Here is a 55,827-nt window from a genome sequence, read left to right as displayed (position 1 = left end):
GTGTGAGCTGGCGCTCCGACAACCCCGGGCCGCGTACGATCTGCACCGCGAGCACTGCCATCCATACGAGACCCACGGTGACGTGCAAGCCGTGCGTGCCCACCAGTGTGAAGAACGCCGACAGGAACGCACTGCGGGCCGGTCCGGCGCCCTCGGCAATCAGATGCGAGAACTCGCGCATTTCCAGAGCGAGAAACGCGAGGCCGAGCACGAACGTCACCGCGAGCCAGGCGAGTACCGCAGTGGATTTGCCGCGACGCGCGGCAAGCATCGCGAAGCCGTATGTGATGCTGCTCAACAGCAGCGCGGCGGTCTCGACCGCGACGCCGCCAATGTCGAACAGATCCTTGCCCGATGGGCCGCCCGCGAACTGATTCGACATCACGGCGAATACCGCGAAGAGCGACGCGAACAGCACGCAATCGGTCATCAGATACAGCCAGAAGCCGAAGACAGTGTCCGATGAACCGTGATTGCCGTGTCCGCCATCGAGCGAAACGGAGAGTGTATTGTTCGACATGAATCAGGCCTCCACAGCTTCCAGTTCGCGGTTATTCACCGCTGCGGCCGCAGGGCCACGCTTGCTTTCTATTTCCCGCACTTTTTCCGCAGGAATGTAATAGCCGTCGTTATCGCCGAAGCTGCGCACGATCAGCGTCGCGACGATTGCGAGCAGCGCGGCGGCCGCCAGCCACGTGATATGCCAGACGCCGGCAAATCCGAGCACGAGACTGAACATACCGATCAACAAACCGGCGCTGGTATTCGACGGCATATGGATGTCGCGATACACCGGCGCTTTCGCGTGGCCGCTCGCGGTTTCCTTCATGTGCGTATAAGCGTCGAGCTCGTGCACCGTCGGAATGATCGCGAAGTTATAGACCGGCGGCGGCGATGACGTCGCCCATTCGAGCGTGCGGCCGTCCCACGGATCGCCCGTCATGTCGCGATACTCGGGCTTGTTGCGGTTCGCCACACTGACCCACACTTGCGCCACCTGAAACACGACGCCGATAGCGATCAACACGACGCCGCATGCGGCGGCAATCAGCCACGGATGCCACGCCGGATTGTCATAGTGATTTAGGCGCCGCGTCATGCCCATGAAACCGAGTACATAGAGCGGCATGAACGAAGCGTAGAACCCCACGAACCAGAACCAGAACGCGCACTTGCCGAGCTTCTCATTGAGCTTGAAACCGAACGCTTTCGGGAACCAGTAGTGGAAACCGGCCAGGTAACCGAACACCACGCCGCCGATGATCGCGTTATGAAAGTGCGCAATCAGAAAGAGGCTGTTATGCAATACGAAGTCCACGCCGGGAATCGCCATCATCACGCCGGTCATGCCGCCGATCGTGAACGTGATCATGAAGCCGATCGTCCACAGAACAGGCGCGGTGAACTCCAGCCGCCCGCGATAAATCGTGAACAGCCAGTTGAATATTTTCACGCCAGTTGGAATGGCAATCACCATTGTCATGATGCCGAAAAACGCATTGACGTCCGCGCCTGAACCCATCGTGAAGAAGTGATGCAGCCACACGAGGAATGCGAGCACCATGATCGCGCAGGTTGCATAGACCATCGTCCGGTAACCGAATAGCGGCTTCTTCGAGAACGTCGCAATCACTTCCGAATAGATGCCGAATGCCGGCAGCACGAGGATATAGACCTCAGGGTGTCCCCATGCCCAGATCAGATTCAGATACAGCATGGCGTTGCCGCCTGCTTCATTCGTGAAGAAGTGCATGCCCATGTAGCGGTCGAGGCCGAGTAGCGCGAGCGCCACCGTCAGGATCGGGAACGTGGCCATGATCAGCACGTTAGAGCACAGTGCGGTCCACGTGAATACGGGCATTTTCATCAGCGTCATGCCGGGCGCGCGCATCCGCACGATCGTCACGAAGAAGTTGATTGCGGTAATCAACGTGCCGACGCCGGACAGTTGCAGACTCCATATGTAATAGTCGACGCCGACGCCAGGACTGAACTGCAACTCCGAGAGCGGCGGATACGCGAGCCAACCGACCTGCGCGAATTCGCCGACCACGAGCGACAGATTCATCAGGATCGCGCTGATCGCGGTCATCCAGAAACTGAGCGAATTGAGGAACGGGAACGCGACGTCGCGCGCGCCGATCTGCAACGGCACGACGAGATTGAACAGGCCGACCATTAACGCCATCGCCATGAAGAAGATCATGATGACGCCGTGCGCGGTGAAGATCTGATCGTAGTGATGCGGCGGCAGGTAGCCTGGCGAATGATAGGCGAGTGCAAGCTGGAGGCGCATCATGACTGCATCGACGAAACCGCGCACCAGCATCAGCACGGCAACGACGATGTACATCACGCCGATCTTCTTATGGTCGACGCTGGTCAGCCACTCGTGCCAGAGCCATTTCCATTTGTGAAGGCGGGTCAGTGTCGCGACTACCGCAAGCACCATGACGAGCATCAGTGCGCCCGCGCCCATGATGATGGGCTGATCGAACGGGATCGCGGAGAGTGTCAGATTTCCGAGCATGTGCTAACCCTTTGTGCGGCAATTGCTGTTTTGCGGATCAAGAACATTACCGTTGTTGTACTTCGCAATGATGTTGTTGAAGAGCCTCGAATCGACCGACGAGAAATAGTCGACCGGTTCCTTCTCGCTGGGTTTCGACACCGAGTTGTACTCGTTCATATCGAGCCGGCGCGGCGACGCTTTCACTTTGTCGACCCATGCGTCGAACTGCGCGGGCGTGACAGCAAGCGTGCGGAACTTCATATCCGAAAAGCCCTTGCCGCTGAAATTGGCGGAAATGCCGGCGTAGTCGCCCGCGTGGTCGGCGATCAGATGCAGTCGCGTTTGCATGCCCGCCATTGCGTAGATCTGGCTTCCGAGTTGCGGAATAAAAAACGAATTCATCACGGAATCGGACGTGATTCTGAAGTCGATCGGCGTACCCACGGGTACTGCAAGCTGATTGACCGACGCAACGCCGAGTTCGGGATAGATGAAGAGCCACTTCCAGTCGAGCGCGACGACTTCGACTTTGATCGGCTTGACCGCCGATTCGATCGGCCGGTAAGGGTCCAGTTCGTGCGTCGTGTTCCAGGTCAGAATGCCGAGGAACAGAATGATGAGCGTGGGTACGGTCCACACCACTGTTTCGATCGCGGTGGAGTGCGCCCACTTCGGTGCGTACGTCGCGTTGTGATTGCTCGCGCGATAACGCCAGGCAAACACGATGATCATGACGATCACCGGCACGACGACTAGCAGCATGGCCATTGTCGCCGTACTGATCAGCGACTTCTCCGCCATGCCGATGCTGCCTTTCGGATCGAGCAGCTCGAGATTGCTGCACCCCGAAAGACACGCGGAGAGCCCAGCCCCCAAGGGTATCAATACCCGTTCAAAGGTCTTTTTATTCACCATATCTGCTGATTTCCGTGGACCGATCTGAAACGCTACACAATGTTCTCGCCATGAAGACCAGACCACTACTTCATGCGCTGTGGAATTCTAAGAGTGCGGCGGGATCGGGAACATGATCCTGGACAAGCTACGTGCAGAGGTGGCCGGTGAAGCGCGTGATATATGCAGTGCTGGAGGGGGGAAAGGGAGTGGCCGCGACGATTTCAATGCGGTCGTGGTATGGAGGAGGTGGAGTCCGCGAGAGGGCCGGATGCCTTCTTTATTGTCGAACTGATGCCGTGGAGTGGCGCAGCCGCGAAATCAAGAAAATGAATATGAATCGATCTTGCCGCCTTCGATCACAAAGTGCTGTGCATCAAACGCGGGCGCGAAGAATCGCCAGTCTTCCTCGTCCGGTATGCCGGCCGGCGTAATAGTGACGCGCAGCCCTTCAGACATTGAAAGAATTACTCCGCCCGATTCGTTGGCCAAAACGTCTTCGACAATCGTCAGCCCATGCTTCACCAGCAACTCGTCAAGTTGCTCCGCCGCGCGGTGCGCTTCCTCGTCAGTCCCTGACAGAGCGTTCTGTGTGGCTATGATTTCGCCGGTCCGCTCAATCTGCCAGTTGCATTGGATGTGAAGCGCCCATTCACCAACCTGTTTAACCGCGCCTTTGAAATTCGTGACCTGTCTCAGCGAACCAAACTGCATTGTCAGCATGTTTGCGGCGTGGCTGATACCGCTCACGTTTAGCCCTCGAAGCGCAGACAGGTGACGTTCAATCTCTTTTCGCGTATCGATCATAAGGGAATCGGTTTATATTCCGGCCTCGCTACCGTAAATCGAACATGTCTTAAGTGCGCTCCATTATCCCAGTCACGATAAAGACCAAGGATCGACCTTCCCACCTGTAATCACAAAGTGCTTGGCATCCGATCCCGAAGCAAAGAACCGCCAGTCCTCCTCGTCCGATATTCCGTCCGTGGTGATCGAAATCCGGACATCTCCGGACAAGCCGATGCGCACCATGCCGTTATCCCCGACCTCAATCGTTTGAACTTCGGTCGGCCCCTTGTCTACAACCAGGTCGCGGATGCGGTGCGTCATCTCGCGCGTACTCGTTTCAGAAGCCGCAAAATCACGATAGGCTGCCAGGACTGTCGCTCCTTGTTCGATTGTCCAGTCGCATTGAATATGTAGTGACCATGCGCCGACACGTTTTATAGTTTGGCGCTTTGTCGTTATTTCCCGGATCGGCCCGAACTGCAACGTAAGCATGTCCGCTGCGTGTCCCACGCCGCTGACGTTCAGCCCGACGAGGACCGAAAGGCGCTGTTTGATCTGTTCACGCGTATCAATCATTTCAGTCATTAACCACCAGAAAAACCCACTTCAACTACTACCACGCCGCACGACCTCAAACCCCACATCGGTCACCTTGCTCTGCCCCGACCCACTAAGCCGATCGAGCAGACACCGCGCGGCCGTGACTCCAATGCGCGTGCCATCGACATGCACCGAAGTAAGTTGCGGCGTCGTCTCCGTCGCGAACTCGAGATCGCCGAATCCGCAGATCGCCAATCGCGACGGCACGCTCAACCCCATTTGCCTCGCCGCGTTCAACGTGCCGATCGCGAGCAGATCCGAGCCGCAAAACACCGCGTCGATATCCGGCGCCTGCTCGATCAAACGAGGCAGCGCCGCCTTGCCGAGCGCCACCGAACTCGGCGGCGCGACGAGTACTTCGGCAATCCCGGATATGCCCGCCTGCGCGAGCCGCTCGCGAAAACCGCGGCGACGGGCGAGCGCGCGTTCGTCGTTAGCGGACACGAGCCCTGGCTTGCGCACATTCCTTTGCAGAAAATGCTCGGCGACCGCGACGCCGATCTGGTAATGCGAAAAGCCGACCAGCATGTCGATCGGTCGATCGGTCATGTCCCACGTCTCGACAATCGGAATGCCGACGTTCGCAAGCCGCTCGCGCAGCGAATCGGTATGCGCGACGCCCGTCAGCAGCACGCCTTCGGGACGGCGGCTCAGCACTGCGTCGAGCAAAACCTCTTCGCTCGAATCGTCGTAGCCGCTCAGCGCGAGCAGCACCTGGTAGCCGGCGCGCGACATGGTCTCGCTGAATACCTGAATGGTTTCGGAAAACAGCGAATGCGCGATGGTCGGCACGATCGCCGCGATGAGCCGCGAGCGCGACGACGACAAGCCGCCCGCGAGTCTGTTCGGCACATAGCCGAGCTTTTGCACGACCTGCCGCACGCGTTCCAGCGTTTCCGGCGCGACCGTCTCGGGGCTGTTGAACACGCGCGACACCGTGATCGGCGCGACGCCCGCTTGCGCGGCGACATCGGTGATGCGCAAGCCCTTGGGACCGCCGCGCATGCGCCGGACGGGCGCCGCCGCGTCGGGCAACTCGGCGCCGGCGGCAGCGGGCGGTTCTTTATTCGGCATGGTGGCTGACAGAAGAAGATGGATCGCGCGCGTATTCTAAACCGCGCCATATCGCGCACGGCTCGGGCACTCGCGCGACATGCATCGAGCGCTGCGCGTCGTGGCTTACTCAGTCACCGCGACCACGCTTTGCGCGGCTCGCGCGCCTCGGTCGCGACGCAAGATGAAAACCGTGACGATAGCGAATACGAGCAGGCAGGTCGCGGGAATCATCATCGGCGCCTTCACGCTGCCCGTCGTTTGACGCACCCACGGCACGAGGTTCTGCGCGATGAAGCCGCCGATGTTGCCGAGCGAATTGATCGCGGCAATGCCGGCCGCGGCACGCGCGCCGAACAGGAATTTCGGCGGCAAGGTCCAGAAGCACGGAATCAGCAGATACATGCACGGCGCGCCGAAACACAGCGCGATGAAGCGCAGCGTGTTGGTCGGCAGAAACACGGCGCTCGCGAAACACATCACGCCGAGCAGTGCCGAAACCAGCATTGCGATGAGCGCGCGATTGCCGGTGCCGCGCAGTTTCGAAGGCAACCATGCGAGCACGATGGTCGCCATCAGCCACGGAATGATGTTGAGCAAACCGTTTGTCGTGTTGCTCACGCCAAAGCCCTTCACGAGCGTCGGCAACCAGTAGCTCACGCCGTAGACTGAAATGGACAGCATCATGTAGTAGAGCGCCATGCCGATCACGCGCGGCTCGGTCAACACGCTCAGCAGCGAACCGTGCGTCGCAACGCTCGCCCTGATCTGCGCGCGCTCGGCATCGAGCGTGTTCGTGAGCCACTGCTTCTCGTCGGCGGAAAGAAACTTGGCTTCTTTCGGCGACGACGGCAACAGGAACAGCACCACCACGGTCAACAGCACCGACGGCAGTCCGGTGACGATGAACACGAGTTGCCAGCCGTCCAGCCCCGCGAGCCCGCCCTTGTCCAGCAGCCAGCCGCAAATCGGCGCCCCGACCATATTGCCGAGACTGCTGCCCACCGTGAAATAGCCGAGCATGCGCACGCGATGCCGCGACGGGAACCACAGCGTCAGATAATAGATCACGCCAGGATATAAACCCGCTTCCGATGCGCCGAGCAGAAAACGCAGCACGTAAAACATCGTCGCGTTCTGCGTGAAGGCGAGCAATATCGTCACCACGCCCCACGTCAACATGATGCGCGCCATCCAGCGCGGCGCGCCGTACTTGTGCAGCATCACATTGCTCGGCACTTCGAAAATCAGATAGCCGATGAAGAACAGCGACGCGCCCAGACCATACGCGACCTCGGAAAGTCCGAGGCTGCCGAGCATTTGCAGCTTCGCAAAGCTGATATTGGAGCGGTCGATATAGGCAACCAGATAAAGCAGCCCCAGCAGCGGCATCAAACGCAGGGCAAGGCGGTTGATCAGGCGCGATTCGGCGATGGCCGGTGTCATGGTGCTCACAACGTCTCCTACGGCCGCGTGTTTTGCGCGAGCCTGTTTCCTGCGATGGATCAATCAAGCGTCGTTCGATTCGGCGATGCAGATGCAGATGCAGATGCCACGCCGCTTATGGCCGTTGCGCACGCCATTGCGCGTACGCGGCCAGCGTTTCCTCGTTCGGCGGATAAGTGCCGCGCAATGGCCGCCCTTCTTCGATCCGCGCGGCGATGAACACTTCGAGCTGCTCCTGCTCGGCGGCATCGCGCGCGACATCGGCGGCCATTTCACGCGGCACGATCACCACGCCGTCCACGTCCGCGACGACGATGTCGCCCGGATACACCGCCACGCCGCCGCACGCGATCGGCACGTTCATATCGACCGCATGATGTTTCGCGAGATTGAGCGGCGCGTCTCGCGCCCGCGCACCAGATCGGCAAGCCGAGCGCCGCGATGGTGCCGCTGTCGCGCACGGGTCCGTCCGACACCATGCCCGCGACGCCGCGCTTCGCAAGACGCAACGCGAGAATCGAACCGACCGATGCCACCGACCGCTCGCCGCGGCAGTCCTGCACGAGCACGCTGCCGGCAGGCGCCGTTTCGACGGCCTTGCGCTGAGGATGATCCGGGTCCTGAAACACGCCGACGTGATCGAGGTCTTCGCGCGCCGGAATATTGCGCAGCGTGAACGCGGGACCGACGACATTCGGCGCGCCGGGCGCGGGCTTCACGAGCGGCGCGACGCCTTGCAAGAACACGTTGCGCAAGCCGCGCTTGAAGAGTTGCGTGGTCAAGGTAGCGGTGCTGACGTGCCTCAACTGTTCGAGCGTCGCTTCGCTCACGACGATTTCGGATGCGGTCATGAAGGACTCCGTTTTAATTAGTGGATCTCGGGTTCGCCGCGTTTCGCGTCCGGCGCGCTTTGTGCCGTGTCGCGCGAAGCCGTGGCCTTCAGCGGCTCTTCGAGAAAGTCGAAGTCGCAGCCTTTATTCGCCTGCAACACATGCAACTGATGCATCACGCCGAAGCCGCGCTCGAATGGCAGTTTCGGCGGCTGCCACGCGGCTTTGCGCGCGGCGAGTTCTTCGTCGGTGACATCGAGATGCAAACGCCGCGCGGCCACGTCGAGCTCGATCATGTCGCCGTCCTTCACGAGCGCAAGCGGACCGCCGACGAACGACTCGGGCGCCACATGCAGCACGCACGCGCCGTAACTCGTTCCGCTCATGCGCGCGTCCGAAATGCGCACCATGTCGCGCACGCCCTGCTTCAGGAGCTTTTGCGGAATCGGCAGTTGGCCCCATTCGGGCATGCCGGGCGCGCCGACCGGCCCCGCGTGCTGAAGGACGATCACCGAATCGGCGCTCACGTCGAGCTCTTCCATGTCGATGCGCGCCGCCATGTCCGCGTAATCCTTGAACACCACGGCGGGACCGCGATGCTTGAGAAGATGCGCTTCCATCGCGGCCGGTTTGATCACCGCGCCGTCGGGGGCGAGATTGCCGGTCAGCACGGCGAGGCCGTCGCTTGCCACGACGGGATTGCTGCGTCGACGGATCACGTCGTCGTTGAATATTTCGGCACCCGAAATATTTTCTCCGAGCGTCGCGCCGTTGACCGTCAGTTGCGAGCCGTCTATCAGATCGCCCAGTTCCACCAGCAGCGCGCGCAAGCCGCCCGCGTAAAAGAAGTCTTCCATCAGGTACTGACCCGACGGCCGCAGATTGCCGATCACAGGCGTGATACGCGACAGTTCGTCGAAGCGCGCGGTCGTGAGGTCGATGCCGGCGCGACGCGCCACGGCCACCAGATGCACAATCGCATTGGTCGACCCCGACATCGCGAGCACGGTGGTGACGGCGTTATCGAATGATTTCGCGGTGAGAATGTCCGACGGCTTCAGGTCGGTCCACACCATCTCGACGATGCGCTGCCCGGTCAGCGACGCGAACTGCGCATGCCGCGAGTCGACGGCGGGAATCGACGAAAAGCCCGGCAGCGTGAGGCCGAGCGCTTCGGCCGCGCTCGTCATCGTCGAAGCAGTGCCCATCGTCATGCAATGGCCAGGCGAGCGCGCGATGCCGCTCTCGATGCCCTTCCACTCGTCCTCGGTGATGTTGCCCGCGCGCAGTTCGGCCCAGTATTTCCAGGTGTCCGAACCGCTGCCGAGCGTGCGGCCGTTCCAGTTGCCGCGCAGCATCGGACCTGCCGGCAGAAAGATCGCCGGCAGGTTCATGCTGATCGCGCCCATCAGCAGGCCAGGCGTGGTCTTGTCGCAGCCGCCCATCAGCACGCAGCCGTCGAACGGATACGACTTCAGGATTTCCTCCGTCTCCATCGCGAGGAAATTGCGGTACAGCATCGTGGTCGGTTTCTGGAACGGCTCGGCCAAAGTCATTACCGGCATCTCGACCGGAAAGCCGCCGGCTTGCCAGATGCCGCGCTTCACTTCCTCGACGCGCTGCTTGAAATGCGTGTGGCACGAGTTGATCTCGCTCCACGTATTGACGACGGCGATCACCGGCTTGCCCATGTAATCGGACGCGTGATAGCCCATTTGCGCCGTGCGCGACCGATGACCGAACGAGCGAAGGTCGTTCACGCCATACCAGCGATAACTGCGCAACTGCTCGGATGTTTTGCGGTTCGCCACTGATGTCTCCATGGTATCGCTACCATCCCGCCACAAGGCTTGGTCGCGGGACGGCGCTGTCCTGATAGACGCGATGGTAGCGATACCATCCGACGCTGTCGCTCAGGGATATTACCGACGAGGCTCCTGCGTCCGCGATTGACGGCACGAGGCGATCGGACTAGCATTGTTCCATCCAACGATCATTGGTTCTATTCAATAGAACAAACACCGGAGCAGATCATGGCCCGCAGTAGCGAGACGGCGCGTACGCCGCAAGGCGTCACCTCGAGCGGCATCGACGTGCTGGACCGCGCCGCGTCGATCCTTTTTGCGTTTCGCCGCAATGACGAACCGCTCACGCTGACGCAGCTTTCCGAACGCACGGGGCTGTACAAGAGCACGCTGTCGCGGCTCACGCAGGCGCTGTGTCATCACCAGCTTCTGATTCGCCGCGACGACGGGCGCTACTGGATCGGCTCGGCCGCGATGCATCTGAGCGCGGTCTATGAGGCCGGTTTCGATCTGCGCGACATCCTGCTGCCCGCGATGAAGGAATTGAGCGAGGAAACCGGCGAGGCCGTTTCGTTTCATGTGCGCGAGCGCGATCACCGCGTGTGCCTGTATCGCATTGCGTCGCGCCACTCGATCCGCGCCGAAGTGCAGCAAGGCGACACGCAACCGCTCGAACGCGGCGCGGGCGGCCGCGTGCTGCTCGCGTTCGCCGGCGAACCCGGCGAGCCGTACGAGACCGTGCGCTCGCGCTACGTGTATCTGTCGATGGGCGAACGCGACCGCGAAACGTCGGGCATTTCGGCGCCGGTGTTCCGCGTCGGCCAGGAACTCGTCGGCGCGCTCGGCATCGTCGGACCCTCCGCGCGCATGGGCATGGAAGAGATGGAGCGCTATCGCCCGCGCCTGCTGGAATTCGCCGCGCGCGTGACGAAGGCGTTGGGCGGCGACGCGGAGCCTTTGCTCGCGGCGGCGTCGGCTACAGAAACCGCGTCGCGCTGACGACACATCACACCGCATTTTAATTCGGACTACTTGCATGATCATCGACATTCACGGTCACTACACGACCGCGCCCAAAGCGCTCGAAACATGGCGCAATCGCCAGATCGCCGCGCTCGGCAATCCCACTGACGCGCCCAGGCCGTCCGAACTGCAAATCAGCGACGACGAACTGCGCGAGTCAATCGAAACCAACCAGTTGCGTCTGATGCGCGAACGCGGCCTCGACCTCACCGTCTTCAGCCCGCGCGCAAGCTTCATGGCGCATCACATCGGCGACTTCAACGTGTCGAGCACGTGGGCCGCGATCTGCAACGAACTGTGCTATCGCGTGAGCCAGTTGTTTCCCGCGAACTTCGTTCCGGCTGCGATGCTGCCGCAAAGCCCCGGTGTGGACGTCGCCACCTGCATTCCCGAACTCGTGAAGTGCGTCGAGCAGTACGGCAATGTCGCGATCAATCTGAACCCCGATCCATCGGGCGGACACTGGACGAGTCCGCCGCTCTCCGACCGCTACTGGTATCCGATCTACGAGAAGATGGTCGAGTACGACATTCCCGCGATGGTCCATGTCAGCACGAGTTGCAACGCCTGCTTTCACACCACGGGCGCGCATTACCTGAACGCGGACACCACCGCGTTCATGCAATGCCTCACGTCCGATCTGTTCCGCGACTTCCCCACGCTCAGGTTCGTGATTCCTCACGGCGGCGGCGCAGTGCCCTATCACTGGGGACGTTTCCGCGGCCTTGCACAGGAAATGAAAAAGCCGCTGCTCGAAGAGCATTTGTTGAAGAACATTTTCTTCGACACCTGCGTCTATCACCAGCCGGGCATCGACCTGCTGACGAAAGTGATTCCCGTCGACAACATTCTCTTTGCCAGCGAAATGATCGGCGCGGTGCGCGGCATCGATCCGCAAACCGGCCACTATTTCGACGATACGAAGCGCTATGTCGAAGCGGCGGAGATGAATCCGCAACAGCGCGACAAGATCTATGAAGGCAATGCGCGGCGCGTCTATCCGCGCCTCGATGCCGCACTCAAAGCACAAGGACGTTGAACATGTTTGAACTCGGCGTGGTTTATCGCAACATCGCGCGCGCGGATAGCCGCGTCGCGGAAGGACTCGGCGCGCTCGGCAGCGCAACCGTTCACGAAGCCATGGGGCGCGTCGGCCTGATGAAGCCGTACATGCGGCCGATCTACACCGGCGCGCACGCATCGGGCACCGCCGTCACGGTGCTGCTGCATCCCGGCGACAACTGGATGCTGCACGTCGCGGCCGAACAGATTCAACCGGGCGATGTGGTCGTGGCCGCGGTCACCGCCGACTGCACCGACGGCTATTTCGGCGACCTGCTCGCAACGAGTTTCCAGGCGCGCGGCGCGCGGGCGCTCATCATCGATGCAGGCGTGCGCGACGTGACCGTGCTCACCGACATGGGCTTCCCTGTCTGGAGCAAGGCGATCTCGGCGAAGGGCACGATCAAGGCGACGCTCGGCTCGGTGAATATTCCGGTGGTCTGCGCGGGCGCACTGGTGACGCCCGGGCGATGTGATCGTCGCCGATCACGACGGCGTGGCCGTGGTGCCGTCGGCGCAAGCGCAAGAGACGCTCGACAAGGCCAGCGCGCGCGAAGCAAACGAAGCGCAAAAGCGCGCGAAGCTCGCCTCCGGCGTGCTGGGCCTCGACATGTATCAGATGCGCGAGCCGTTGCGGCAACTGGGGCTGCGCTACATCGACTGAGTGTTAAGCGTGATGCCGATCGGTCAGGCATCGTTCGGCATCGCGCTCAATTGTCCGGATGACTCGCGACGGCGCTCACGAACGCGCTATACGTCTGATTGACCACCACGCCGTCGATCATCACGCCATACGTGGTGTTGCCGCTATCGAGCTCGTAGTACATCGTCGACTGAATGTTCTTTGTCTTTCTCGCCTGATAGTAGCTCGCGTAGCGTGCGCTGATGTAATCCGCCCGATAGGCCACCGTCATTTCGGGTCCGGTATTCCACTCGGTGAGTAAAAACGGCTTGCCGTAGCGCGCTTTGCAGTAAGTCGGCAGATCGAAGCCGGGACCCGAACCGTCCGAACCGATGTCGAAGATGTCGCCGTAGATCTCGTAGTTGTGCCACGTCGTCATGTCCCAGCGCACGGTCGGGTAGCCGCTCGTGCCGTTCGGTTGCGTGCCGTCCCACAATGCGTCGGCGGCGCCGACGTCCGCGACGCAGAAGTTGATCCCGCATTTCGCCGCGGGCTGCGCGGACTTCACGCCATCCATCATGCCGCGCATCAGGCCGCGCATGACCGGCCAGTTCGCGTTGCTGAAGTCGACCGCCTTCGTGCCGGCATTGGTCGAGTCGAGAATGATCGCGGGATCGCGAGTCAATTCGTTGCCGCACTCGTACATGACCACGCCGTATGGCGCGAGCGCGCCGGCGACTGTCACGCCGCACGAATGCCCCCGCGCATAAGCCGCCGATTCGCTCGCGAGCAGCGCGCCGTTGGCGTCGCGCATGCCGATCTGGATCACCACGAACAGCGTGAGCCCCGCCGCCTGGAAAGCCTGCGCGAGTCTGACGACGGCTGTGAGTTCGGTGGGGTCGTCGGTGACGCCGACGCGATATGTCGAGCAGCCCATGTTCTGCATGATCGACACGACCTGCGCGGGCGTGTAGCGATAGTCGTAGTGTCCGTTGATGCCATGGAACATGCCGCTAGCGGCCGCCACCGGAATACGTGGATCGGCGCACGGCAGCCATTGGTCGATATCGTTGCACACGTAGAACTGCGCGGCCGCTGCGCGGCACCACAGCTTGCCGCCGTACCACAACAGCAGCGACACGTTGGAGCTCACGCCGACCGCGGCGTTGTTGCGCAGAACGACGCCGTTCGCGACGGTCCAGATTGCGCCTACTCTATCGATGATGCGCGACGCGCCAGGAATCGTGGTGCCGTCGAGCGACGTGCCGCCGAGGCGCGGATCGGCGCACGCGTACCACGCCGAGCCGCTCCAGCCGTAGAACTGCCCACCCGTGCCCTGGTGATAGATCACGCCGCCGGACCACAGCAGCAAGGACACGCTGAACGTGTTGCCGGCCTTCGCGCCGTTGCGATAGACCGATCCGCCGACGACAGTCCACACCGCCGCCTGATTGTCGATGACCGATGCCGCGGGCGGAATCGCCGTGCCATCCGCCGACGCGAGTGCGGACCCGGATGCGTCGTTATTCGACGTATTTGACGTATTCGACGCTCCGTTGTTGCCCTTCGATCCGCTCGACGTTGCGTTGCTCTGCGTGGCCCCGGTGCTGCCGGTCGCCGACGTCGTGCCTGTGGTCCCTGTGGTCCCTGTGGTGCCTGTAGTGCTTGTGGTTCCCGACGCCGCGCTCGTTGAACTGGACGTCGCGCTGGTCGTCACGCCCGCGCTCGTCCCGTTGCCGTCGCCGCCGCCACCGCCGCCGCCGCCGCATGCGCTCAGCACATAACTGCCGCTGACAGCCGTCAGCAAGCCGAGAAACTCACGTCGTTTAACCATGGCAAGACAATCCAACGCCGGGTAGGCCCGGACAAAAATCGGTGAAATCAGAGGTGGTTGCGGATGGGGAAAGCAGCGCTGCCTTTATTCGTTCGCCATCCTGATCAATCGGCGTTGGGCACCGACGAGGCGATCGTCACGAATAATGGGGCGCGGTCAATTTTCCCGCCGGCTGCTCACTGCAACCCATGCCTGGATGTCGGCAGGAAACGGCCGCTTGCGTAGGGCTCACGCGAAAAAAATTTGAATCTCGCCTGAGCGCCCGCTGCGTGGGAACGATCTGCTTGCCGCAGATGTGAGGAGGAAGGAGAGAGGGAGGCGCTCCGGCCGGCACGCAGCCGGAGCGTATCGACTACGCGCGAACGATACCGCTGAACGGCTTCACCGCAGCCGCGCGGCCGAACAGCGCGCGCGCCGTGTGATGCGGATCGAGACCGAGTGCTTCGCTCGCGGCACCGGCGATCAGCGCATCGAGCGATGCGGTCGGCTTGAGGTCGCGAGCCTCATAGAGATCGCGAGGCGTGAGGCCCGGCCAGTCCGCGACGACACGGCCGCCCGCCACCGCGCCGCCCAGCACCATCGCCACCGAGCCCGTGCCGTGATCGGTGCCTTCGGTGCCGTTCGCGGCCGCAGTCCTGCCGAACTCGGTCGCCACCAGCACGGTGGTTTTGCTCCACGCAGGACCCATGCCGTCGCGCAATGCCGCGAGCATCGTGTCGAGCGCTTTCAACTGATTGGCAAGACGCGCATTCTGCGCGCTATGCGTGTCCCAGCCGCCGGTCTCGATCATCGCGATGCGCGGACCGTCGTCGCGTGCGAGAAATCCGGCCGCCAGTTTGCCGAGGCTCGCGGGGTCCTGGCGCGCGCCGGCGTCGCCAGCGAGACCGCGTGCCGTCATCGCCGATTCCCACAAGGGGCGCAACTGCGCGTCGTCGTCGTAGAGTTGCGAGACGCGCATCAGCAGATCGTCGGGCGCCGGCGGCAACGCGGACGGCGCGTACGACGTGACGGCCGCCGTGCCGCGCAGCGCCATTGGCACGGTGGGCGCAAAGGCGATTGCCGTCTCGCGCGCGGCGGGCAGCAGCGCGGCGAGCCGGTTCAGCCAGCCGTCCTTCACCTGATACGGCGACGCGCTGCCGGTCTCGAGCACGTTCTGTCCGTCGAAATGCGAGCGGTCGCGATACGGCGACGCCACCGCGTGCACGAACAGCGCCTGACGGTCCGCGTACATCGTGGCCATCTGCGTGAGCGCGGGATGCAGCGCAAAGCTGACGTCGAGCCGGTGAGCGCTCGACGGATCGATTGCGAGCGCGCCGCGCAACTTCGCATAGGCAGGTTCGGCGTAGGGCACGACGATGTTCAGGCCATCGGCCGCGCCGCGCTGAATCACGAACACGAAACGGCGCTCGCTGACCACATTCGCAAACGCGATGCGCGGCGACACGAGAATCGCGCCCGCGCCCGCAGCGGCGACTCGCAGAAATTGACGGCGTGAGGACATGGCGTTCATCTCCGTTGAAAGTCCGGTGAGACCAGCAAAAGCGCAATTGCCGTGGATGCGCTTTCGGCGCGCGCGATCGCCACCGCGCTCGGCGCGCCCAGCGATCCGGCGAGCAGCGCCTGCCCGAGCGAGCGAGCGTCGAGACGGTCGCCGACGCGCGCCGCGAAGCGCTGCGCGACCTCGACGCGGCGCACGAGCGCATCGGGCGCGGCCCAGCTTGCGGCGACGTCGTCGTAACCGGCGGGCGAACCCGGACGCCATACCGGTTGACCAAGCTGCGTCAACAGAGGCGCGGCCTGCAGATTGCCGAGGTCTTGCCAACCGAGCCCGCGCATCGACGAAATCGCCCATTCCCACGGCGTCTTGAACTTCACCGCGACGGGCGACCAGGCTTCGTGCATGTCGATCAATGTGCGGTACAGCGTCGGCAGATCGCCGCCGCTCGTCATGAACGCGCTCGCCAGCTTGTCGCTCGCAGCCGCGGGCGGAGTATCGGCGATGAAATGACGGGCCAGCTTGGCGCCGATGTGTTGCGCGGTCGCAGGCGCAGTCGCGAGATCATGCAGGATCGCGAGCGCCTGGTCCTCGCCGCGCTGATCGTAGCGACGTCCCATGACGGTTCGCGCGCCGGGCTCGTGCAGCGCTTCGCGAAACACGAAGGTGCCGGGCGCGGCGGCAGTCGGCATGGACTGCGCGGGCGGTTTGCCCTGCATGCCGGCGTTCGTGGGGCTGGCAGCCTCGGTTGCCACGCTCCAACCCGTCAACGCGCGAGCAAATTCAGTAACGTCGTCCTGGCTATAGCCGCTGCGCGCGCCGAGCGTATGCAACTCCATGATTTCGCGCGCGAGGTTTTCATTGAGGCCACGCTTGCGCTCGGGATTGCGCGCCGCCGCACGCAGCGCCGCCGTGCTGTCGGGCCCGACCGAACGCGTCTGGTCGAGGAACACCTGCATCGCCGGATGACGCTCGACCGCCACCAGCATGTCCTCGAAACGGCCGAGCACGTGCGGGCGAATCGCCTCCGCTTCGAACGAACCGGCGAGCGCGGCCACGGCGGGTTTTTCCGTCGATACCGCGAAATGGTTCGCCCAGAAATGAACTAGCCGCTCGATGAAAGGCGTCTGCGTGGTCAATGCGCTAAGCACGTGCGCATTCACCGAAGCGCGGTACGTGTCGCGTATTTCGACATGCATCGCTTTCCGTTCGGCTTCCTGATCTTTTTTCACCGAGCTTTCCGATGCCGCTTGCTGGCCGCCTTGCGCGTTGCTTTGTTGCGGCGTGTTCGCATCGCCGGGCTTGCGCTGCCGTTGCTGACGCAACTGCATGCGCTGCTGTTCCAGTTCGCTCGACAAGTCAATCGAATCCGGCTGATCGGCCCAGGCAGCAGGCCTCGGCTCATAGTGCTCGAATTGCGCGAGCAGCCACGCCTTGGGGTCGGCGGGCGCTGGGTCGTCGGGACGCGCGCCGAGGCCGAAACGGTTCAGCGCGATCGCAGCAGTGGTCAGGTTGGATGAGGCAGTCATACCGCCCTCTCAGGCATTGGATACTGCTTGAACGTTGCCGACGCACACAATCCGTCGCCGCTCGCAAACATTTTTATTCGCTCGACGCGGCAGCCGACGATGCAGCGCTCGCCGGACCGGCGCCCTTCGCGCTTGTTTGCGGCTCGCGCCACTGTCCGCGCAAGCGCAGGCTGTCGGCGAACTCCACGCGCTCTTGCGGCGACAACGTCGCGGCGAAATCCGCGACACTGCTTTCCACTTTCGCACGCAGGCCGCTGTCGGCCTCGCGCGTGCGAGCCAACGCGGCGTCGAGCGCCGCACGATCCAGTTGCGGCGCGGCGAGCAGACGCAATACCTCGCGACGCGCTTCGCGCGCCTCGCGCGCAAGCTGCCGGCCGTCGCGGCGTCCATTCTTCAGGCTCTCGGCGAACGCCTTCTGCCGCTCTGGCGACAGCGTCTGCGCGGCAAAACGCAACGCCCGCTGCTGCGTGGCGAGCGGCGCCGCGGCATCGCGCGCCGCATACCATCGATAAGCGCCGCCCGCGATCGCGCCAAGCAAAAACACATTGAGGACGAGCGACACTACGAGCACGACTTTCCATGACCGGCTGTTCATTCGCCGCTCCAGTCGGCGGACGATCCACCGAAACTCGACGTGAGATAAGAGGATTCATGCACAGGCGGCACCGCTTCCGTCAACACGAAAAACGACACCGCCAACGCGCCGGCCACGCCACCGAGCAGGCCGACACCGACCGCAGCGCCCGACCACCACCACGCGCGCCGCTGTGGTGTCGCCCGCCGCGCGGGCCGCGCGGGCGCGCTTGCAACGATGCGCTGCTGCAATGAAGTGTCCGGCGGCGCGAGCCGATCCGTCGCGAGCCACGCATCAAGCCCGGCGGCTTCGGCTAGCCATGCTTGCGCCTGCTGACGATGCATACCCGCCCACGCCTGCGCCGCGGCTCGCTCCTGCGGCGGCCAACGCTGTGGATCGGCGCCATAGGCTTCGACGATCTGATGAAATCTTTCGGGCGTCATGACTTGTCCTTGCTAAGGCCGCTGCCGGCCAGTTGAGCGCGCAAATTGCGGCGTGCGCGAGCGAGCAGGCTTTCCAGCGCATCGACGGTGATGCCCATCAACGCCGCGGCGTCGATGTTCGACATCTCCTGGTAATAGCAGAGCACCAGCGCCTCGCGTTGCCGCACCGGCAGTGCGGCGAGTGCTTCGCGCACGCGCTCGTCGCGAGCCCGCGCTTCGAGCCGCACGTCGGGCAGCGCGGCGGGATCGATTTCGTCGGGCAGTTCGTCGCGTACTTCTTCGCGCCGGCCGCGCAGCCGGTCATAGCAAAGGTTCAGCGCGACACGATGAATCCACGTGTCGAATTTCGCCTCGCCTTCGCGCCAACGCGTCGCGTGTTTCCAGATTCGCACGAACACTTCCTGCGCGACGTCTTCCGCTTCCATGCGGTCGCCCAGCATGCGCATGGCCAACGCGAGCAGACGCGGCAGCTTGCGTGCGACGAGCGTGCGCACAGCGGCCGCATCGTGGCGGCCGACCTGCTCGAGCAACTCCGCGTCGGGGTCGCGTTCACTCAAGACGTGGCGCTCCCGGCATACATGCGATGCAATTCACGTCGGCTTCAACTCTCATGTTCGTTGCGCGTGCAACGGTGGATCGATATGCACGGCAGCCGGGACCGCCACTCTCAATACACGACGACTGCCGGACGATAGTAGACCGGCCGCGCCGGGTACACCACACAGCCGGCCAGCGACGCGGCCAGCAGCATTATCACAAGCGTTTTCATGGCGATTGCCTCACTGGTTACGCGAAGCCGTTCAGGCCCAATGACCTTCGACCCAGCGCCAGTTCGGCCCGCGCTGCACCCAGTGTCCCGGCACCCAGTGATAGCCGACGCGCACCGCCTGCCAGTGACCGGGCACCCACACGTAGCGGCCGTGATGCCAACGCCAGCGGCCCTGATCCCACACGTAGCCCGCACGAGGCGCCGGCACGACCTCGACGCGCGGAGGCGGCGGCGCGACCGGCGCGATGATCACGGCCTGCGCGAACGCGGGCGCGGAGCCGACGAAGGCGCCACCGGCCAAAGCGGCGGCAAGCATGAAAGTCCCAAGGCTTTTTCTCGATGTCATGCTGGTTTCTCCCGTTCGATATCGAAACATGCCGAAGCATGTCGAAGCACAATGCGGCTTCGTTTCTTCTTGAACGCACTAGCAGCGAAAAATCCGTCGCTGCGCTCGCACAAAAAAACGCGTCAGCGAAATGACAGATGACGTCATGAAAACGTAGGGATTTAGCGCGCGGCAAACGCCTGCGCTTCCTTCCACACATGTCCAATGATCTGCAAAAAGCGACACCATCACGGCACAAAGTGCTGTGATTATTACAGCGTGTCATCAAAGCGCACTGCTAAGCTGATTCAGCAGACTTCATCCGACGACGCGGATCGTGCAACGGCATCCGCGTTCCGCTGCGCGCGTATCGGACTGACACCGAGGAGGCACACATGTCATTTCGGTTAATACCCCGACCGGTTCAAGGCACTCTTCGGACAGGCATCGCCGCGCGGCATCGTTCAATTGCGCTCGCACTGTCGCTCGCCGGATTGATTCCGGCTTCCGTGGCGATAGCGGCGGGCGTGTTGCCGCAAGGCGGTCAGTATGTCGGCGGCCAGGGTTCGATCAACACCAGCGGCAACAACCTGATCGTCACGCAACCGGGCTCCACGCGCGGCGTGATCGACTGGAACAGCTTCTCGATCGGCAAGGGCAATGCCGTGATGTTTCAGAACGGCTCGGGCGCGACGCTCAATCGCGTGACGGGCGGTTCGCTCTCCGCGATCCTCGGCAAGCTGAGTGCAACGGGCGATGTTTATCTGATCAACCCGCAAGGTATCGTCGTCGGGCCGTCGGGTGTGATCAGCACCGGCGGACGTTTCCTGGCCTCCACACTCGACGTCTGCAATTGCGCGTTCATGAACGGCGGCGCATTAACGTTCACAGGCGATTCGAATGCGAGCGTCGTGAATCTCGGCAAGATCAGCTCGACGGGCGGTGACGTATTTCTCATTGCGCGCAACGCAGTAGTCAACGCGGGCACCGTCGAAGCGCCCAACGGAACCGCCGAACTCGGCGTCGGCGCGAACGTGTTGTTGCAGGATTCGTCGAGTGGCAAGCAGCTTTTCGTGCAAACCGGCAGCAAGGGTACGGTTGCGAACGCCGGGGCCTTGCGCGCCGCGCAGATTAATTTGCAAGCCGCGGACGGCAACATCTACGCGCTCGCGGGCGGCGGCACGCGCGTACGCGCAACGGGCACGGCGACGCGCGACGGCCACGTGTGGCTCGTCGCCGATACGGGCAGCGTCGCGCAGCGCGGCACGATCGCCGCATCCAACGCAGATGGCAGCGGCGGCACGGTCGACACGCAGGCGCTCAATCTCTCGTTCGGCCGCGAAGCACGCGTGCTCGCATCGCAATGGAATCTAACGTCCCCCGTATTCACGATCGACACCGCCGCCGCGGGTGCGCTTCGCCGCAGTCTCGACGCGGGCACCTCCGTCAACGTGACCACGACAGGCGCAAACGGCGTATCCGGCGATCTGAGCGTCGCCTCGGGTCTGAACTGGAACGGCGCAGCCGCGCTGTCGCTTGCGGCTTATCACGATGTCTCGATTGCATCGGGCGTCACGCTGAAAACTCGGGCTCCGGCAATCTCACGTTGCGCGCGGACGCGTCGGGCATCGACAACGGCGGCAGCATCGCGAACCACGGCACGCTCGACTGGTCCGCGAGCACCGGCATCGTCAGCGCGCTTTACGACATGACGGGCACCTACAGCCCCGGCACGGTGCTCACCAATAGCGCGTGGACCGCCGCGCCGTTCAGCGGACTGCTGACGCAGGCGACGGCCTACAAGCTCGTCAATTCGCTGAACGACTTGCAGCAGGTATCGGCGGATCTCGCCGGCAACTACGCGCTAGGCAAGGACATTGACGCGAGCGCCACGTCGGGCTTTCCGCCGGCGTTCGCCTTCACTTCCATCGGCGACGGCGCCACGCCGTTCTCCGGTCAGTTCGACGGCATGGGTCACGCCATCAGCGGCCTGACCTTGTCGCGCACGGTGCTCGTTACGCCGGGTTCGATCACCGGCGGTCCCGACCAGCGCGCAGCGGGACTCTTCGGCGTGATCGGCACAACGGGTGTCGTGCGTAATGTCAATGTGAACGGAAACATTAGCGATCCGAACGATTATGGATCGTACGGAATACTGGCGGGATTCAACTACGGACTCGTCACCTACGTTCGCACGAGCGGATCGGCATCCGACTTTGGAGGCTACAGCTACGCGTCGAGTACCGGTGGCCTCGTCGGCTATAACTACGGCACGATCACGCGCTCGGGCAGCAGCGTCAATGTATTGGCCGAAGGCACACCGGGCGGTCTCGTGGGCATCAACGCGGGGACGATCAGGCAATCGTATGCGACCGGCGCGGTGACGGCGGAGGCGCATACCGGCGGCGGAGGCGGATTCGCAGGAAGCAACTCGGGCCTCATCTCGCAGTCGTATGCGACGGGTCAGGTATCGTTCCAGCCGAACTATTGCGGCGGCGGCAACGGCACGGCCTGCACAGATGGCAGCGCCGCCCTGGTCCAACGAAACGACGGCACGATCGAGCAGTCGTTCGCGACCGGCCAGGTCATCCAGAGCATTCAGCCCGCGCTAGGTCCGCCCGCGCTCGGCGTCGCGAGCACCAACAACGGCACGATTGCGGGCGACGTCTACTGGGATACGCAAACCACTCACGCGACGCGCGACGTGTATAGCGGCACTGGCACATCGGCGGCGAAGGGATTGACCACTGCGGAAATGAGCGTGCCGTCGAGCTTCGGTCCCACTTACGACTTCAGCTCAACGGGCGTGTGGGCGATGCCGGCAGGCGCCACGCATCCGGTATTGCGCTGGCAGCTTGCGCAGTGAACAGAGCGCGGCCTTGCATCTCACGCCTGCACGTAAGGCTCGCCTGTCACCGGAGCGTCATGATCGATAAGGGGAACGCGTCGTTCCTGCAGCGGCCGCGATAGCGCCCCGTCGTGCCCAACACGGCGCAGATAGCTTCGGTCGAGTTCCGCGATATCGCGGCAACCGAGCAGTCCGAGCGCACGGTCGATCTCCGTTTTGAGAATGTCGATGGCGCGTTCGACGCCCGGCTGACCGCCCGCGCTCAAGCCATAAGTCGTCGCGCGTCCGAGCAGCACCGCATCGGCACCCAACGCGACCGCTTTCAGAATGTCGGTGCCGCGACGGAATCCGCCGTCGAGCATCACGCACAGCCTGCCGCCTGCCTGCTCGACGACCTCGGGCAATACATCCATCGCCGAGACCGCTCCGTCGAGTTGCCGGCCGCCGTGATTCGACAGCACAATGCCGTCGACACCCGCACGCACCGCTTCGAGTGCATCGGCCGCGCCGAGCACGCTTTCACGATCAGCCGATGCGGCCACAAATCGCGCAACCAGCGGATGTCGTCCCACGACAGCGACGGGTCCAGTTGCTGACCAAGCGTGATCGTCGCGCCCTTCACGCTGTTTTGCCCAGGCGGCAACAAGTCGCCGAGATTCGCGAAGCGCGGCATGCCGCTCGGCCACAACACGTTCGCCATCCAGCGCGGATGCCGCAGCACATCGAACTTGTTGCGCCAGTCGAGCTTCAGCGGCTCGACGTAATTGCGCAGATCCCATTCGCGTTTGCCGAACACCGCGCTGTCGGTCGTCACGACGAGCGCTTCGATGCCCGCGGCCTCTGAACGCTGCGCGAGCTTCGCAAGCGATTCGCGCGTGCGGTACATGTAGACCTGCATCCATATGCGGCCGCCGGCACGCCGCACGACGTCTTCGAGCGCGACGGTCGATACGTTGCTCAGTACAAACGGAATGCCGGCCGCCGCCGCCGCGCTCGCCATCTTGACGTCGCCTTCGCGGAACATCAGTCCGCTATAGCCGGTCGGGCCGATCATGAACGGCGCAGCGCTGCGCTCGCCGAACAGCGTCACGCTCTGATTGCGCTTTTCGACGTTCACGAGCGTGCGCGGCAGAAAAGCGAGTTCGCGGAACACATCGCGATTGCGGCGCAGCGTCGCCTCGTCTTCGGAACCGCCCTCCACATACTCGAAACAGAAATTCGGCAAGCGCTGGCGCGCCATCGCGCGCAGATCGTCGATGCCATGCGCACGCTTCACGTCGCGGCCTGCATAAAGGCGGCGTTCCAATTCAGTGTCTCCTATCAGCGATTCATGCGGCTATCGCGTTTCAATCGGGTTTCAGTTTGCGTGACGTGCGGGTTCGTGTCACGTCACCACGCCGACTTGCCACGGCACGAATTCGCTTTGCCCGTAGCCATGCAATTCGCTTTTCGTGCGCGTGCCGGACGCGCAATCGAGCATCATCTGGAAGATCGCTTCACCCAGTTCGTCGATGCTCGCGCTGCCGTCGATCACGCCGCCGCAGTTGAGGTCGATGTCGTCCGCCTGACGCTCCCACAGCGTGTTGTTCGTCGCAAACTTCAGCGACGGCGACGGCGCGCAGCCATACGCGGAGCCGCGCCCCGTCGTAAAGCAGATCACGTTCGCACCGGACGCAACCTGGCCCGTCGCGGAGACCGGATCGTAGCCCGGCGAATCCATGAACACGAGACCTTTTGCGGCGACCGGCTGCGCGTATTCGTAGACGTCGACGAGATTCGTCGTGCCGCCCTTCGCGACCGCGCCGAGCGATTTTTCGAGGATCGTCGTGAGGCCGCCCGCCTTGTTGCCGGCCGACGGATTGTTGTCGAGCGCGCCGCCGTTGCGCGCGCAGTAGTCCTGCCACCATGCGATTCGCGCGAGCAGTTTCTCGCCCACGGCGGGGCTCACCGCGCGGCGCGTGAGCAGATGCTCGGCGCCATAAATCTCCGGCGTCTCGGAGAGAATCGCGGTGCCGCCATGCCGCACGACGCGATCGACCGCGGCGCCAAGCGCGGGATTCGCGGAGATGCCCGAGTAACCGTCAGAGCCGCCGCACTGCAAGCCGATGCTGAGATGCGAAGCCGGCACGGGCACACGCTGGATGCGGTTCGCGTCGGCGAGCATTTCCTGCACCATCGCGATGCCGCGCTCGATCGTCTTGCGCGTGCCGCCGCTGTCCTGGATCGTAAAGCTGCGCAGCTTGAGGTCGCTGCTGCCGAGACCGCCGGCCTCGAGCACGCCGTCGATCTGGTTCGTTTCGCAGCCGAGCCCGACGAACAGCACCGACGCGAAGTTCGGATGCACCGCATAGCCCGCGAGCGTGCGGCGCAGAATGCGGATGCCTTCGCCCTGCGTGTCGATGCCGCAGCCGAGGCCGTGCGTCAGCGCGATCACGCCGTCGACGTTCGGATAATCGGCGAGTGCATCGGGATGCACGTCGCGGCGGAAGTGATCGGCGATCGCGCGCGCGACCGTCGCCGAGCAATTCACACTCGTCAGGATGCCGATGTAATTGCGCGTCGCAATGCGCCCGTCGCCGCGACGGATGCCCATGAAGTGCGCGGGTTCCTTCACATAAGCGGTCGGCTGCGCATCGACGCCGAACACATGCTCGCGCGCGAACTCGGACATGCCGAGGTTCTGCACATGAACGTGCTGGCCGCGCGCAATCGCTTCGCGCGCGACGCCGATGATCTGGTTATAGCGCTTGACCGGCTCGCCTTTCGCGATGTCGCGCGTCGCGATCTTGTGGCCGGGCGGTATCAAACCGGTGACCACCAGTTGCTCCGCGTCGATGCGCGTGCCCGGCAGTAGCTGGCGAGTCGCGATGATGACGTCGTCGCCCGGATGCAGACGGATGATCGCGGACGCAACGCTGGCTTGAGTCGACATGAGAAGCCTCGAAAGCAGAATGAATCGGATGGGTCAGACAGTGGAGCTCACGCGCTCGCGCTCGTCGTCGCGAGCCGGTTCGATCGACAACGGCTCGATGCGGCCCACGATGACGAGATAGCTGAACGCACCGAGAAAACAGAAGCCGCCTGCCACCACGAGCGGAATCGTGAACGAACCCTTGGTGAGCGCGACCATCGCGCCGGTGAACGTGGTGATGACGATGCCCGCCAGGTTCGACGCGAAGTTCTGAATGCCGCCGATCGACGCGACATGGCCCGGCGTCGGCGCAACGTCGCCTGGCAGCGACCAGATGCTCGCCGCGGCGAACGCGAGGCTGCCGTACGCGATGCCGAAGAACGCGAGCATCAGATACACGTTCTCCGTGAACGCCGACAGCGTGATCACCGACGACAACAGCATGCCGCCGACCATGCACGTCTTGCGCGCCGCGGTCAGGCTCCAGCCGCGCCGGAACAGCGCGTCGGACACATAGCCGCCGAGCCAGCCGCCGGGAATCGCGATCAACGCCGGAATCATGCCGAGCGTGCCGAGCGATTTCAGCGAAAAGCCGCGCGTCTGCACGAGATAGCTCGGAAACCACGTGATGAAGAAATAGATCACGAAGTTCAGGCAGAAGAAGCCCAGCATCATGCCCCACAGCGTGCGGTGGCGAAACAGCGACGCCCACGTGACCTTTTGCTGGCCGCTCGTTTGCGCCGCGCGCGTCGCGTCGTGCGCGCCGTCCAGATCGTCTTGCGACGGATTGCGATAAATCACGAACCAGCCCGCGATCCACACCGCGCCGAGCAGGCCGGTTAGCACGAAGGCCGCTTTCCAGCCGAGCGCGCTGATGATGAGCGCGACGACAGGAATCGACAGCGCCGAGCCGACGCGCGAACCGCTGTCGAAGATGCTCGTCGCGATCGCGCGCTCACGCGGATGAAACCATTGGCTGACGAGCTTCGCGCACGACGGATACGCACCCGCCTCGCCCACGCCGAGCAGCAGCCGGCAGCCGAACATGCCCGCGACGCTGGTGGTCACCGCGGTCGCGGCGGTAAACAACGACCACCAGCCGACTGCGAGCGGCAACGCAATGCGCGCGCCGACGCGATCGACGAACCAGCCGAACGGCATCTGCATCAACGCGTAGGTCCAGAAAAAGCCGCTCAGAATGAAGCCCATTTCGGCGGGGCCGATGCCCAGCGCCTTTTCGATTTGCGGCGCGGCGACCGCGAGATTCGCACGGTCGATGTAGTTAACGGCGATCGCGAGAAAGCATAGAAAGATCACAACCCAACGCATTTTTTTCATGAAACTGTCTCCTCCTGGGCTGATAGTCAGGTGTTCAGATGATCGGGCGACGTTGCGAGCGCCGCGCGAAGACGCGGCTGCTTCAACTGCAAACGCAGTTCATGCGCCAGATCGATCACCGGTTGAAAGCGCCGTTGCTTCTTCTGCTCGTGATTGCGGGCGATGTCCGCGAGACGATGATCGAGGAACGGATTTTGGAAGCGCTCGCGCACGTCGTCGAGATACGCGCGTGCGTCGTCGCCCTGGCCGAGCGCGTCGAAAACGGGCAGCACCTCGTCACGCCATAGCGATTCGAGGTCCGCACGCAGCGCCGGATCGCGCATCGCATGCAACGTGTTTTCCTGCGGATCGCGCGCGTCGACTTTCCAGCGTTCCGCGAGCCATGTGTGGCCGAGATTGAGCAGCAACAGCTTCAGACGCTCGTAGTGCGGCAGATCGTCGGTGACGATCATCGCTTCGTGCTCGCACGGCAGCACCATGCCGTCCTGGCGCTCGATCGCCCACAGCGCGTACGGCTCGGCATAGGCGCCGACCGGCCGGATCGGCTCCGACACGATGCGGTCCACCAGCGAGTTCACCCACACGCAAGTCTCTTCGATATAGCGGATGAATTCGGGCTCGGCATTCCAGCTACGCGCGATGTCGGCGACGAGCGCACGCAGCGTCTCGCCGTTGCGCGATACGAGTTCGCAAGGCAGCAGCGTGAGCGGCGCGGCGCCTGCGTTGAAGCGCGCGTGCAGCAGCACCACGAGCTTCGCCGCGAAGCCGCGCGGCACGCTGGTGTCGCGGCGCAGCAGCTCGGCGGTATCGTCGGCGAAACACTCGTAGCCGCGGTCGCCGGTGTTCGAGATCACGACGCGCGCATCGCGCGCGAAGCGCTCCACCACCGTCGGCCAATCCGTGTTGGCGTTCAATGCTTCGCTGATCGCACGGCAACGCGTCGTCGTATCGATCACTGCTTCGCGGCGCACGCCGCGGATACGCACGTCGTACTCGCCCTGCGCGCGCAATGCGTCGATACGCGCGAGGCTTTCCGGATTCGCCGTGGTCTGCACGACGGTCACATGGCCGAGCGCGCGCCCTGCGTCGAGCGCTTCGGACACGAACAGATCCGCATGCGCCTGCAAAAATCGGCTTGTGCCGAATTGAAGAATCGGGTTGGCCATTGTTGGTTACTCCAGGCTCGGCACGCGAGCAGCACGTTGATGCCGCGCACGTCCGGTTTGGGTTTTTAGTCAGTGTGGAATTTCGTTCGGCAAGGAGCGCGGCGCAGCGACGCCCGTAGGCTGCGTCGCTTCCGGCCTTACCACTTTGCGAAAAATAACGGTAAACTGGCTCACTGGTCAAGCCAATTTGCCGGCTCCCTGGGAAAACCCCGAGCTTCGTCCCGAGCCGCGATTTGCGCCGCTGGCGCTTCGCTCTACAATCGGCGTTCGCCTTACCGGGCTTGATGAAGCTCCACCGCCAGGAAACGTTTTGTGACCACCAGAGCTGCCGACACTCGCCGTCTCTATCTCCAGATCGCGGAAAAGCTGCGCGACCTGATCGCCCAGCCGGACTTCGCGCCGAATGGCCGCTTGCCGCCCGAACGCGCGCTGGCCGAGACGCTCGGCGTGTCGCGGCCGTCGGTGCGCGAAGCGCTCGTCGCGCTGGAACTCGAAGGGCTCGTCGAAATTCGCATGGGCTCCGGCGTCTATCTGTGCGCTGCGCCGCCCGCGAAAAAAGGCGCGGCGCTTTCGCAGGCCGAACTCGGCGACAGCCTGCTCGACATCATGGGGGCGCGCTGCGTGATCGAAGGCGCGATCGTCGCCAGCGTCGCGCCGCTGTGCAAGCCGAAGGACCTCAAAGCGCTGCGGGCGATCTACAAGGAGATGGAGCACGAAGTGGAGGCCGGCAGAATCCCCGTGACGGCCGACCGCGCCTTCCATCTCGCCATCGCGCAGATGTCCGGCAACGAAGTGCTCGTGCGCACCGTCAGTTCGCTATTCGACGCGCGGCATAGTCCGCTGTCGGAAAAGCTGCGCGGCCACTTCGAAAACGAAACGACGTGGCGCGCGGTGCCCGATGAACATCGCGCGATTCTCGAAGCGCTTGAAGCGCGCGATGCGATCCAGGCGCAAGCGGCGATGTTGCGGCATTTGAAGCTGTCGTTGGAGCGGGTGATTGCGGGTGGGCAGCGCAATAGTTAGCGTGGGAAACGGGGGTGCTGGGTTGAGCGTATCGGTAGTGCTGGCGCATGGCTTGCTCGCGATGAACGCACTAATGCAACCCATAGGAGCACACGATGACGAACACACCATCGAACGACGACGATGATCGGGGCAACCCTTCGAAATCTACCGGGGCTTCAGGCGGCGGCTCATTCGGCAATCAGCGCGGCGCGCCGGCGACCGGCGGCTCGCCCGACAATGGCAAGCGAGGCGATGGCGATGTTCATCCGTCGCGTAATGATGTCGGGCCAGACGGGCGTAAAAGCGAGAGCCGGTCACAACGCGATACCGGGGACGATACTGAACGCAGGTAATGCAAGCCTTCGGTGAACGAAAGCGCCCTCGGCCTGAATGCAACCATTCGGACCCACCATGACTGAGCCTCGTCTGACATGCCTTGACCAGAATGAATGGGAAAACTGGTTGACGCAAAACGGCGACACGTCGACCGGAATATGGCTGCGCCTTGCCAAAAAGGGAGCCGGGCAGCCAACCTTGACTTACGAAGAGGCGCTGGAGAGCGCGCTTTGTCATGGCTGGATCGACGGTCAAAAACAGGCTGAAAGTGAAGAGTACTGGCTGCAACGCTTCACTCGACGATCGGCAAAAAGTATCTGGTCGAAGCTCAACAAAGAGCGGGCCGAAGCGCTGATCGCCGCAGGCAGAATGCTTCCTTCAGGCATGCGGGAAGTCGAGAAAGCCAAAGAGGATGGCCGCTGGGAAGCTGCGTATACGTCGGCCAGCAACTCAGTCGTACCGGACGACCTGCAGGCCGCACTCGCTGCGAATCCCAAGGCCAGCGCCTTCTTTGCGACGCTGAATGGACGAAACCGCTACGCCATCCTGTTTCGGATACAGAACGCCAAAAAACCTGCAACACGAATGCGAAAGATCGAGGAATTCATCGGCATGCTGAATCGCGGCGAAACCATTCATCCGTAGTCGCGAAGATCGGGACGCGGCGGACACCTGCCAATCAACGATCAACGCAGTTAAACGTTGCTGCGTTCGTCGTCGCCATACCCTTCGAGCATTTGCTGAAACACGTCTGCGTCGCCCATCTGGCCACCCTTGAGCATTAGCTCGACGCCGTCCAGTTCGGCACTGTCGGCATGCACGCGGCACACGGTCACGCCGGCCGGCAGCGGAGCAAGGTACGACAGGCCCCATGCGCCCAAGGTCCGCACAGCGATGCTCGAGGTGTCTCCTCCAGCAATCCCGACACGCTGCAATTTCACTGCGCCCAGCACCTGGCGCAGCAATGACGCACACGCGTGCGCGAGTTGTGGCAGCGCGCCGGGCGTTTCGTACGCGTTCGACCGGCGCCGCGCCGTGAAGGCCAACACATTGCTTCCATTGCGCAACGCATCGGCGATTGCCGCCACTTGCGCCATTAGATAGCCGTGTGCCGATTCGCCCGTCATCTGGAGCGGGTCCAGTTCAATGTGGCGATAGGAATGCGCGGCGCGGATCTGCACCTCGGTCAACGGCGACAGACTGCCGGCCAGCACGAATACCGGACCGCGTGCACGAGCCAGCCGCTCGCGCCGCGGCACTGCTTCACTGGCGGCCGATTGGCCGAGCGCGGACGCATATGCCTGCGCCACGCTGCTCGCGCCTACCGCAAGCAGCGGCGCGGCACTTCTCGCCTGATGCATCAGCAAGCGCCCAATCGCGTGAAGATGCGAATCGTCGAGCACGTCGAACAGCACGGCATCGGGCCGCAAAGCGAGCCGGCCTTGCAGTTCGCTCCGAAGCGCGGTGTCGCCTGCCGCGTAGCAGCGCCAGTCGATGAACTGCACGTTATCCACGCCCTGCCGCTGCAGATGCACGCGCAGGTCCGCCTCGTTCATCGGCGTAACGGGATGCCGGCTCATGGTCGGGTGACGATCGATCCGATAGATGGACGACTTGTCATCGTCAGCACCCGCCGCTGCAAACAGCTCACCAAACACGCAATAGCGCCGCAGATTGGGCTGTCCGCCAATCACTGCAACCAGCGGATTCGCGCAATAGTCGCGCAACGTGCGGATCGCCACGCCAATGCTGCCCGTTCGCGGCGCGCTATCGAAAGTCGAGCACACCTTGTAGTGCATCACGCGCACGCCGAGTTCGGCAAACGCCTCACCGACATTTGTGAGTTCGACCCGCTGCTCATCCGGCGACATCGTACGCGCGGCTCCCGCCACGCCAATCGCATCGAGCGGGCCGAGCTTTCGCAGACGCGCTGGGTCCGGTGGCGCTAACAGCAGCATCGTGCGCAAGCCGGCGCGTGCGAGATGCGCGAGCGTATCGGTCGCGCCGGTGAAATCGTCGCCGTAAAACGCGTATTGCGGGTCGCCGCCGGCCTCGCCGCTACGGCTGTGGTCGTCGTGTGAACTCACTTGCGGCCGCCGAAAAACTCGAGCGCGCGCCGCAGTTCCGGCATGCGCTCCGCGTAGACCGGCACGGGCGTGCGCGCCTCTACCGCGGCCCATGCCTGCCGCACACTCATCACACCGGCTGCGGGGCCATCGGGATGCGCGAGGATGCCGCCGCCCGACATGAACAACAGGTCGGTGGATCGCACTGCATCGAACGTCGCTTGCGCAGTGCCTGCCCACTGTCCCGAAGAAAACGCCGGCAATACCGTGTCGTCGCAGCCTGCGGCGAGCGGCGTCGCGCAGTCGCGTGCGGACTCGATGACTTCGTCGTCGCTTTGCGCGAATTTGCCCGCGAGGCCGTGTACATGCATATGATCGACGCCGGCCAGACGCCACAGCGTCTGATAAGCCTGAAACGATATGCCGAGCGACGGATCGCGCGACATCATGCCGTAGCCGTTGCGATGCGCGTGCAGCACCAACGGCGTGGCGCGACGCAGCGTCTGAATAGCGGAAAAGCCGCACCAGTTGATGCTTGCCATCACACACGTGCCGCCCTCGCGCTCCACCAGTTCCGCGTGACGACGCATCGCGTCGAGGTCGTCGGTGATATTGAAGGCGACCATGACCGGGCGGCCGCTGCGTTCGCGATAGCGGCGCACTTCCGACATGACGGCGCGCACGCGTTCGGCAAGCGGTGCATGCGCGGGGTTCGCGCTTACTTCGTCATCCTTGATAAAATCGACGCCTGCTTCGCACAGATCGCGCACCAGTGCAGCGGTTTCCTCCGCACTCAGACCCACGTTCGGTTTGATGATGGTGCCGATCAGCGGCCCGCCGGTTACCTGCGTCAGCGCACGCGTACCCTGCACGCCATGACGCGGAGTTTCAAAGTGCGCACGATAAGACGCCGGCAAACGCAGCGACAATAGGCGCATGCCAGTGACTTCGCCGAGGTCGTACAAATTGCCTGCGACGGTCGCGGCAAGAGTCGGCAAGTTGGCGCCAATATTGGCAAGCGGAAAAGACAGCGTAACGCGCGCGCGCCGCAACGGCCCTCGCGCGCCCTGTCGGGCAAGCCATGAGCTATGAAGACTCGGCTGCGCCGCGGGTTCCAGCTCGTCGATGCGCAGCACGCTCGCGCGGCTTCGCGCGCGCAGTGCGTCGGTTTCGTTGGCCACGCGTACGAACGTGCCACTCGACTGCTCGCCCGCCATGATCTCGGCGACGCGCGCGGGATCGAGCGGCGTCTCGATCAGATAATCGGCTTCGAGCGAATCGCGATCGCCGCCATGCGGCTGCTGTGCGTCGGTCATAGCGCGTTCAGATCAGGAAAGCGGCGCACCGGCTCGCGGCCGTCCCAATCGCGTGAGGCTGCGTAGATCATGTCGAAGAGCTTGCCCTTTGGACCCGCAATCTCCGAGAGCTCAATCACCGTTCCCGGATGATTCTCCGTGTCGAAGTAAACAAAGCGGCCATTGCGGCCGACTTCGCCGCTCATCGCAACCTTGAAGCCTTGCTGCTGCAAACGCGCGAGGTCGGCGTCGAACGAAGTGGTCCAGTAAGCGTTGTGCTGAAGCCCTGTATTGCCGGCGATGAGAAAATCGCGGTACATGGAGGGCGCGTCGTTTCGTGTCTGAATCAGTTCGACCTGAAGCGGTCCCGAGTTCGCCAGCGCAACGGAGTTATGGACTTCGTATGGTTGCCCGCGATAAGTGTAGTTTTCAATCGGCACACGTTCGTTGTAAAACCACGGTCCCACACCGAGCACGCGGCTCCAGTAATCCATCGCGGCTTCGATATCGCGCACCACGTACCCCGCTTGACGAATCTCGCCAAAGAAACGACTCATGAAAATCTCCCCACGCGGCAGATATTGATAGACGAGCGACTCCCTGGCGCGGCAAAAATGCAGCGCCCGAAGGTCAAACGGAAAGACAGCAGTTAGAGAAAGCCGGTTGAAATCCAGGGTATCGCGGCAACGACAATCAGCCCTACGATCAACGCCCCCATATAGCCGACGATAGGACGGATGCCCGCATCGGGACTGACCTTGCTGATCGCACACGCGGAGTAGTAGCCGACGCCGAACGGCGGCGAAAAGAGACCCACACCCATCGAGAGAATCACCACGATCGCGTAGTGAACTTCATGCACGCCCGCAAGCCGCGCGATTGGAAACAGCAACGGTCCGAACAGCACGATCGCCGGAATGCCTTCAAGCACGCTGCCGAGCATCACGAACACGACGATCGACACGGCCAGAAAACCGTATGCGCCGCCCGGCATTGCACCCATCCATTGCGCCAGGTCCTGCGAGAAACCCGATTGCGTGAGGGCCCATGCCATTGCCGTGGCGCAGCCGATAATGAACAGAATCGCACCCGACAAAGTGGCTGCATCGACAAGCATGCGGGGCAGCCGTCGCCACTCGAAACGGCGATAGATAAGGAGGCCGATCAGCATCGAGTAGGCGATGCCGATGGTCGACACTTCCGTAGCGGTCGCGATGCCCTCGACCACCGCGGCCCGGATCACGAACGGCAACGCCAGCGCGGGCAGCGACACAATAAAGAGCCGGCCTATCTGCCGCTTGCTGAAGCGCTGCGTGCCGCTCAAATCCTCCTTCCGATAGCGCCACCACACGACGACGCACAGAACGAGCGCGAGCACGGCGCCCGGCAACATCCCCGCAGTAAAGAGCGCGGAAATGGAAAGCCCGGTGACGGAGCCAATCGTAATCAGCACGATGCTCGGCGGAATGGTTTCGCTTTGCGCGCCGGTGGTGGCCAGCAAGGCGACGAGGTCGCCTTCGGACGCGCCGCGCTTTTTCATCTCGGGAAACAATACGGGCGCGATGGCCGCCATATCGGCCACTTTGGAACCGGAGATGCCGGACACGAGATACATCGCACCGATCAGCACAAACGACAGCCCGCCGCGCACATGACCGACAAGGCTCGCGAGGAACTGGATCATCGCGCGCGCCATGCCTGTCATTTCGATCAGCAACCCGAGAAAGACGAAGAGCGGCACGGCCAGCAGCACGAGATGCGACATGCCTTCGTCCATGCGCCCCACGACTACTTCCAGCGGAGTGTAGGTCGACAGGCCGAGATAGCCGAACGTGGCGAGTGCGAACGAAAAGCCGATTGGCACGCCGGAGAAGATGCCGATTGCAACCACGCCCACAAAGAAGATGACCAGATTCGCCTTGCCGAGCGTCTGGAACCACGGTCCTGCCCACATCGCCGCTGCGCCGAAAAGCGCCGCGATCACCAAAGCGATAAGGACGTCGCGCATGCGGCAAGTCTGTGCGAGCCGCATCACGCCGACGACCAGCATCAGCGCGGCGCCATCGGCAATGCAAACGCACGCCACGCATTGCTGATCTGCAAAGCAGGCGTGACGATGGCCGCTTCGCCGGATGCGTAGTTATAGGCGGGCGCAACGAGCAGCGCCAGCAATGCGACCGACGCCGCAACGGCAAGCGTGTCGACAAATGCGCGACGCTCCGCCGATAACCGGCTGACGAGCGCGGTCATACGCATGTGTTCGCCGCGTCGCAATGCGAGAACAGCGCCTAGCATCGCGAGCCAAAGGAACAGGATGCCGGCCAGTTCATCCGACCACACCAGAGGTTGATGCAACGCGTAGCGCGATACCACGCCCGCCAGCATTACCACGATTTCCACAGCAAGTAGCAGCGCCGCGCACACTTCGACGACCGAAATGAGGCCGCGGTCGAGCGCCTTCAGCCAGCGGCGCGGCGTGCTCACCGTCGGCAATGGCACAGCGGCCTGCGCCGCGTTCAATACGTGATTCGACATACTGCCATCTCCTCGCGGCCGTGCGCCGCGCGTCGTCCGATGCTTGCCCGCGCGGTGTTGCATCAGGCCAGTTTGCCGACCGATTGCTCGAGCAGGTCCCACGCCTCATTGCCGAACTTGCCTTTCCATTGCGCGTAGAAACCCGCTTGACGCAGCGCCGCGCGAAACGAATCAGGCGCGGGCCGGTTGATCGCAAGGCCCTTGCTTTGCAGATCGGCGACCGCCGCGTCGTTGAGCTTGCGCACATCGTCGCGCTGCTTCAGCGCGCACTGATTGAACGCGTCGCTCGCAATGCCTTGAAGGTCTTTCGGCAGACGCTGCCATGCGCGCGGATTCAGTACGAACCAGTAGCCGTCCCACATGTGATTCGTCAGTGAGCAGTACTTCTGCACTTCGTAGAGCTTTGCGACCTGCACGATAGGCAGCGGATTTTCCTGCGCATCGACAATATGTGTTTGCAACGACGAATACACTTCGCTGAATTGCAAACTGGTCGGTGCGGCGCCGAGCCCCTTGAACATGTCGATGCTGAGCGGGCTCACCGGCACACGAATCTTCAGTCCGCGCATGGTCTGCGCGCTCGTGATCGGTCCGTTGCTGGTGGTCGTCTGACGAAAGCCGTTGTCCCACATCTTTTCAAACGACTCCAGTCCGGCCTTCTGCATCGCCGCGCGCACATAAGCGCCGAGCTTGCCGTCCATCGCGGCCCACACCTGGTTGTAGTCGTTGAACGCAAAGCCAACGGCGTTGATCGCAACCGACGGCGCGAGCGTCGATACGACGAGTGCGGAGGGCGTGAACATTTCAATGCCGCCGCTGCGCACCTGCGCGAGCATGTCCGTATCGCCGCCGAGCTGGTTGTTCGGGAATATACGGATCTCCATGCGCCCCTTCGACGCCTCGCGGATCTGATTGGCCGCCTCCTGGGCCCGAACGTTCAATGGATGAGTCAGCGGCAGGTTATTGCCGTACTTGAACACGAACTCCGGGCCGGATGCAGCACGCACAATCGCCGGAAAGCCGAGCGCGCCGGCCATCGGCGCGGCGGCTGCGGCACGCAGCAATGCGCGTCTCGCGAGGTTGGTCATTTGAGTGTCTCCTTGCTTATAATTGATGTGACTGACGAATCCATCAAAAAACATCATCACCTGCTGGCAACGCGCCGACTTCCGATCGGCTGCGTTGAGTTGTCGTGTGATAGCTGCAAGACTAGGCGTGCGCGGCAATCGCTGTCAAACCGCGAACCTGATGGTTTTTGATGGACTTCCAATCTGCGAAGGACGGTTATGGCCGAGCCGGTTAACCTCATCACCGCCGCACGTGCCCGCATTCCGGACATCGCGCGCGCTGCGGGCGTCTCCACTGCCACGGTGGACCGTGTGCTCAACAGGCGCGAAGGCGTGCGCGCCGTCACCGCACGGCGTGTGCTGGAGGCGGCCGCGCAACTCGGCTATCTGCTCACACAGGAAGCGCCTGCTGCGGCCGCTTCCAGACCCATGCGCATCGCGTTTCTGCTGCCCGCCGGCACGAATCGCTATCTGCATATGCTGGGCGACTATATCGACTTCGCGCACGATCAATGGAATGCGCTCGACATGAAGTGCCGCGTGCACTACGTCGAAAGTTTCAACCCTAAAGAACTGGCCGACCGTCTGCTGCATTACGGACAACGCGCGGATGGCGTTGTATTCATGGCGCTCGAGCATCCTGTGGTGCGCGATGCAGTCAATGCGCTGGCCGACCAAGGCGTGCCCGCGATCACGCTCATTTCGGATCTGTCGAATGCGCGGCGTCTCGCTTACGTGGGCATCGACAATCGTTCGGCGGGACGCACCGCGGCACTGTTGCTCGGTCGTTTCATGGGTCCTCGGCCGAGCGGAAAGATCGCAATGCTAGCGGGCAGCCTCAACTATCGCGGACATGAAGAACGCGAGATCGGCTTTCTTCATCTGATCGAATCCACCTTTCCGCAAGTGCGCGTCATCGGACTCCGCGAAGGACAGGACGATAGCGAGCGCAACTATATGCAGACGCGCAGGCTGCTCGAGCAGCATCCGGACCTCGCCGGCATTTACAACAGTGGCGGCGGATCGGATGGCGTGGCGCGCGCAATCGTCGAAGCGCGCTCGGAACAGAAGATTCTTTTCGTCGGGCATGGGCTGACGCCGGACACGCGAGCCTTGCTAATCGACGGGACCATGGACGCATTGATCACGCAGACTCCGCAGGCCATGGTAGGAAACTGTTTGCGTATTTTCCGCAACGTGCGCGACAAGCGCGATGCAATGAGCGACGTGAAGCCCGTGCAGTTCAGCATCGTGCTGCGCGAGAATCTGCCCTGATAGGCGGCCCTCATCCATTCCCCCACCCCCAGTAGTGCCTCAACGCATATCGTCAAAATCCGATATATACTTCGTCCAGTAGCGATGCAGACGTAAGGCAACGCGACGCATCAACGCGCCGCGCGCCTGCTCATTGAAACCGCATGACGGTAGTTGACGAATGAAACGAACCCCCATCGCGCCGGACATCGACGCGATACACAAGGCGCTCGCCAATCCGGTGCGTCGCGAGATTCTTGGCTGGCTGCGCGAGCCGCATGCGCACTTCGCCGACCAGGAACTCCCGCTCGACCACGGCGTATGCGCAGGCAAGATCGACGCGCGCTGCGGGCTCTCGCAGTCCACCGTGTCGGCCCATCTCGCCGCGTTACAGCGCGCGGGACTGGTCACGTCGAAACGTGTGGGGCAATGGGTGTTCTTCAAACGCAACGAGGCCGTTATTCAGGCGTTTCTCGAGCATATGAACTCAAAGCTCTGAGTCGTCCGGCATCGCCGCTTTCCGTCACTTTCTTGTTGTCACGCAACTCTTTTCGGCAAGGCGTCCGCGCCTCCGCCAAAGGTGAATATTTATGCCGACTCTTTTCGATCCGCTGCAAATTGGCGACCTCACGCTGTCGAACCGCATCATCATGGCGCCGCTCACGCGTCAGCGCGCGGAGGAAATCCGCGTGCCGAACGCGCTAATGGCGAAGTACTACGCCGAGCGCGCAACGGCAGGGCTCATCATCAGCGAAGCCACTTCCGTCACGCCGCAGGGCGTGGGTTATGCCGACACGCCGGGCATCTGGTCGCAGGAACAGGTAGAAGGCTGGAAGCTCGTCACGCAGGCCGTGCACGCTGCCGGCGGCAAGATCTTCCTGCAACTGTGGCACGTGGGCCGCATTTCCGATCCGCTGTTCCTGAACGGCGAGTTGCCGGTTGCGCCGAGCGCGATTGCCGCGAAAGGCCACGTGAGCCTCGTGCGCCCCGAGCGTCCGTATGTGACGCCGCGCGCACTCGAACTCGATGAAATCGCGGGCATCGTTCAGGCCTTCCGCAAAGGCGCGGAAAACGCGAAAGCAGCGGGCTTCGACGGCGTTGAAGTGCACGGCGCGAACGGCTATCTGCTCGACCAGTTCCTGCAGGACAGCACCAATCAGCGTACCGACGCCTACGGCGGCCCGATCGAAAATCGCGCGCGTCTGCTGCTCGAAGTCACCGACGCCTGCATCGACGTGTGGGGCGCACAGCGCGTGGGCGTGCATCTCGCGCCGCGCCGCGACTCGCACGACATGGGCGATTCGAATGCCGCGGCAACCTTCGGCTATGTGGCCCGCGAACTCGGCAAGCGCAAGATCGCGTTCATCGCCGCACGCGAAGCGTTGGGCGAAGATCGCCTTGGCCCGCAGTTGAAGAAGGAATTCGGCGGCCCGTACATCGCGAACGAAAAGTTCACGAAGGAAACCGCGCAGCAAGTACTCGACGCAGGCGAAGCCGACGCGGTGGCCTGGGGCCAGTTGTTCATCGCGAATCCCGACCTCGTGCGCCGCTTTGCGACGAACGCGCCGTTGAACAAGCCGGACCCGGCTACGTATTACGCTCGTGGCGAGACGGGTTATGTGGATTATCCGGCGCTGGAGACTGTGGAATAAGCAGTGGAATAAGCAGTAAAGCAAGAAGATTCGCTGCTGCAAACATGTAGTGAAAAGCGGCGGGTGTCATCGGAGCATGTGCAAAACTCCGGCGACGCCCGCCGTTTTTTTTGCTCTGCGTCGCGCAAAGCGTGCACGTCAAAAACCGCATCAACCGAGATCGCGTCGCATGAAAACGCGCTTCGATTCATCAAGCCCTCGCGCAATGTGCGCATCGCGCCGCGCAATCAGCGCGTCATCAAGCTCGGCTTCTTCGATATCGCGGAAGCCGAGTCGCCGGTAATACGGCGCATTCCACGGCACGTCGCGATACGTCGACAAAACAAGCTGCATGAGCCCGCGCGAACGCGCCAGTTGCGCGATTTCTTCGATCAACGCCGCGCCGATGCGCCGCCCCGCATGCGAGGTCAATACATCCAGTTCCTGAATGTAGATGCGCGCCGGTTGCGGCTCGAACATCAGGAATCCGGCGCGCGTTCCATCGCTATCCACCGCGACGATAATCTCCTGCGCCGCAATCTTGCGCTCGACAACAGAGAGGCTCATCGGCGGCGCATCCGCGATGCCGGTCATGCCGACGCTCGCGAAGCGCGCGCCCGCTTCGAATTCGATCGCGCGAATGGTTTCTGCATCGTCCGCTTTTGCAAAACGGAAACTGACGCCGGCCGGTTGTTGCATGTGAATCGGAACAAAACCGGCGCGGTTAATCTCAGGCTCGTTACGCATATCCCGCTATATCCAGCCTTCGATTTTCAAGCCGCTCACGCGCTCCGCTTCTTCGCGCGAAACGGCGCGCACGGTCTGCCCGAAACTCCAGATATGTCCTTCCGGATCGCGCGCCGCATAAACACGGTCGCCATAAAACTGATCCGCCGGCTCGCGCGTGATGACAGCGCCCTCGGCCCGCGCGCGGGCGCAATGTTCGTCGATGCCTTCGCTTAGTTGCACGTGCACCGATTGCGTATTCTTCCCGCCGACCGATACAGGACTCACGGAGTCTTCCGACCATTCGCGGCTGATCATCACGTAGCTATCGCCGAAACGCATTTCCGAATGAGCGAGTTGCCCGGCGTCGTCGGTAATCACCATTTGCCGCTTGAAGCCGAAAGCCCGCTCGAGCCATTCGAGCGCGGCGAACGGGTCCTGGTAATAGACGGCCGCGCCCAATGACGGCCGATGCGTCGATTCACTCATGACAAGTCCCTTGCAAACCGGAGCCCGAGCGCGGCGCTCCTGCAATTTAACTGACACGACGACGCGTTATTGACTCCCGGAGGCCGCGGACGCCGCGCTGCCCGATTGGCCCGAAGCACCGGCCGCCGCCGTATCGCTCGCGCGTTTCGCGGCGTCGCTCTCACCGCTCGTTCCATTCGCGCCCGCCGAATTGCTCATCACACCGCTGCTGGCGGAACTCGTGGTGTCCTTGTTCGCGTCGTCCACCTTCTTGCAGCCGGACGCGCCCATTGCCAACGCGGCAATCGATACGGCCAGCAACGCGCCTTTCAGATTCGAATGCATGGTAGCACCGTTCGGTTCGCCGTCGCGCAAGGCACGGCTTGGGTTAGTCGATGTCAGCCACGCGCAGCATCGCTCATGCCCGCGCGTATGCGCGACAGGTCGCACGCGACCGCGGCAAGCGGCTTGCTGGGAAGCTAGTCTCGCCCGCAAATCTGGCGATGCCACTAAAAGGAGAACCGATCATGCTGCTCAGCGACGAAGAACTTGCGCGCCTCGAAGGCGTTGCGCCTTTTCTCGAGAGCGAGGCAAAGACGTCGCTCAACTTTGCGCCTGACTACGAAGTGACGGCTGAATTCGCGGCGCATCTGCAGCCGGGCCTGCGCATTCGCGCGGCTAATCAGGACTCAGGCGATGCCGACGCGCCGCCTTATCCGCTGAACCTGTTCGTCGGCTTGCCGCTCGACGAATTGCGCGAACTCATCGAAGCCAAAGACAGCGCACGCGATGCAATGATCGCGCGCTTCGGCGCGTCGTTCACGCCGCGTCTGTTGCGTGCAATCGAAACCGAGACGCCCGGCGCGATCAATCTCGATGCGGGCGTGCAGAACGAGGCGGGCACGCTGTCGGTGATGCTTGCGGAGCTTTCACAAACATGACGCAACGCGAACCGTTGCTGCTTGTAGTTCGTTCCGTCGCTTGCAGATTTGACAGCGGCCGCGGCCTTGCACGCCGCGGCCGCGCGAGGTCACTCGTTGCCCACGCCCTTCGAGACTTCCGCCGGACTGCCGTACTCCTGTTCCGGCAAACGTTCGAGCGCGTCGAGCACTTCGTCGTCGGCGCCGTTGCCTTTTGCGGTGTCCAGCAGACTCGCCTTGTCGGCGGGATACGAGGCGCCTTTCAGCGCCTTCTGGACATCGATGAATTTGCGAATCGGACCGCCGTTGGAACTGGTCGAATTGCTATTGGACGCCATATGCATCTCCTTGAGGTTCGTCATCGGGTGGCAGACGATGCAGCATCGCGCGTTCCTCGCGCGCGTTCACACGTCGCGTGGCAGCGTCGCATGCAAACGCACTCTTTCGCCGTGTCAGGAATGAATCTGGCTGCTGCCATCTATAGGGCCGCCGCGGTACGGGCGGCCCGGTTTCTTCTTCTCAAGCAAGCAAGCAAGCAAAGGATCTTGCCGTGAGCACTGCGGACCGCGAAGCCATTCTTGTCAACCAGCAAGCGATTCTGGCGCGATTCGGCGAGCTTGCGTTGCGTTCCGACGATCTCGACGAGATCCTCACCGAGGCCTGCCGGCTCGTGGCCGAAGCGCTGCAAACCGACATGGCGAAGGTGATGGAACTACAGAAGGACCGCGTCACGCTCGTCGTGCGCGCGGGAGTCGGCTGGCCGCCGGGCGTCGTCGGCGAGGCCAGGGCGCGCGCCGAGCGCGGTTCGTCCGAAGGCTATGCGCTGCAAACCGGCAAGCCCGCGATCTCGCCCGACATCGCCAATGAAAAGCGCTTCCGCTACTCGCAGTTCATCGTCGATGCGGGCGTGAAGGCGCTGATCAATGTCGTGATTCTTGGCGGAAAAGACCGGCCCGCGTATGGCGTGCTGCAGGTGGACAGCCGCAAGCCGCGCGACTTTAGCGACGTGGACACCGAGTTCCTGCGCTCCTACGCGAACCTGCTCGCCGCTGCGGTCGAACGGCTTCGCATCGCCGCCGAAACGCGCAAGCACGCGACCTCTCTGCGCGAAAGCGAAGAGCGTTACCGCATGCTGGCGACGCAGATTCCGCAACTGGTGTTCACCTGCACGAGCACGGGCGAGCGCACCTGGGACAGTCCGCAATGGACCGAATACAGCGGACTGCCGGAGAAGAACAGCCGCGGTCTCGGATGGCTCGATGCGATTCATCCCGAGGACCGCGACGCCACCATGGCGGCATGGACTTCGAGCGAGGCGCAGGGCGAATATGCGGTCGCGCATCGCATCCGTCGCGCGGACGGCGCGTACCGCTGGTTTCAGACGCACGCGAGGCCGGTGCGCCCCGAAGGACGCACGGTGACGTGGCTCGGCACATCGACGGATATCGAGGACCAGGCTCGCATACGCGAAGCGCTGGAACGCAGCGGCGAGGAACTCGAAAGACGCGTGTACGAGCGCACGGCCGAATTGCAGCAGGCACTCGACACGCTGCATGTGGAAGCGCGCGAACGTTCGCGTGCGGAAGAACGTCTGCGTCACAGCGAAAAGCTGAAGGCGATCGGCCAGCTCACAGGCGGCATCGCGCACGACTTCAACAACATGCTGCAAGCAATCATGAGTTGTCTCGGCCTGATTCGCGTGCGCATGCAACAAGGCCGCCCAAGCGACGTCGTCACGCTCGTCGAGCGCGCGGAAAAAGGCGCGGTGCGCGCCGCGACTCTCACGCACCGTCTGCTCGCGTTCGCTCGCCAGCAAACGCTCGAGCCGCGGCTCGTCAGCCTCGACGCGATCGCGCACGACATGGAGGACATGATTCGCCGCGTGGTCGGCGCGAGCATCAACGTCGAGCTGAAACTCGGCGACGGCGTGTGGCTCGTGCAATGCGATCCGAACCAGATGGAAAGCGCGCTCGGGAATCTGTGCGTGAATGCGCGCGACGCGATGCCGGACGGCGGCTGGCTCACCATCAGCACGAGCGAAGTGATCCTGAACGAAGCCGAGGTGGCCGACTTCGAGGACGCGCTGCCCGGACGCTACTGCTGCATCGCGGTATCCGACACGGGCACCGGCATGTCGCAAAAGATCATGGAGCACGCGTTCGAGCCGTTCTTCACGACGAAGCCTTCGGGCCAGGGCGTCGGTCTCGGCCTGAGCCAGATATACGGCTTCGTCAGACAGTCCGGCGGAATCGTGCAGATGCAAACTGCCGTCGGCAAAGGGACAACGGTGCGCCTGTACATGCCGGCCTCGGTGCAACGCGAGGATGTCGAAGAGCACAGCACTGGCCCCGGCAAAACCATCATGCTCGTCGAGGACGAAGAGATCGTCCGCGAAGTTACCGCCGAGCAATTGAGGGAACAGGGCTATCGCGTACTCGAGGCCGACAGCGGAGCCGCGGCGCTGCGGCTGCTGCATGCGGGCGCGCGTTTCGATCTGCTGATCAGCGACGTCGCCCTGCCCGGCGCGCTGAACGGCCGCCAGGTCGCCGAGTCGGTGAGGCAGCGTTATTCGCGGATGCCCGTGATACTCGTCACAGGCTATGCACCGGGCGATACACCGTCCGATATGGAAGTGATCAGAAAGCCCTTCTCTCCCGAAGTACTCGCCGCGCGCGTGCGCGCTAAACTGGAGCAATCGCAAGCCGGCGTCGACTAACCGACGCAGTCGCCCCGCGCGGCGATCGGCACTTAAATTTTTTTGTCTCGCAGATCGACACCCATGCCAGTTTATGACTACCAGTGCGCCGAATGCGGCAACTTCGAAACGGCGCGCCGCATTGCCGAGCGCGATGAACCCGCGCCCTGCCCGCAGTGCGGAAACGCTGCCGCGCGCGTGGTGATCGGCGCACCGTCGCTCGGCGGCGGCTCAGCCGATTCGAGCGACGACGCGGGCAGTTACGGCATGCGCCATCGCAGCGGATGCTCGTGCTGCTGAAGCATTTTTTCGTATTACCGGAAGCTGCTTGCGCGAACCCGGCACGAACTGTGCTGCGCGTTCGATAGAATCATTCCGGGAGAAATAACATGAGACCAGCAGAAGCGCGCTCCAGCTCGGACAGCATCAACACTATTCCGCCGACCTCGAGCCCCGCGTACGCATCGCGCAATCCGGTCACGCGCGCATTCGACGTGTTCGCCAGTTCAGTCACGCGGATCGCGGGTTCGCCCATCGCATTCGGCCTCGCGCTCATCACGATAGTCGTTTGGGCCGTCACGGGACCGGTCTTTCATTTTTCCGACGCGTGGCAACTGGTCATTAACACGGGCACGACGATCATCACGTTCCTGATGGTCTTTCTGATCCAGCAAAGCCAGAACAAGGACAGCGTCGCGATGCATCTCAAACTTAACGAATTGCTCGCGTCGCATCGGGCGGCGAACAACCAGTTGATCGGTATCGAAGACGCTTCCGAAGACGATCTGCGGCGGCTCGCGGCCGCGTACCTGCGGCTGGCAAGCCGCGTCGGCGCGCATGGCAGGGAGAGCGTCGACGTCGATGCGTGTGTGGAGAAAACCGCGGCGGAGAAGGCTCGGAACGAGGGGAACAACGAAGCGAAAAGCGAAGCAAAAACCGAAGCCAAGGAAAGCGAACGCGCCTGATCCCGCGCCTCACGCCTGCAATCTCATGCGCGGCCTCGCACGCCGCGCGCCCCGCTTCGCTTCACGCATTCACGGCTCCGGGTTCAGCAAATCCGCCGCGACCAGTTCCGCGCCCTTGCGCGCGGCAGCCTCGCGCGCTTCCAGCGCGGTCTCGAATGGACCGATCATCGGCGCGCCGTCGTAAGGGAAAATCACGCGGTCATCCGTCGTCCTCACGACTTTCAGGTCGCCGGTGAACGTGCCGGTCGCCGTACGTCGATACGTCGGGTAGATCCTGTAATCGCTCGCGGTGGTGGGCGCACCGTCGGGCGATGCGAAGTCCCGCAGCGAGCTATTGCGAAAGTGCAGCTTCCTTCTCACCATCTCAATCCCTGCAATTGCTATCGTCGACTGGTTAGGGGCCTTGTAAAAAATCACATGGCGATGGCGCATACGCGGACACGGCGCGCATCCAATGCGCGCCGCGCTCTGTCGTCACACGGGCTGCCGGCGTGTCAAAAGCGAACGCCGGCAAGCCTGCTACAGCGAATCAGGGCTGACGTTGTCCGCCCTGATGCTGCGGCGTCTTCTGCTGGTTCTGCTGTTGCTGGCCGCTCTGCTTGCCCGCATTCTTCGGATTACCAGGTTGTGTATTGGATTGCTTCGGATCGCTCATCTCTGCTCCTTGGTTTGCGAAAGTAGTGGCCGGAGGCACCGGCGTTCCGCACTGCATGCTTTACGCGACTATTCAGCGACTATTCAGGGCTTTCCTCCTCATACTCGGTACGCACGCCCTTAGGCAGCCACGGTTCCTTGCGGCGGCACCACAGTTCGTAAGTAGGTTCGTAAAGCCCGACGTTATCGAACGCGCCGAGCGGCACGTCCAGTTCATCGCTTCCCAGATATTCCATGAAGGCCACCGACCCGCAGGTCGGGCAAAAGTATCGGCGTCCTTCCGCCGAACTTTGCCAGGCCTGCACGGGACCGGTGAACTCGACAGCGTCGCGGGCGAACATCGCATAGGCGCCGAATGCGCTGCCGTGAACGCGGCGGCACGTCATGCAGTGACACAGCGATACGCGCCGCGGTTGAGCGGTGACGCGAAATCGCACCGCTCCGCATGCGCATCCGCCTGTCTGTTCAGCTTGTCCGCTTTGTGTGGGTTCACTGTCTTGCGTGCCCATGCTGTCGCCTCCGGTCCGAGGTTGCGGTGTCGTCGTGTCGAGCGCCATTCGCGCGCCATTCGGCGCGTTACTTGTCGCTTTTCTTCGGAATCTTCGCGCCCGATTTACGGGCCTGGTTCAGCGCAATGGCGACCGCCTGCTTACGCGGCTTGCCATGTTTCGTTTCGGTCTTGATGTTGTGCGAGACGGTTTCTTTGGATGTTCCTCTTTTCAGCGGCATGATCTTCTCCCGTCAGTTGACGCGTTGATCGGAACGCAGCGGGCCGGCTGGCCGGCCTCGGCTGCCATTACAGCTACGACTCAAACTACCATTCAAACGCAGCACGCCACGTGCCACATGGCGTGCTGCGCGAGGCCGGCGTCGACGGAGCGCGGGCTTGCCGCTTCGCGCGGCTCCATCGGCGGAAAGCAGGCGTTACTGCTCCGAGACGCCCTTCTTCGACGCCAGTTGCTGGGCGCGCTGGTAGTGCTCCTTGATGGTCGGCAGCGCCTTTTGCGCGGCCTGCTTGAGCTTCGCGTTCTGCCCGTCGGCAATTTCCTTTTCGAAAGCCGCAATCGTCTTCTTGTGGCCTTCAAGACCGAGCTTCTGGATATAAGCCTGATCGAATTCCTTGCCCTTGAGCGGCTTGAGCGCGTCGAGCACGCTCGTGTCGGAATTGTCCTTCGGCACTTCGACGCCGTGCGGTGCGGCCATCTTCAGTTGGACCGTCAACTTTGTGTGGTCGATCATCATGTGATGCGCGAACGACTTCACGTCCTTGTCGCTGGAGTTGCTGGTCGCGAGTTTTGAAGCGTCGATTTCCGTCGACGAAGACATCGAGGCGGCCTGAACGAAGTCTTTGTCCACCTGCGAGAGCGGATTCGCGGCGGTGGTGGAAGCGGCTTCCGTCTGCGCGTTAGCAGCGACCGGAACCAGGCTGAAACAACCGCACGCTAGTGCAATTACTGTCATCTTCTTCATGCGTTTCCTCACTTGTTCGAACGGGGTAGCCAGGGTGGCGCAATGTTCGTTGCGACACCGGTAGGCCAGCAACCCGCATGCCGCGGCGCGTCAAGCAGACGAATTTTTCGCGGCCTCGCACGCGAACGCCGGACCAAAGCATCGCACCGCTCGGGACCGTGCCTTGCTGATTGCACTTGCCTTCCAACCAACCGAGGGAGAACGCGATGGCAACCAAACCGAACGACCCGAACGAATCCAACGAGTCCACGCAAAACGATTCCGGCGAAGGAACATTTGAAACCGATGTGTCGGAAACCGGCGAAGACGGCACCACTGTCCGGCAAGCGGAAGTGAAGGAAAGTGACTTGTCGGAAGTGAAAAAAGACCAGTCGTAAAGCGTGTCACGATGGCCGCGTGCGCGCTTATCGCGGACGCGGCCGCAACCCAACCTGATGACAAGATTGCCTGTGAGAATCGCTCAAGTCGCACCTCTCTACGAAAGCGTTCCGCCTTTCGCCTACGGCGCCACCGAGCGCGTGGTGTCCTACCTGACTGAAGAACTCGTTCGACGAGGCCACGAACTCACGCTATTCGCCACGGCGGATTCGCGCACCGCCGCGCGGCTCGTGCCGATCTGCGAGCGGGGACTATGGCGCGATAGCGCCGTCTGGGACACGCTCACGCATCATGTGCGGCAGCTCGCGCGCGTCGCGGATCTCGCGCATGAATTCGACGTCGTGCATTTTCACGGCGATCCGCTGCACTTTCCGCTCGCGCGGTCGCTGCCATGCAAGTCGCTCACCACATTGCACGGGCAATTGCTGCCGGTGGATCACGGACCTCTGTTTCGCGAATTCGCGTCGGCGCCGCTCGTGTCGATCTCCGACGATCAGCGCAAGCCCGTGCCTTTCGCCAATTGGCAAGCGACCATCCATCACGGCCTGCCGCGCGACGAATTCGAATTCGAGCCGCGTGCGGGCTCATATCTGCTCTTTCTTGGCCGCATCATGCCCGGCAAGCGGCCCGATCTCGCCGTCGAAATTGCAAGGCGCGCGGAGCTGCCGTTGAAGATGGCCGGCAAGGTTCACCCCGGCGAGCGCGAGTACTTCACGGAGCAAATCGAACCGCTGCTCGAACGTTCGCGCGGCTTCACCGACTATCTCGGCGAAGTGGGCGGCACGTTGCGCAAGGAACTGATCGCGAATGCGCGCGCGCTGATCTTTCCGGTCGAATGGGCCGAGCCGTTCGGCATGGTGATGATCGAGGCGATGGCATGCGGCACGCCGGTCATTGCATTCGGACGCGGCGCGGTGCCCGAGGTGCTGGAGCACGGCGTCAGCGGCTTTATCGTCGATAACGTGGAAGAGGCCGTGCAGGCAGTCGCGCGCATCGGCGAGCTGGATCGCGCGCAATGCCGCCGCGCTTTCGACGCGCGCTTCACGGCCGCGCGCATGGCCGACGACTATCTGCGCGTGTACGAGCGCATCGTCGCGGGCACGCGCGCGGCCGTGCCGGCGTCGGACAGCGATGCCGACGCACAGCAGGTATGCGGTTAGCCGCGTCGCGGACGCAAACCGCGGCCCTAAAGCACGGGCCGCGGCATTGCCATTAGCCGACGTTCACCTCAATCCGCCGTGGCCGCGCTTCTTCGCGCCGCGGAATGACGAGCTTCAGCACGCCATCCTGCAGGTTCGCTTCGATCTTCGACGTGTCGAATTCCGGACTCAGCGTGAACGAGCGCGAGAAATGCGGCGCGCGGATTTCCGCGTGTTGCAGACGCAGGCCGGCGCGCGTCGGCACACTCGCTTCCGCCTCGATGTGCAGATTGCCGTCGTGCACACGCACTTCCAGCTTCTCTTTCGACACACCCGGCAGATCCGCCCACAGCGTCACGCCATGCGCGTTCTCGATCACGTCGACGGGCGGCGTAAGCGTCGTGCGCGGCTCGGCCGGTTCGCGCTCGCCGCGCGCGACGGGCTGCTGCTCCTTCTGAACTACATCGGTCGTATCGTTCATGATTCCCTCCATCATCGGTATCGGTGAGATCACTGAATGGCGATTGCGCGAGGCTTGGACGATTCGCGCTTGCCGACGCTAATCGACAGGCAGCCGTTCGTATAGCGGGCTTCCACCTTGTCGGGATCGGCCTGCTGCGGCAATTCGATCACGCGGCGAAATGACCCGGTGAAACGCTCCTGCGCGTATTGACGGGTCGACTCGTCCGCCTCCGGCGCGATGGATTTGCGCTCGCCGGCAATCGTCAGCAAGCCCTTGTCGATCGACACGTCGAGTTGCGACGGATCGATGCCCGGCGCGAACGCGACGATCTCAATGGAATCGTCGGTGGTGCCGATATTGATTTGCGGAAAAGCCGCGAGGCGGCTCGAGCGGATGCTCGAAGGAAAACCGCCGAACAGCGCCGACATCTGCTGCTGCAGACGGTCGAACTGGCTGAACAGGTCGGTCGCGAAGTAAAGGTCGCTCATGATCGTTTCCTCCTCGGTAGTACCGGGGCGAGGAGAGGACGGCACTGCACACTGCACTCCGCCTGCCCGCAGCCCCTGACAGACAAATCGAACACGCAGCGCATTGCAGAAACGGCGCGTCTGCATGATCGCAACTCACTGAACGACTTCTAAAATAAATCCACGCGCAACGATTTCAAGACCCCTCGCGCAAATTTCCGGGCTTGAAAAATAGCGGCGCAGCCGCATAGTTGTGCGAGATCAAAAAGTGTCGGAGAAAAGGCATGGAATTCGATTCAGACTGGCTCACTCTTGGTCGTCACCGCGTGTCCCTGCGCTCGCCAAGAGGATTTCCCACCGAGGGAATGCGAACCGCCGTCGACGTGATACGGATTGCGATAGAGAACAACATGAGCGCCCGCGCGCGCCTCGTCGATGTTGCGGTGCGAGAAGAGAAAACCTACGACGTCTCGGTCGGAACGACCTTCGCGGAAGACCGGTTATGCGCTCCGCAACTGGAAGCCGCGATTGCCACCGTGCTCGGCTTGCTGCCCTCGCAAGTGCGCATCTTCGTGACCGTCGTGACGCAAGAAGAAGTGGACCTGCACTTCGGCGTGTACGAGCGGATGCTGGCCGAAAAAATCAGCGGATTGCCGCCGATCCGGCGCGGCACAGAAGACGCTCTACGCGATATGCGCAGCCAGTCGCGCGTCGACGCGTCGCCGGTAGACAGAAGCCAGGTCCGGTGGCCGCTAGAGACCAGCCTTAAGATTTCCTTCAGCATCGCGCGATAAATTCAAACGATAGATTCAAAGCAACGTCTGTCACCACGCGATACCGGCGAGCCAGCCTCGCCGTACATCAATAAAAATAGTGAGAGAACCCATGCCGAAGGCAAAAACAGCCGGCGCCGCCGCGGCGAATGCACGTCTTGCGTACGTGCTCGAACTCGCGCGCGGGTCTTCGCATATCAGCAGCACATTGAGTCGCGAAAGCGAACGGCGCGCGATTGCGGAAACGCTGACCGAGTTCTGCCAACTGTACGGCGAAAAGGAAGCGGCCGTCTTCCAGAAGCTCCTCGCAGACGAACTGCGGCAACGCGGCAAACGCGACGCCGCCGCCGCGGTCGCTCAGTTCCGATTCGCGTGCAATACCTTTGGACGCTGACAGGCCGCGTGCGGTCCCGCTAGTCGTCGAAGCCGCGCAGCATCGCGCTCAATTCGTCGATGCTATACGGCTTGCGAAGCGCTCCCCAGCGAAACGGCAAGGTGTCGACCGCGGGCATCTCGTGGCCGGACGCAAAGATAACCCGTAGCGTGGGCCGCAATTGCGTGGCGCGTTGCGCCAACTCGAGCCCCGGCATGACAGGCATCGACAGATCGGTGATGAGCACGTCGAATGGTTGCGCTTCAAGCAGGCGCAACGCCTCCTGCGGCGAACCGGTGACAACCGGATCGTGGCCGACGAGCTTCAGCAATTCGCCGATTGCCTCGGACGTGTCGATGTCGTCGTCGACCAGCAGCAGGCGCAGACTCGTCTCGCCGCCGGCCGGCTGCTGCGTTTCGTGGCCGCGGCTGCTGCTATTGCTGTTGCTATTGCTGTTGCTATTGCTGTTCATGTGCGCATTGCTAACGCTGTTGGTATTGGTGTTGGTAGTGCGCACGAGCGGCGCAACGCCGAGTATCTGCCGGATCTTGTACGCCAGTTGTTCGCGGCTATACGGCTTGCTCAGCAACTCGACGCCGGGGTCGAGCCGCCCGCCGTGCACAATCGCGTTTTGCGTATAGCCCGATGTAAAAAGCACCTTCAGACGCGGCAACATCTGCACTGCCTGCGCGACCATCGCCGGACTGCGCAGCGGGCCGGGCATCACCACGTCGGTAAACAGCAGGTCGATATGCACGCCGCTGCGCACCACGGCGAGAGCCTGCTCGGCGTCGTTCGCCTTCAGGACGCTGTAGCCCAGACCGGAGAGCGTATCGACCACAGTAGATTGCACGTCCTTGTCGTCTTCCACGACGAGGATCGTCTCCGTTCCGCCGAGCAGCGTGACCGGCTGCGAAACCGGCGCCTCAACCGCTTCTTCCATCGAACGCGGCAGATAGATCTTGACCGTCGTGCCGTGTCCGACCTCGCTGTAAATCCGGATGTGACCGCCGCTCTGCTTCACGAAGCCGTAGGCCATGCTCAGACCCAGGCCCGTGCCCTCGCCTTCCGGCTTGGTCGTGAAGAATGGATCGAACGCGCGCTGCACGACTTCGGGCGGCATGCCCGTGCCGCTATCGGTCACGGCGAGCATCACGTACTGGCCTGCGGGCACGTCGGGAAAACCCGCGACGTAATGGTCGTCGAGCATCGCGTTCGACACTTCCATGGTCAGCTTGCCGCCCTCCTTCATCGCGTCGCGCGCATTGATCGCGAGATTGAGGATCACGTTCTCCATTTGATGCACGTCGACGAGCGTATTCCACAGGCCGCCCGCCACCACCGTTTCGATCTCGACGGTCTCGCCGAGCGCGCGGCGCAGCAGGTCGTCCATGCCGCGAATCGCGGAAGCGAGATTGATGACGATCGGCCGCAACGGCTGCTGACGCCCGAACGCGAGCAGTTGCGACGCGAGCTTCGCGCCGCGCTCCACGGCGTCGATCGCCTTGTCGAGACGCTCACGAGTCCAGCCGTCGCGCTTATGGCGGCTTTCCAGCAGTTCGAGGTTGCCGCGCAAAATCTGCATGACGTTGTTGAAGTCGTGCGCGACGCCGCCCGTCAGCTTGCCGATCGCTTCCATCTTCTGCGACTGCACGAGTGCGACGCGGGTCTCTTCGAGCAAACGCGTCGCTTCCATTCGCTCGGTGATGTCGCGCGTGATCTTCGCGAAGCCGACCAGCGTGCCGTTGTGGCGGATCGCGTCGATCACCACATGCGCCCAGAAACGCGAGCCGTTCTTGCGCACGCGCCAGCCTTCCGATTCGAAGCGGCCGTCGCGGGCGGCGGCTTCCAGGCCGCGCTGCGGCAGTCCGCGCGCGGCATCTTCCGGTGTATAGAAGCGCGAAAAATGCGAGCCGATGATCTCATTCGCCGCATAGCCCTTGATGCGGTGCGCGCCCGAATTCCAGTTCGTCACGCGGCCTTCCGGCGACAGCATGAAGATCGCGTAATCCGTCACGCCGTCGACGAGCAGCCGGAAACGCCGCTCGCTTTCGAGCACCGCGTCATGCACCGCTTTCTTGTCGGTCATATCGCGCACGATCTCGCCGAAGCCGAGCAGCGCGCCGTCGGACGAACGCAGCGCCGTGAGCACGACGCTCGCCCAGAACGCCTTGCCGTCCTTGCGTAGCCGCCAGCTTTCACCCTCGAAGCGGCCTTCGCGGCGCGCCGTGGCGAGCGCCGTTTGCGGCAGACCTTTGGCGCGCTGCTCGGCGCTATAGAAGATGTCGAGCGGCTGACCGAGCACTTCTTCTTCGCTATAGCCGTGAATGGCTTCTCCGCCCGGATTCCACGAGCGAATGCGGCCGTCTTCCGACAGGCCGATCACCGCATAGTCGCGCAAAGACTGAAGCCATATATTCGCCCAGTTCTGAACGATGTCATCCGGCTCGTATGCATGCGCCATCAAGCTGCTCCTGGACAATAGGCCGAGGACCTGGTCTGCGATTCAATGCGCCGGAGACGGCGCACCCCGTGTTCTTGTACTGGTTTTCTGTTCTTTCGCACATAAAGCAGCGGCAAGCCGGGGCTCTGCGGCCTCATGCGCATCGCAACATTTTATTAGCGAACGCCGGCGATATGAAGCGCTCTCGCCGCTCATTAAAGTAAGACGGGCGCGACTTCTGTAAGCGTTTGAAAGCGCCGCCGGCGCGGGCTCGCGCGAGGTACAGCGATTGCTAGCCAGTCGCAAACGTCCCCACCATCACGCCACCTCGCGCAAGCATGCACACAGGCCAAGCATCTCGACGCCGGCTGGACACCCCTGCTGGAAAGCGGCGGCATGCCTCGTGGCTGCTGCGGATCGCCGCGCTTTGCTGCTGCAGCGCAACGTCGAATGCACGGGCCACGCCCGCCCATGATGCGCTCAGCCCGGCAGGCGTGCAGGCGTCGCACATCTTCACGCTCTGGACGCTGACGCTCACGGTCTGCTCGCTCGTTTTCGCGGCCGTGCTGATCGCGCTGCTCGTCGCAATGGCGCGCGCGCCGCGCGTGAGCCGCGATGCGAACCCCGACCTGGGCCCGCTCGAGCGTCCGGAGAAACGCGTGCGCCGCGTGGTCGGCGCGGCGTCGATTGCGTCGGTCGTACTGCTGTTCGGTCTGCTCGTCGCCGACATCGCGACCGATCGCGCGCTGTCGCGATTGCCCGTCGCGGACGCCGTCCATCTGGAGATGACCGGGCACCAGTGGTGGTGGGAAGCGCGTTACGCGGACGACACGCGCGGCGGCGGATTCGCCGTTGCCAACGAATTGCACATTCCGGTGGGACGGCCGGTGGTGATCTCGCTGAAGGCCGACGACGTGATCCACACGTTCTGGGTGCCGAACCTGCACGGCAAGAAGGACATGATACCGGGCCGCGAATCGACGATCGAGTTCCGGGCGGACCGCGCCGGCACCTACCGCGGGCAATGCGCCGAATTCTGCGGCCTCGAACATGCGTTGATGGCGTTCACCGTGGTCGCCGAGCCGCCCGCCCAGTACGACGCGTGGCTCGCGCGTCAGCGGGCGCCCGCGCCGCAGCCGGCCAACGCATTGCAGGCACAGGGCGAGCGCCTCTTCACGACCGGCAACTGCGCGGGCTGCCACACCGTGCGCGGCACCTCCGCGCACGGCGTGCTCGGGCCCGACCTCACGCACGTCATGAGCCGCCCGATGCTCGGCGCCGGCACGTTCGAAAACACGCCTGCAAACCTGGCGTCGTGGATCAGGGCGCCCGGCAGCATGAAGCCCGGCACGACGATGCCGGCGAGCCAGTTATCCGCGCAGGACCTCGATGCGCTTGTAGCATGGATGAGAACCCTTCAATGAGCGAACGTCATTCCACTTCCGCGCGCCCGATCGAGCATCTGGTGGACGGCCCCGCTGCCGGACAGCAGATCACCGAGGCACTCGCGCGCACCTGGAGCGATCCGCCCGGCTGGCTCGGCCGGCTATCGGCGATCAATCACAAGACCGTGGCGCGGCGCTTTGTCATCACCACGTTCGTGTTCTTCCTGCTTGCCGGCCTGCTTGCGCTTGCGATGCGCCTGCAACTCGCACGGCCCGGCAATCGCCTCGTCGGCCCGGAGCTGTACAACCAGCTCTTCACGATTCACGGCACGACGATGATGTTTCTGTTCGCCGTGCCGGTCATGCAGGCCGTCGCCGGCTGGCTCGTACCGTTGATGATCGGCGCGCGCAGCGTCGCCTTTCCGCGGATGAACGCCTACGCGTACTGGGTCTTCCTGTTCGGCGGCGCGACGCTGTATGTAGCGTTTCTGCTCGGCGCCGGCCCCGACGCCGGCTGGTTCAGTTACGTGCCGCTCGCCGGACCCGACTATTCGACCGGCAAAGGCGTCGACATCTGGGCGCAGATGATCACTTTCACCGAACTTTCCGGCCTGCTCGAAGCGGTGGTGCTCATCACCACCATCTTCAAGATGCGCGCGCCGGGCATGTCGCTCAACCGCATGCCGCTTTTCGTGTGGGCCACGCTGATCACGCAATTCATGGTGCTGTTCGCGATGCCCGCCGTGATGCTCAGCAGTACCGCGCTGATTCTGGACCGTCTCGTCGGCACGCATTTCTACAACGCGGCGCGCGGCGGCGACGTATTGTTGTGGCAGCACCTGTTCTGGTTCTTCGGCCATCCCGAGGTGTACCTGATCTTTATTCCGCCGCTCGGCTTTCTATCGTCGATCATTCCGACGTTCGCGCGCCGCCCAATTTTCGGCTATCCGGCGATGGTGCTCGCGCTCATCACCACTGCATTTCTCGCGTTCGGGCTGTGGGTGCATCACATGTTCGCGACGAGCATTCCCGCGCTCGGCAAGAGCTTTTTTACCGCGGCGAGCCTGATGATCGCCATTCCCTCCGGCGTGCAGATCTTCTGCTGGATCGCGACGCTCTGGACAGGGCGCATCAATCTGAAGACTCCCCTGTGGTTCGCGCTCGGCTTCTTCTTCATTCTCGTACTCGGCGGAATGACGGGCGTGATGCTTGGCTCGGTATCGCTCGATCTGCAGGTGCACGACACGTACTTCGTCGTCGCGCATCTGCATTACGTGCTGCTTGGCGGCGCGGTGTTTCCGCTCTTCGGCGCGTTCTATTACTGGTTTCCGAAAGCGACCGGCCGAATGCTGAACGAGACGCTCGGACGCCTGCAATTCTGGCTCTTTTTTATCGGCTTTAACGTCACGTTCTTTCCGATGCACATCCTCGGTCTGCACGGCATGCCGCGG

At 62.9% G+C, this 55,827-nt stretch carries 51 protein-coding genes and 6 pseudogenes (2 of these 57 cut by a window edge); 20 read left to right on the top strand and 37 right to left on the bottom strand.

The features are described from left to right. From cyoC to araD, 9 genes and pseudogenes are all read right to left on the bottom strand, one after another. Positions 1–520, bottom strand: partial view of a cytochrome o ubiquinol oxidase subunit III gene (gene cyoC / locus BGRAMDRAFT_RS14055; RefSeq protein WP_006049429.1) — the 5' portion only. 89 nt of this gene lie to the left of the window's left edge; the window shows 520 of its 609 coding nt (coding positions 1–520); its start codon is at positions 518–520; its stop codon lies off the left edge, out of view. A 3-nt stretch (positions 521–523) separates the two neighbouring features. After that, positions 524–2,530 carry a cytochrome o ubiquinol oxidase subunit I gene (gene cyoB / locus BGRAMDRAFT_RS14050; RefSeq protein WP_006049428.1) on the bottom strand — a complete coding sequence of 669 codons (2,007 nt, stop codon included), beginning with the start codon at positions 2,528–2,530 and terminating at the stop codon, positions 524–526. Positions 2,531–2,533: 3 nt separating this feature from the next. Next, a complete protein-coding gene (cyoA, locus tag BGRAMDRAFT_RS14045) occupies positions 2,534–3,427 on the bottom strand; it encodes a ubiquinol oxidase subunit II (protein ID WP_006049427.1) in 894 nt (297 codons plus the stop codon). Between the two features lie 300 nt (positions 3,428–3,727). Then, a complete protein-coding gene (locus BGRAMDRAFT_RS14040; RefSeq protein ID WP_044021026.1) occupies positions 3,728–4,213 on the bottom strand; it encodes a hypothetical protein in 486 nt (161 codons plus the stop codon). Positions 4,214–4,285: 72 nt separating this feature from the next. Further along, positions 4,286–4,780: a hypothetical protein gene (locus BGRAMDRAFT_RS14035; RefSeq protein WP_232292265.1), complete on the bottom strand. Its 495-nt coding sequence runs from the start codon at positions 4,778–4,780 to the stop codon at positions 4,286–4,288. 21 nt (positions 4,781–4,801) lie between these two features. Further along, positions 4,802–5,869, bottom strand: a complete 1,068-nt coding sequence (locus BGRAMDRAFT_RS14030; protein ID WP_006049424.1) for a LacI family DNA-binding transcriptional regulator — start codon at positions 5,867–5,869, stop codon at positions 4,802–4,804. 105 nt (positions 5,870–5,974) lie between these two features. After that, positions 5,975–7,303: an MFS transporter gene (locus BGRAMDRAFT_RS14025; protein ID WP_006049423.1), complete on the bottom strand. Its 1,329-nt coding sequence runs from the start codon at positions 7,301–7,303 to the stop codon at positions 5,975–5,977. Between the two features lie 106 nt (positions 7,304–7,409). After that, positions 7,410–8,145: pseudogene (locus BGRAMDRAFT_RS14020) on the bottom strand (ribonuclease activity regulator RraA). 17 nt (positions 8,146–8,162) lie between these two features. Beyond that, positions 8,163–9,947 carry an L-arabinonate dehydratase gene (araD, locus tag BGRAMDRAFT_RS14015; RefSeq protein ID WP_044021022.1) on the bottom strand — a complete coding sequence of 595 codons (1,785 nt, stop codon included), beginning with the start codon at positions 9,945–9,947 and terminating at the stop codon, positions 8,163–8,165. Positions 9,948–10,157: 210 nt separating this feature from the next. Here araD and BGRAMDRAFT_RS14010 point away from each other — a divergent pair, with 210 nt between their 5' ends. The 3 genes and pseudogenes from BGRAMDRAFT_RS14010 (at position 10,158) to ligK (ending at position 12,678) form a co-directional block, all read left to right on the top strand. Further along, on the top strand, positions 10,158–10,928 hold the full coding sequence (locus BGRAMDRAFT_RS14010; protein WP_006049419.1) for an IclR family transcriptional regulator: 771 nt from the start codon (positions 10,158–10,160) through the stop codon (positions 10,926–10,928). 37 nt (positions 10,929–10,965) lie between these two features. After that, a complete protein-coding gene (locus BGRAMDRAFT_RS14005) occupies positions 10,966–11,991 on the top strand; it encodes an amidohydrolase family protein (RefSeq protein WP_006049418.1) in 1,026 nt (341 codons plus the stop codon). A gap of 2 nt (positions 11,992–11,993) precedes the next feature. Beyond that, a pseudogene (gene ligK / locus BGRAMDRAFT_RS14000) lies at positions 11,994–12,678 on the top strand (4-carboxy-4-hydroxy-2-oxoadipate aldolase/oxaloacetate decarboxylase). A gap of 46 nt (positions 12,679–12,724) precedes the next feature. Here the strand turns inward: ligK and BGRAMDRAFT_RS13995 are convergent. From BGRAMDRAFT_RS13995 to BGRAMDRAFT_RS13960, 7 genes are all read right to left on the bottom strand, one after another. Further along, positions 12,725–14,470, bottom strand: a complete 1,746-nt coding sequence (locus BGRAMDRAFT_RS13995) for a hypothetical protein (protein WP_006049416.1) — start codon at positions 14,468–14,470, stop codon at positions 12,725–12,727. Between the two features lie 352 nt (positions 14,471–14,822). Continuing rightward, entirely contained in the window at positions 14,823–15,971 is a 1,149-nt protein-coding gene (locus tag BGRAMDRAFT_RS13990; protein ID WP_006049415.1) for a DUF1501 domain-containing protein, read from the bottom strand. 5 nt (positions 15,972–15,976) lie between these two features. Next, positions 15,977–17,494 (bottom strand): DUF1800 domain-containing protein, encoded by a 1,518-nt coding sequence (locus BGRAMDRAFT_RS13985; RefSeq protein ID WP_006049414.1) that lies wholly within the window; start codon positions 17,492–17,494, stop codon positions 15,977–15,979. Between the two features lie 73 nt (positions 17,495–17,567). Further along, positions 17,568–18,089, bottom strand: coding sequence for a periplasmic heavy metal sensor (locus BGRAMDRAFT_RS13980; protein WP_006049413.1), 522 nt, complete (start codon positions 18,087–18,089; stop codon positions 17,568–17,570). Beyond that, on the bottom strand, positions 18,086–18,511 hold the full coding sequence (locus BGRAMDRAFT_RS13975; protein ID WP_006049412.1) for a hypothetical protein: 426 nt from the start codon (positions 18,509–18,511) through the stop codon (positions 18,086–18,088). The genes BGRAMDRAFT_RS13980 and BGRAMDRAFT_RS13975 overlap by 4 nt, the downstream gene beginning before the upstream one ends. Next, the gene (locus BGRAMDRAFT_RS13970; RefSeq protein WP_269745242.1) at positions 18,508–19,101 is read right to left on the bottom strand and encodes an RNA polymerase sigma factor; all 594 of its coding nucleotides are present in this window, start codon (positions 19,099–19,101) and stop codon (positions 18,508–18,510) included. The genes BGRAMDRAFT_RS13975 and BGRAMDRAFT_RS13970 overlap by 4 nt, the downstream gene beginning before the upstream one ends. Positions 19,102–19,311: 210 nt before the next feature. Next, positions 19,312–19,626 carry a YXWGXW repeat-containing protein gene (locus tag BGRAMDRAFT_RS13960; RefSeq protein WP_006049409.1) on the bottom strand — a complete coding sequence of 105 codons (315 nt, stop codon included), beginning with the start codon at positions 19,624–19,626 and terminating at the stop codon, positions 19,312–19,314. Between the two features lie 374 nt (positions 19,627–20,000). On the opposite strand from BGRAMDRAFT_RS13960, the pseudogene BGRAMDRAFT_RS13955 reads away from it, so the two are divergent. Beyond that, positions 20,001–22,471 (top strand): annotated as a pseudogene (locus tag BGRAMDRAFT_RS13955) (two-partner secretion domain-containing protein). A gap of 20 nt (positions 22,472–22,491) precedes the next feature. On the opposite strand, the pseudogene BGRAMDRAFT_RS13950 reads toward BGRAMDRAFT_RS13955, so the two are convergent. The 4 genes and pseudogenes from BGRAMDRAFT_RS13950 to BGRAMDRAFT_RS13935 all read right to left on the bottom strand — a co-directional run bounded on the left by BGRAMDRAFT_RS13950 (position 22,492) and on the right by BGRAMDRAFT_RS13935 (position 27,868). Further along, positions 22,492–23,759, bottom strand: a pseudogene (locus BGRAMDRAFT_RS13950) (alpha-hydroxy acid oxidase). A gap of 78 nt (positions 23,760–23,837) precedes the next feature. Further along, positions 23,838–25,385 carry a UxaA family hydrolase gene (locus tag BGRAMDRAFT_RS13945; protein ID WP_006049404.1) on the bottom strand — a complete coding sequence of 516 codons (1,548 nt, stop codon included), beginning with the start codon at positions 25,383–25,385 and terminating at the stop codon, positions 23,838–23,840. A 33-nt stretch (positions 25,386–25,418) separates the two neighbouring features. Beyond that, positions 25,419–26,702, bottom strand: coding sequence for an MFS transporter (locus tag BGRAMDRAFT_RS13940; RefSeq protein WP_006049403.1), 1,284 nt, complete (start codon positions 26,700–26,702; stop codon positions 25,419–25,421). A 26-nt stretch (positions 26,703–26,728) separates the two neighbouring features. After that, a complete protein-coding gene (locus tag BGRAMDRAFT_RS13935; RefSeq protein ID WP_006049402.1) occupies positions 26,729–27,868 on the bottom strand; it encodes a mannitol dehydrogenase family protein in 1,140 nt (379 codons plus the stop codon). A 312-nt stretch (positions 27,869–28,180) separates the two neighbouring features. Here BGRAMDRAFT_RS13935 and BGRAMDRAFT_RS13930 point away from each other — a divergent pair, with 312 nt between their 5' ends. The 3 genes from BGRAMDRAFT_RS13930 to BGRAMDRAFT_RS13925 all read left to right on the top strand — a co-directional run bounded on the left by BGRAMDRAFT_RS13930 (position 28,181) and on the right by BGRAMDRAFT_RS13925 (position 29,854). After that, a complete protein-coding gene (locus BGRAMDRAFT_RS13930) occupies positions 28,181–28,891 on the top strand; it encodes a FadR/GntR family transcriptional regulator (protein WP_006049401.1) in 711 nt (236 codons plus the stop codon). Between the two features lie 95 nt (positions 28,892–28,986). Continuing rightward, the gene (locus tag BGRAMDRAFT_RS33680) at positions 28,987–29,226 is read left to right on the top strand and encodes a hypothetical protein (protein ID WP_006049400.1); all 240 of its coding nucleotides are present in this window, start codon (positions 28,987–28,989) and stop codon (positions 29,224–29,226) included. Between the two features lie 58 nt (positions 29,227–29,284). After that, positions 29,285–29,854, top strand: coding sequence for a YdeI/OmpD-associated family protein (locus BGRAMDRAFT_RS13925; RefSeq protein ID WP_006049399.1), 570 nt, complete (start codon positions 29,285–29,287; stop codon positions 29,852–29,854). A gap of 50 nt (positions 29,855–29,904) precedes the next feature. Here BGRAMDRAFT_RS13925 and BGRAMDRAFT_RS13920 read toward each other — a convergent pair whose 3' ends face one another. The 5 genes and pseudogenes from BGRAMDRAFT_RS13920 to BGRAMDRAFT_RS13900 form a co-directional block, all read right to left on the bottom strand. Beyond that, positions 29,905–31,296 (bottom strand): four-carbon acid sugar kinase family protein, encoded by a 1,392-nt coding sequence (locus BGRAMDRAFT_RS13920; protein ID WP_006049398.1) that lies wholly within the window; start codon positions 31,294–31,296, stop codon positions 29,905–29,907. After that, the gene (locus BGRAMDRAFT_RS13915) at positions 31,293–32,591 is read right to left on the bottom strand and encodes a ribulose-bisphosphate carboxylase large subunit family protein (RefSeq protein ID WP_006049397.1); all 1,299 of its coding nucleotides are present in this window, start codon (positions 32,589–32,591) and stop codon (positions 31,293–31,295) included. Before BGRAMDRAFT_RS13915 ends, BGRAMDRAFT_RS13920 begins: the two co-directional genes overlap by 4 nt. Then, positions 32,588–33,127, bottom strand: coding sequence for a VOC family protein (locus tag BGRAMDRAFT_RS13910; RefSeq protein WP_006049396.1), 540 nt, complete (start codon positions 33,125–33,127; stop codon positions 32,588–32,590). Before BGRAMDRAFT_RS13910 ends, BGRAMDRAFT_RS13915 begins: the two co-directional genes overlap by 4 nt. A 92-nt stretch (positions 33,128–33,219) precedes the next feature. Beyond that, positions 33,220–35,105 (bottom strand): annotated as a pseudogene (locus tag BGRAMDRAFT_RS13905) (TRAP transporter large permease). 62 nt (positions 35,106–35,167) lie between these two features. Further along, positions 35,168–36,193, bottom strand: a complete 1,026-nt coding sequence (locus tag BGRAMDRAFT_RS13900; protein ID WP_006049393.1) for a TRAP transporter substrate-binding protein — start codon at positions 36,191–36,193, stop codon at positions 35,168–35,170. A gap of 198 nt (positions 36,194–36,391) precedes the next feature. Here BGRAMDRAFT_RS13900 and BGRAMDRAFT_RS13895 point away from each other — a divergent pair, with 198 nt between their 5' ends. From BGRAMDRAFT_RS13895 to BGRAMDRAFT_RS13885, 3 genes are all read left to right on the top strand, one after another. Next, positions 36,392–37,447, top strand: a complete 1,056-nt coding sequence (locus BGRAMDRAFT_RS13895) for a LacI family DNA-binding transcriptional regulator (protein ID WP_006049392.1) — start codon at positions 36,392–36,394, stop codon at positions 37,445–37,447. Between the two features lie 160 nt (positions 37,448–37,607). Continuing rightward, complete coding sequence (locus tag BGRAMDRAFT_RS13890; protein ID WP_006049391.1) at positions 37,608–37,925, top strand: ArsR/SmtB family transcription factor; 318 nt, start codon at positions 37,608–37,610, stop codon at positions 37,923–37,925. 91 nt (positions 37,926–38,016) lie between these two features. Next, a complete protein-coding gene (locus BGRAMDRAFT_RS13885) occupies positions 38,017–39,078 on the top strand; it encodes an alkene reductase (protein WP_006049390.1) in 1,062 nt (353 codons plus the stop codon). A gap of 150 nt (positions 39,079–39,228) precedes the next feature. On the opposite strand, the gene BGRAMDRAFT_RS13880 is transcribed toward BGRAMDRAFT_RS13885, so the two are convergent. The 3 genes from BGRAMDRAFT_RS13880 to BGRAMDRAFT_RS13870 all read right to left on the bottom strand — a co-directional run bounded on the left by BGRAMDRAFT_RS13880 (position 39,229) and on the right by BGRAMDRAFT_RS13870 (position 40,596). Next, the gene (locus BGRAMDRAFT_RS13880) at positions 39,229–39,756 is read right to left on the bottom strand and encodes a GNAT family N-acetyltransferase (protein WP_044021068.1); all 528 of its coding nucleotides are present in this window, start codon (positions 39,754–39,756) and stop codon (positions 39,229–39,231) included. 54 nt (positions 39,757–39,810) lie between these two features. Then, complete coding sequence (locus tag BGRAMDRAFT_RS13875) at positions 39,811–40,272, bottom strand: VOC family protein (protein ID WP_006049388.1); 462 nt, start codon at positions 40,270–40,272, stop codon at positions 39,811–39,813. Between the two features lie 66 nt (positions 40,273–40,338). Further along, positions 40,339–40,596 (bottom strand): hypothetical protein, encoded by a 258-nt coding sequence (locus tag BGRAMDRAFT_RS13870; protein WP_006049387.1) that lies wholly within the window; start codon positions 40,594–40,596, stop codon positions 40,339–40,341. A 182-nt stretch (positions 40,597–40,778) separates the two neighbouring features. Between BGRAMDRAFT_RS13870 and BGRAMDRAFT_RS13865 the strand changes: the two genes are divergently transcribed. Then, complete coding sequence (locus BGRAMDRAFT_RS13865; protein WP_006049386.1) at positions 40,779–41,192, top strand: hypothetical protein; 414 nt, start codon at positions 40,779–40,781, stop codon at positions 41,190–41,192. Between the two features lie 89 nt (positions 41,193–41,281). Here the strand turns inward: BGRAMDRAFT_RS13865 and BGRAMDRAFT_RS13860 are convergent, their stop codons facing one another. Continuing rightward, a complete protein-coding gene (locus BGRAMDRAFT_RS13860) occupies positions 41,282–41,509 on the bottom strand; it encodes a DUF2795 domain-containing protein (RefSeq protein ID WP_006049385.1) in 228 nt (75 codons plus the stop codon). Positions 41,510–41,721: 212 nt separating this feature from the next. On the opposite strand from BGRAMDRAFT_RS13860, the gene BGRAMDRAFT_RS13855 reads away from it, so the two are divergent. The 3 genes from BGRAMDRAFT_RS13855 to BGRAMDRAFT_RS13845 all read left to right on the top strand — a co-directional run bounded on the left by BGRAMDRAFT_RS13855 (position 41,722) and on the right by BGRAMDRAFT_RS13845 (position 44,831). After that, on the top strand, positions 41,722–43,887 hold the full coding sequence (locus tag BGRAMDRAFT_RS13855; protein WP_006049384.1) for a response regulator: 2,166 nt from the start codon (positions 41,722–41,724) through the stop codon (positions 43,885–43,887). Between the two features lie 63 nt (positions 43,888–43,950). Beyond that, entirely contained in the window at positions 43,951–44,166 is a 216-nt protein-coding gene (locus BGRAMDRAFT_RS13850; protein WP_006049383.1) for an FmdB family zinc ribbon protein, read from the top strand. Positions 44,167–44,255: 89 nt separating this feature from the next. Next, the gene (locus BGRAMDRAFT_RS13845; RefSeq protein ID WP_006049382.1) at positions 44,256–44,831 is read left to right on the top strand and encodes a low affinity iron permease family protein; all 576 of its coding nucleotides are present in this window, start codon (positions 44,256–44,258) and stop codon (positions 44,829–44,831) included. Between the two features lie 69 nt (positions 44,832–44,900). Here the strand turns inward: BGRAMDRAFT_RS13845 and BGRAMDRAFT_RS13840 are convergent, their stop codons facing one another. From BGRAMDRAFT_RS13840 to BGRAMDRAFT_RS13830, 5 genes are all read right to left on the bottom strand, one after another. Continuing rightward, the gene (locus tag BGRAMDRAFT_RS13840; protein WP_029966222.1) at positions 44,901–45,194 is read right to left on the bottom strand and encodes a DUF6723 family protein; all 294 of its coding nucleotides are present in this window, start codon (positions 45,192–45,194) and stop codon (positions 44,901–44,903) included. Positions 45,195–45,360: 166 nt separating this feature from the next. Next, complete coding sequence (locus BGRAMDRAFT_RS35850; RefSeq protein ID WP_006049380.1) at positions 45,361–45,486, bottom strand: hypothetical protein; 126 nt, start codon at positions 45,484–45,486, stop codon at positions 45,361–45,363. Between the two features lie 79 nt (positions 45,487–45,565). After that, positions 45,566–45,994, bottom strand: coding sequence for a GFA family protein (locus BGRAMDRAFT_RS13835; protein WP_006049379.1), 429 nt, complete (start codon positions 45,992–45,994; stop codon positions 45,566–45,568). Between the two features lie 67 nt (positions 45,995–46,061). Continuing rightward, positions 46,062–46,214 (bottom strand): DUF6496 domain-containing protein, encoded by a 153-nt coding sequence (locus BGRAMDRAFT_RS34995; protein ID WP_006049378.1) that lies wholly within the window; start codon positions 46,212–46,214, stop codon positions 46,062–46,064. Between the two features lie 195 nt (positions 46,215–46,409). Continuing rightward, positions 46,410–46,955, bottom strand: a complete 546-nt coding sequence (locus BGRAMDRAFT_RS13830) for a DUF4142 domain-containing protein (RefSeq protein ID WP_006049377.1) — start codon at positions 46,953–46,955, stop codon at positions 46,410–46,412. A gap of 206 nt (positions 46,956–47,161) precedes the next feature. Between BGRAMDRAFT_RS13830 and BGRAMDRAFT_RS34990 the strand changes: the two genes are divergently transcribed. Together BGRAMDRAFT_RS34990 and BGRAMDRAFT_RS13825 are read left to right on the top strand one after the other, a co-directional pair. Next, positions 47,162–47,332 carry a hypothetical protein gene (locus BGRAMDRAFT_RS34990; RefSeq protein WP_006049376.1) on the top strand — a complete coding sequence of 57 codons (171 nt, stop codon included), beginning with the start codon at positions 47,162–47,164 and terminating at the stop codon, positions 47,330–47,332. Positions 47,333–47,404: 72 nt separating this feature from the next. Further along, positions 47,405–48,493 carry a glycosyltransferase family 4 protein gene (locus BGRAMDRAFT_RS13825; protein ID WP_044021066.1) on the top strand — a complete coding sequence of 363 codons (1,089 nt, stop codon included), beginning with the start codon at positions 47,405–47,407 and terminating at the stop codon, positions 48,491–48,493. Positions 48,494–48,545: 52 nt separating this feature from the next. On the opposite strand, the gene BGRAMDRAFT_RS13820 is transcribed toward BGRAMDRAFT_RS13825, so the two are convergent. Together BGRAMDRAFT_RS13820 and BGRAMDRAFT_RS13815 are read right to left on the bottom strand one after the other, a co-directional pair. Continuing rightward, positions 48,546–48,953 carry an Hsp20/alpha crystallin family protein gene (locus BGRAMDRAFT_RS13820; RefSeq protein WP_006049374.1) on the bottom strand — a complete coding sequence of 136 codons (408 nt, stop codon included), beginning with the start codon at positions 48,951–48,953 and terminating at the stop codon, positions 48,546–48,548. 29 nt (positions 48,954–48,982) lie between these two features. Continuing rightward, positions 48,983–49,423 carry an Hsp20/alpha crystallin family protein gene (locus tag BGRAMDRAFT_RS13815; RefSeq protein WP_006049373.1) on the bottom strand — a complete coding sequence of 147 codons (441 nt, stop codon included), beginning with the start codon at positions 49,421–49,423 and terminating at the stop codon, positions 48,983–48,985. A 263-nt stretch (positions 49,424–49,686) separates the two neighbouring features. On the opposite strand from BGRAMDRAFT_RS13815, the pseudogene BGRAMDRAFT_RS13810 reads away from it, so the two are divergent. Together BGRAMDRAFT_RS13810 and BGRAMDRAFT_RS13805 are read left to right on the top strand one after the other, a co-directional pair. Then, positions 49,687–50,067: pseudogene (locus BGRAMDRAFT_RS13810) on the top strand (hypothetical protein); the annotation flags it as partial. A 220-nt stretch (positions 50,068–50,287) separates the two neighbouring features. Continuing rightward, positions 50,288–50,569 carry a hypothetical protein gene (locus tag BGRAMDRAFT_RS13805; RefSeq protein WP_006049371.1) on the top strand — a complete coding sequence of 94 codons (282 nt, stop codon included), beginning with the start codon at positions 50,288–50,290 and terminating at the stop codon, positions 50,567–50,569. Positions 50,570–50,588: 19 nt separating this feature from the next. Here BGRAMDRAFT_RS13805 and BGRAMDRAFT_RS13800 read toward each other — a convergent pair whose 3' ends face one another. Beyond that, positions 50,589–53,012 (bottom strand): hybrid sensor histidine kinase/response regulator, encoded by a 2,424-nt coding sequence (locus BGRAMDRAFT_RS13800; RefSeq protein ID WP_006049370.1) that lies wholly within the window; start codon positions 53,010–53,012, stop codon positions 50,589–50,591. Positions 53,013–53,329: 317 nt separating this feature from the next. Between BGRAMDRAFT_RS13800 and coxB the strand changes: the two genes are divergently transcribed. Next, on the top strand, positions 53,330–54,415 hold the full coding sequence (gene coxB, locus BGRAMDRAFT_RS13795) for a cytochrome c oxidase subunit II (protein WP_083803820.1): 1,086 nt from the start codon (positions 53,330–53,332) through the stop codon (positions 54,413–54,415). Next, positions 54,412–55,827: the 5' portion of a cytochrome c oxidase subunit I gene (ctaD, locus tag BGRAMDRAFT_RS13790; RefSeq protein WP_006049368.1), read on the top strand. It continues 534 nt past the right edge of the window; the window shows 1,416 of its 1,950 coding nt (coding positions 1–1,416); its start codon is at positions 54,412–54,414; its stop codon lies beyond the right edge, outside the window. The genes coxB and ctaD overlap by 4 nt, the downstream gene beginning before the upstream one ends.

This window comes from Paraburkholderia graminis C4D1M (assembly GCF_000172415.1).
Lineage (GTDB): Bacteria > Pseudomonadota > Gammaproteobacteria > Burkholderiales > Burkholderiaceae > Paraburkholderia > Paraburkholderia graminis.
The sequence above is the reverse complement of the archived record's forward strand: the minus strand, read 5'-3'. Positions and strand labels throughout refer to the sequence as shown.

Bases quoted from the DNA above. Each gene is read 5' to 3' on its own strand.
- BGRAMDRAFT_RS13850 (WP_006049383.1), top strand. From the start codon at position 43,951: ATGCCAGTTTATGACTACCAGTGCGCCGAATGCGGCAACTTCGAAACG.
- BGRAMDRAFT_RS13940 (WP_006049403.1), bottom strand. From the start codon at position 26,702: ATGAAAAAAATGCGTTGGGTTGTGATCTTTCTATGCTTTCTCGCGATC.
- BGRAMDRAFT_RS13895 (WP_006049392.1), top strand. From the start codon at position 36,392: ATGGCCGAGCCGGTTAACCTCATCACCGCCGCACGTGCCCGCATTCCG.
- BGRAMDRAFT_RS13980 (WP_006049413.1), bottom strand. From the start codon at position 18,089: ATGAACAGCCGGTCATGGAAAGTCGTGCTCGTAGTGTCGCTCGTCCTC.
- BGRAMDRAFT_RS14005 (WP_006049418.1), top strand. From the start codon at position 10,966: ATGATCATCGACATTCACGGTCACTACACGACCGCGCCCAAAGCGCTC.
- BGRAMDRAFT_RS14040 (WP_044021026.1), bottom strand. From the start codon at position 4,213: ATGATCGATACGCGAAAAGAGATTGAACGTCACCTGTCTGCGCTTCGA.
- araD (WP_044021022.1), bottom strand. From the start codon at position 9,947: ATGGAGACATCAGTGGCGAACCGCAAAACATCCGAGCAGTTGCGCAGT.
- BGRAMDRAFT_RS13995 (WP_006049416.1), bottom strand. From the start codon at position 14,470: ATGGTTAAACGACGTGAGTTTCTCGGCTTGCTGACGGCTGTCAGCGGC.
- BGRAMDRAFT_RS13960 (WP_006049409.1), bottom strand. From the start codon at position 19,626: ATGACATCGAGAAAAAGCCTTGGGACTTTCATGCTTGCCGCCGCTTTG.
- BGRAMDRAFT_RS13845 (WP_006049382.1), top strand. From the start codon at position 44,256: ATGAGACCAGCAGAAGCGCGCTCCAGCTCGGACAGCATCAACACTATT.
- BGRAMDRAFT_RS13885 (WP_006049390.1), top strand. From the start codon at position 38,017: ATGCCGACTCTTTTCGATCCGCTGCAAATTGGCGACCTCACGCTGTCG.
- BGRAMDRAFT_RS34995 (WP_006049378.1), bottom strand. From the start codon at position 46,214: ATGCCGCTGAAAAGAGGAACATCCAAAGAAACCGTCTCGCACAACATC.
- BGRAMDRAFT_RS13945 (WP_006049404.1), bottom strand. From the start codon at position 25,385: ATGTCGACTCAAGCCAGCGTTGCGTCCGCGATCATCCGTCTGCATCCG.
- BGRAMDRAFT_RS13910 (WP_006049396.1), bottom strand. From the start codon at position 33,127: ATGAGTCGTTTCTTTGGCGAGATTCGTCAAGCGGGGTACGTGGTGCGC.
- BGRAMDRAFT_RS13890 (WP_006049391.1), top strand. From the start codon at position 37,608: ATGAAACGAACCCCCATCGCGCCGGACATCGACGCGATACACAAGGCG.
- BGRAMDRAFT_RS13900 (WP_006049393.1), bottom strand. From the start codon at position 36,193: ATGACCAACCTCGCGAGACGCGCATTGCTGCGTGCCGCAGCCGCCGCG.
- BGRAMDRAFT_RS14035 (WP_232292265.1), bottom strand. From the start codon at position 4,780: ATGACTGAAATGATTGATACGCGTGAACAGATCAAACAGCGCCTTTCG.
- BGRAMDRAFT_RS13915 (WP_006049397.1), bottom strand. From the start codon at position 32,591: ATGACCGACGCACAGCAGCCGCATGGCGGCGATCGCGATTCGCTCGAA.
- BGRAMDRAFT_RS13860 (WP_006049385.1), bottom strand. From the start codon at position 41,509: ATGGCGTCCAATAGCAATTCGACCAGTTCCAACGGCGGTCCGATTCGC.
- BGRAMDRAFT_RS14030 (WP_006049424.1), bottom strand. From the start codon at position 5,869: ATGCCGAATAAAGAACCGCCCGCTGCCGCCGGCGCCGAGTTGCCCGAC.
- BGRAMDRAFT_RS13805 (WP_006049371.1), top strand. From the start codon at position 50,288: ATGCCGAAGGCAAAAACAGCCGGCGCCGCCGCGGCGAATGCACGTCTT.
- BGRAMDRAFT_RS33680 (WP_006049400.1), top strand. From the start codon at position 28,987: ATGACGAACACACCATCGAACGACGACGATGATCGGGGCAACCCTTCG.
- BGRAMDRAFT_RS13830 (WP_006049377.1), bottom strand. From the start codon at position 46,955: ATGAAGAAGATGACAGTAATTGCACTAGCGTGCGGTTGTTTCAGCCTG.
- BGRAMDRAFT_RS35850 (WP_006049380.1), bottom strand. From the start codon at position 45,486: ATGAGCGATCCGAAGCAATCCAATACACAACCTGGTAATCCGAAGAAT.
- BGRAMDRAFT_RS13985 (WP_006049414.1), bottom strand. From the start codon at position 17,494: ATGACTGCCTCATCCAACCTGACCACTGCTGCGATCGCGCTGAACCGT.
- cyoA (WP_006049427.1), bottom strand. From the start codon at position 3,427: ATGGTGAATAAAAAGACCTTTGAACGGGTATTGATACCCTTGGGGGCT.
- BGRAMDRAFT_RS13840 (WP_029966222.1), bottom strand. From the start codon at position 45,194: ATGGTGAGAAGGAAGCTGCACTTTCGCAATAGCTCGCTGCGGGACTTC.
- coxB (WP_083803820.1), top strand. From the start codon at position 53,330: ATGCACACAGGCCAAGCATCTCGACGCCGGCTGGACACCCCTGCTGGA.
- BGRAMDRAFT_RS13835 (WP_006049379.1), bottom strand. From the start codon at position 45,994: ATGGGCACGCAAGACAGTGAACCCACACAAAGCGGACAAGCTGAACAG.
- BGRAMDRAFT_RS13935 (WP_006049402.1), bottom strand. From the start codon at position 27,868: ATGGCCAACCCGATTCTTCAATTCGGCACAAGCCGATTTTTGCAGGCG.
- BGRAMDRAFT_RS13870 (WP_006049387.1), bottom strand. From the start codon at position 40,596: ATGCATTCGAATCTGAAAGGCGCGTTGCTGGCCGTATCGATTGCCGCG.
- BGRAMDRAFT_RS13820 (WP_006049374.1), bottom strand. From the start codon at position 48,953: ATGAACGATACGACCGATGTAGTTCAGAAGGAGCAGCAGCCCGTCGCG.
- BGRAMDRAFT_RS13880 (WP_044021068.1), bottom strand. From the start codon at position 39,756: ATGCAACAACCGGCCGGCGTCAGTTTCCGTTTTGCAAAAGCGGACGAT.
- BGRAMDRAFT_RS13975 (WP_006049412.1), bottom strand. From the start codon at position 18,511: ATGACGCCCGAAAGATTTCATCAGATCGTCGAAGCCTATGGCGCCGAT.
- BGRAMDRAFT_RS14010 (WP_006049419.1), top strand. From the start codon at position 10,158: ATGGCCCGCAGTAGCGAGACGGCGCGTACGCCGCAAGGCGTCACCTCG.
- BGRAMDRAFT_RS13865 (WP_006049386.1), top strand. From the start codon at position 40,779: ATGCTGCTCAGCGACGAAGAACTTGCGCGCCTCGAAGGCGTTGCGCCT.
- cyoB (WP_006049428.1), bottom strand. From the start codon at position 2,530: ATGCTCGGAAATCTGACACTCTCCGCGATCCCGTTCGATCAGCCCATC.
- BGRAMDRAFT_RS13925 (WP_006049399.1), top strand. From the start codon at position 29,285: ATGACTGAGCCTCGTCTGACATGCCTTGACCAGAATGAATGGGAAAAC.
- BGRAMDRAFT_RS13990 (WP_006049415.1), bottom strand. From the start codon at position 15,971: ATGTCCTCACGCCGTCAATTTCTGCGAGTCGCCGCTGCGGGCGCGGGC.
- BGRAMDRAFT_RS13800 (WP_006049370.1), bottom strand. From the start codon at position 53,012: ATGGCGCATGCATACGAGCCGGATGACATCGTTCAGAACTGGGCGAAT.
- BGRAMDRAFT_RS13815 (WP_006049373.1), bottom strand. From the start codon at position 49,423: ATGAGCGACCTTTACTTCGCGACCGACCTGTTCAGCCAGTTCGACCGT.
- BGRAMDRAFT_RS13875 (WP_006049388.1), bottom strand. From the start codon at position 40,272: ATGAGTGAATCGACGCATCGGCCGTCATTGGGCGCGGCCGTCTATTAC.
- BGRAMDRAFT_RS34990 (WP_006049376.1), top strand. From the start codon at position 47,162: ATGGCAACCAAACCGAACGACCCGAACGAATCCAACGAGTCCACGCAA.